The 55975-nt window shown below is 65.3% G+C and carries 55 protein-coding genes and 1 pseudogene (2 of these 56 cut by a window edge); 42 read left to right on the top strand and 14 right to left on the bottom strand.

Features of this window, described 5'->3' with window-relative positions:
* From PVA39_RS00995 to PVA39_RS00985, 3 genes are all read left to right on the top strand, one after another.
* A protein-coding gene (locus PVA39_RS00995; protein WP_274122419.1) for an alanine/glycine:cation symporter family protein crosses the window boundary here: on the top strand, positions 1 to 1164 show its 3' portion. It extends 261 nt beyond the left edge of the window; 1164 of the gene's 1425 nt are visible here — the last part of the coding sequence; the start codon falls outside the window, past its left edge; it ends in the stop codon at positions 1162 to 1164.
* Positions 1165 to 1289: 125 nt separating this feature from the next.
* Positions 1290 to 2276, top strand: a complete 987-nt coding sequence (locus PVA39_RS00990) for an asparaginase (RefSeq protein ID WP_274122418.1) — start codon at positions 1290 to 1292, stop codon at positions 2274 to 2276.
* An 88-nt stretch (positions 2277 to 2364) separates the two neighbouring features.
* On the top strand, positions 2365 to 2763 hold the full coding sequence (locus tag PVA39_RS00985; RefSeq protein WP_274122417.1) for a hypothetical protein: 399 nt from the start codon (positions 2365 to 2367) through the stop codon (positions 2761 to 2763).
* Positions 2764 to 2829: 66 nt separating this feature from the next.
* Here the strand turns inward: PVA39_RS00985 and glsB are convergent, their stop codons facing one another.
* Both glsB and PVA39_RS00975 read right to left on the bottom strand, forming a co-directional pair.
* On the bottom strand, positions 2830 to 3738 hold the full coding sequence (gene glsB / locus PVA39_RS00980; protein ID WP_093500889.1) for a glutaminase B: 909 nt from the start codon (positions 3736 to 3738) through the stop codon (positions 2830 to 2832).
* Positions 3739 to 3821: 83 nt separating this feature from the next.
* Positions 3822 to 4718 (bottom strand): homocysteine S-methyltransferase family protein, encoded by an 897-nt coding sequence (locus PVA39_RS00975; RefSeq protein ID WP_274122416.1) that lies wholly within the window; start codon positions 4716 to 4718, stop codon positions 3822 to 3824.
* Between the two features lie 111 nt (positions 4719 to 4829).
* On the opposite strand from PVA39_RS00975, the gene PVA39_RS00970 reads away from it, so the two are divergent.
* The 5 genes from PVA39_RS00970 (at position 4830) to PVA39_RS00950 (ending at position 7982) form a co-directional block, all read left to right on the top strand.
* Entirely contained in the window at positions 4830 to 5651 is an 822-nt protein-coding gene (locus PVA39_RS00970) for an ABC transporter substrate-binding protein (protein WP_274122415.1), read from the top strand.
* Positions 5648 to 6484, top strand: coding sequence for an amino acid ABC transporter permease (locus PVA39_RS00965; RefSeq protein ID WP_274122414.1), 837 nt, complete (start codon positions 5648 to 5650; stop codon positions 6482 to 6484). Before PVA39_RS00970 ends, PVA39_RS00965 begins: the two co-directional genes overlap by 4 nt.
* Complete coding sequence (locus PVA39_RS00960; protein WP_274122413.1) at positions 6481 to 6951, top strand: hypothetical protein; 471 nt, start codon at positions 6481 to 6483, stop codon at positions 6949 to 6951. Before PVA39_RS00965 ends, PVA39_RS00960 begins: the two co-directional genes overlap by 4 nt.
* A 70-nt stretch (positions 6952 to 7021) precedes the next feature.
* Positions 7022 to 7477, top strand: a complete 456-nt coding sequence (locus PVA39_RS00955) for a GNAT family N-acetyltransferase (protein ID WP_274122412.1) — start codon at positions 7022 to 7024, stop codon at positions 7475 to 7477.
* A gap of 58 nt (positions 7478 to 7535) precedes the next feature.
* Positions 7536 to 7982: an Lrp/AsnC family transcriptional regulator gene (locus PVA39_RS00950; protein ID WP_093500899.1), complete on the top strand. Its 447-nt coding sequence runs from the start codon at positions 7536 to 7538 to the stop codon at positions 7980 to 7982.
* Positions 7983 to 8268: 286 nt separating this feature from the next.
* On the opposite strand, the gene PVA39_RS00945 is transcribed toward PVA39_RS00950, so the two are convergent.
* Positions 8269 to 8472 (bottom strand): hypothetical protein, encoded by a 204-nt coding sequence (locus PVA39_RS00945; protein ID WP_274122411.1) that lies wholly within the window; start codon positions 8470 to 8472, stop codon positions 8269 to 8271.
* On the opposite strand from PVA39_RS00945, the gene PVA39_RS00940 reads away from it, so the two are divergent.
* The 4 genes from PVA39_RS00940 (at position 8471) to PVA39_RS00925 (ending at position 13062) form a co-directional block, all read left to right on the top strand.
* Positions 8471 to 9580, top strand: a complete 1110-nt coding sequence (locus PVA39_RS00940; RefSeq protein WP_274122410.1) for a TRAP transporter substrate-binding protein — start codon at positions 8471 to 8473, stop codon at positions 9578 to 9580. The genes PVA39_RS00945 and PVA39_RS00940 overlap by 2 nt on opposite strands.
* Positions 9577 to 10095 carry a TRAP transporter small permease subunit gene (locus PVA39_RS00935; RefSeq protein WP_274122409.1) on the top strand — a complete coding sequence of 173 codons (519 nt, stop codon included), beginning with the start codon at positions 9577 to 9579 and terminating at the stop codon, positions 10093 to 10095. Before PVA39_RS00940 ends, PVA39_RS00935 begins: the two co-directional genes overlap by 4 nt.
* Complete coding sequence (locus PVA39_RS00930) at positions 10092 to 11417, top strand: TRAP transporter large permease (RefSeq protein ID WP_274122408.1); 1326 nt, start codon at positions 10092 to 10094, stop codon at positions 11415 to 11417. Before PVA39_RS00935 ends, PVA39_RS00930 begins: the two co-directional genes overlap by 4 nt.
* Before the next feature lie 61 nt (positions 11418 to 11478).
* Positions 11479 to 13062, top strand: a complete 1584-nt coding sequence (locus tag PVA39_RS00925) for a gamma-glutamyltransferase family protein (protein WP_274122407.1) — start codon at positions 11479 to 11481, stop codon at positions 13060 to 13062.
* Between the two features lie 63 nt (positions 13063 to 13125).
* Here the strand turns inward: PVA39_RS00925 and PVA39_RS00920 are convergent, their stop codons facing one another.
* The 7 genes from PVA39_RS00920 to PVA39_RS00890 form a co-directional block, all read right to left on the bottom strand.
* A complete protein-coding gene (locus tag PVA39_RS00920) occupies positions 13126 to 14499 on the bottom strand; it encodes an alanine/glycine:cation symporter family protein (protein ID WP_274122406.1) in 1374 nt (457 codons plus the stop codon).
* Positions 14500 to 14774: 275 nt separating this feature from the next.
* Complete coding sequence (locus PVA39_RS00915; RefSeq protein ID WP_274122405.1) at positions 14775 to 15620, bottom strand: alpha/beta hydrolase; 846 nt, start codon at positions 15618 to 15620, stop codon at positions 14775 to 14777.
* Entirely contained in the window at positions 15614 to 16828 is a 1215-nt protein-coding gene (locus PVA39_RS00910) for a YeeE/YedE family protein (RefSeq protein WP_274122404.1), read from the bottom strand. Before PVA39_RS00910 ends, PVA39_RS00915 begins: the two co-directional genes overlap by 7 nt.
* 115 nt (positions 16829 to 16943) lie before the next feature.
* Positions 16944 to 17423, bottom strand: coding sequence for a hypothetical protein (locus PVA39_RS00905; protein WP_274122403.1), 480 nt, complete (start codon positions 17421 to 17423; stop codon positions 16944 to 16946).
* A complete protein-coding gene (locus PVA39_RS00900; protein WP_274122402.1) occupies positions 17398 to 17616 on the bottom strand; it encodes a hypothetical protein in 219 nt (72 codons plus the stop codon). The genes PVA39_RS00905 and PVA39_RS00900 overlap by 26 nt, the downstream gene beginning before the upstream one ends.
* Positions 17617 to 17931: 315 nt before the next feature.
* Complete coding sequence (oadA, locus tag PVA39_RS00895) at positions 17932 to 19743, bottom strand: sodium-extruding oxaloacetate decarboxylase subunit alpha (RefSeq protein ID WP_274122401.1); 1812 nt, start codon at positions 19741 to 19743, stop codon at positions 17932 to 17934.
* Between the two features lie 10 nt (positions 19744 to 19753).
* Entirely contained in the window at positions 19754 to 21169 is a 1416-nt protein-coding gene (locus PVA39_RS00890) for an acetyl-CoA carboxylase biotin carboxylase subunit (RefSeq protein ID WP_274122400.1), read from the bottom strand.
* Positions 21170 to 21357: 188 nt separating this feature from the next.
* Here PVA39_RS00890 and PVA39_RS00885 point away from each other — a divergent pair, with 188 nt between their 5' ends.
* Both PVA39_RS00885 and PVA39_RS00880 read left to right on the top strand, forming a co-directional pair.
* Positions 21358 to 22308 (top strand): LysR family transcriptional regulator, encoded by a 951-nt coding sequence (locus PVA39_RS00885; protein ID WP_274123386.1) that lies wholly within the window; start codon positions 21358 to 21360, stop codon positions 22306 to 22308.
* Between the two features lie 62 nt (positions 22309 to 22370).
* A complete protein-coding gene (locus tag PVA39_RS00880; RefSeq protein ID WP_372239564.1) occupies positions 22371 to 23027 on the top strand; it encodes a GntR family transcriptional regulator in 657 nt (218 codons plus the stop codon).
* A gap of 111 nt (positions 23028 to 23138) precedes the next feature.
* Here the strand turns inward: PVA39_RS00880 and PVA39_RS00875 are convergent, their stop codons facing one another.
* On the bottom strand, positions 23139 to 24752 hold the full coding sequence (locus PVA39_RS00875; RefSeq protein ID WP_274122399.1) for a L,D-transpeptidase family protein: 1614 nt from the start codon (positions 24750 to 24752) through the stop codon (positions 23139 to 23141).
* Between the two features lie 152 nt (positions 24753 to 24904).
* Here PVA39_RS00875 and PVA39_RS00870 point away from each other — a divergent pair, with 152 nt between their 5' ends.
* From PVA39_RS00870 to PVA39_RS00830, 9 genes are all read left to right on the top strand, one after another.
* Positions 24905 to 25618, top strand: a complete 714-nt coding sequence (locus PVA39_RS00870; protein WP_075928928.1) for a murein L,D-transpeptidase catalytic domain family protein — start codon at positions 24905 to 24907, stop codon at positions 25616 to 25618.
* Between the two features lie 220 nt (positions 25619 to 25838).
* Positions 25839 to 26429, top strand: a complete 591-nt coding sequence (locus PVA39_RS00865) for an amino acid synthesis family protein (RefSeq protein WP_274122398.1) — start codon at positions 25839 to 25841, stop codon at positions 26427 to 26429.
* Between the two features lie 13 nt (positions 26430 to 26442).
* Complete coding sequence (locus PVA39_RS00860; RefSeq protein WP_274122397.1) at positions 26443 to 27276, top strand: alpha/beta fold hydrolase; 834 nt, start codon at positions 26443 to 26445, stop codon at positions 27274 to 27276.
* Positions 27273 to 28754: an aldehyde dehydrogenase gene (locus tag PVA39_RS00855; protein ID WP_075928931.1), complete on the top strand. Its 1482-nt coding sequence runs from the start codon at positions 27273 to 27275 to the stop codon at positions 28752 to 28754. Before PVA39_RS00860 ends, PVA39_RS00855 begins: the two co-directional genes overlap by 4 nt.
* 20 nt (positions 28755 to 28774) lie before the next feature.
* The gene (locus PVA39_RS00850; RefSeq protein WP_093500928.1) at positions 28775 to 29260 is read left to right on the top strand and encodes a flavin reductase family protein; all 486 of its coding nucleotides are present in this window, start codon (positions 28775 to 28777) and stop codon (positions 29258 to 29260) included.
* Positions 29261 to 29369: 109 nt separating this feature from the next.
* The gene (locus PVA39_RS00845; protein ID WP_274122396.1) at positions 29370 to 30821 is read left to right on the top strand and encodes an NAD-dependent succinate-semialdehyde dehydrogenase; all 1452 of its coding nucleotides are present in this window, start codon (positions 29370 to 29372) and stop codon (positions 30819 to 30821) included.
* Between the two features lie 174 nt (positions 30822 to 30995).
* On the top strand, positions 30996 to 31394 hold the full coding sequence (locus PVA39_RS00840; RefSeq protein ID WP_013789224.1) for a carboxymuconolactone decarboxylase family protein: 399 nt from the start codon (positions 30996 to 30998) through the stop codon (positions 31392 to 31394).
* Between the two features lie 53 nt (positions 31395 to 31447).
* The gene (locus PVA39_RS00835) at positions 31448 to 32197 is read left to right on the top strand and encodes a GntR family transcriptional regulator (protein ID WP_075928935.1); all 750 of its coding nucleotides are present in this window, start codon (positions 31448 to 31450) and stop codon (positions 32195 to 32197) included.
* Between the two features lie 5 nt (positions 32198 to 32202).
* A complete protein-coding gene (locus PVA39_RS00830) occupies positions 32203 to 32766 on the top strand; it encodes an NUDIX hydrolase (protein ID WP_274122395.1) in 564 nt (187 codons plus the stop codon).
* Between the two features lie 106 nt (positions 32767 to 32872).
* On the opposite strand, the gene PVA39_RS00825 is transcribed toward PVA39_RS00830, so the two are convergent.
* Positions 32873 to 33844: a DMT family transporter gene (locus tag PVA39_RS00825; RefSeq protein ID WP_274122394.1), complete on the bottom strand. Its 972-nt coding sequence runs from the start codon at positions 33842 to 33844 to the stop codon at positions 32873 to 32875.
* A gap of 101 nt (positions 33845 to 33945) precedes the next feature.
* On the opposite strand from PVA39_RS00825, the gene PVA39_RS00820 reads away from it, so the two are divergent.
* From PVA39_RS00820 to PVA39_RS00800, 5 genes are all read left to right on the top strand, one after another.
* Positions 33946 to 34842: a LysR substrate-binding domain-containing protein gene (locus PVA39_RS00820; protein ID WP_274122393.1), complete on the top strand. Its 897-nt coding sequence runs from the start codon at positions 33946 to 33948 to the stop codon at positions 34840 to 34842.
* Positions 34843 to 34946: 104 nt separating this feature from the next.
* Positions 34947 to 35660 (top strand): GntR family transcriptional regulator, encoded by a 714-nt coding sequence (locus PVA39_RS00815; protein ID WP_274122392.1) that lies wholly within the window; start codon positions 34947 to 34949, stop codon positions 35658 to 35660.
* Positions 35657 to 36673, top strand: a complete 1017-nt coding sequence (locus tag PVA39_RS00810; protein WP_274122391.1) for an ADP-ribosylglycohydrolase family protein — start codon at positions 35657 to 35659, stop codon at positions 36671 to 36673. The genes PVA39_RS00815 and PVA39_RS00810 overlap by 4 nt, the downstream gene beginning before the upstream one ends.
* Before the next feature lie 68 nt (positions 36674 to 36741).
* Positions 36742 to 38205: a purine-cytosine permease family protein gene (locus PVA39_RS00805; RefSeq protein WP_147176165.1), complete on the top strand. Its 1464-nt coding sequence runs from the start codon at positions 36742 to 36744 to the stop codon at positions 38203 to 38205.
* Positions 38195 to 39127, top strand: coding sequence for a PfkB family carbohydrate kinase (locus tag PVA39_RS00800; RefSeq protein ID WP_274122390.1), 933 nt, complete (start codon positions 38195 to 38197; stop codon positions 39125 to 39127). The genes PVA39_RS00805 and PVA39_RS00800 overlap by 11 nt, the downstream gene beginning before the upstream one ends.
* 66 nt (positions 39128 to 39193) lie before the next feature.
* Here PVA39_RS00800 and PVA39_RS00795 read toward each other — a convergent pair whose 3' ends face one another.
* On the bottom strand, positions 39194 to 39487 hold the full coding sequence (locus tag PVA39_RS00795; protein ID WP_274122389.1) for a DUF1330 domain-containing protein: 294 nt from the start codon (positions 39485 to 39487) through the stop codon (positions 39194 to 39196).
* A gap of 74 nt (positions 39488 to 39561) precedes the next feature.
* On the opposite strand from PVA39_RS00795, the gene ribBA reads away from it, so the two are divergent.
* From ribBA to PVA39_RS00755, 8 genes and pseudogenes are all read left to right on the top strand, one after another.
* Positions 39562 to 40668, top strand: coding sequence for a bifunctional 3,4-dihydroxy-2-butanone-4-phosphate synthase/GTP cyclohydrolase II (gene ribBA / locus PVA39_RS00790; protein WP_274122388.1), 1107 nt, complete (start codon positions 39562 to 39564; stop codon positions 40666 to 40668).
* Positions 40669 to 40901: 233 nt separating this feature from the next.
* Complete coding sequence (locus PVA39_RS00785; protein ID WP_274122387.1) at positions 40902 to 41927, top strand: polyamine ABC transporter substrate-binding protein; 1026 nt, start codon at positions 40902 to 40904, stop codon at positions 41925 to 41927.
* A 1-nt stretch (position 41928) separates the two neighbouring features.
* Positions 41929 to 42837, top strand: a complete 909-nt coding sequence (locus tag PVA39_RS00780; protein WP_274122386.1) for an ABC transporter permease — start codon at positions 41929 to 41931, stop codon at positions 42835 to 42837.
* A 6-nt stretch (positions 42838 to 42843) separates the two neighbouring features.
* Entirely contained in the window at positions 42844 to 43653 is an 810-nt protein-coding gene (locus PVA39_RS00775) for an ABC transporter permease (protein WP_274122385.1), read from the top strand.
* Positions 43654 to 43670: 17 nt separating this feature from the next.
* Positions 43671 to 44819, top strand: a pseudogene (locus tag PVA39_RS00770) (ABC transporter ATP-binding protein).
* A 343-nt stretch (positions 44820 to 45162) separates the two neighbouring features.
* Positions 45163 to 46173 carry an ABC transporter substrate-binding protein gene (locus PVA39_RS00765; protein ID WP_443200925.1) on the top strand — a complete coding sequence of 337 codons (1011 nt, stop codon included), beginning with the start codon at positions 45163 to 45165 and terminating at the stop codon, positions 46171 to 46173.
* Positions 46174 to 46324: 151 nt separating this feature from the next.
* Positions 46325 to 47365, top strand: coding sequence for an LLM class flavin-dependent oxidoreductase (locus PVA39_RS00760; protein WP_274122384.1), 1041 nt, complete (start codon positions 46325 to 46327; stop codon positions 47363 to 47365).
* Between the two features lie 258 nt (positions 47366 to 47623).
* Positions 47624 to 49030 (top strand): purine-cytosine permease family protein, encoded by a 1407-nt coding sequence (locus tag PVA39_RS00755; protein WP_274122383.1) that lies wholly within the window; start codon positions 47624 to 47626, stop codon positions 49028 to 49030.
* An 80-nt stretch (positions 49031 to 49110) separates the two neighbouring features.
* On the opposite strand, the gene PVA39_RS00750 is transcribed toward PVA39_RS00755, so the two are convergent.
* Entirely contained in the window at positions 49111 to 49734 is a 624-nt protein-coding gene (locus tag PVA39_RS00750; RefSeq protein WP_274122382.1) for a LuxR C-terminal-related transcriptional regulator, read from the bottom strand.
* A 209-nt stretch (positions 49735 to 49943) separates the two neighbouring features.
* On the opposite strand from PVA39_RS00750, the gene PVA39_RS00745 reads away from it, so the two are divergent.
* The 6 genes from PVA39_RS00745 to PVA39_RS00720 all read left to right on the top strand — a co-directional run.
* Positions 49944 to 50453: a dimethylamine monooxygenase subunit DmmA family protein gene (locus tag PVA39_RS00745; protein ID WP_274122381.1), complete on the top strand. Its 510-nt coding sequence runs from the start codon at positions 49944 to 49946 to the stop codon at positions 50451 to 50453.
* The gene (locus PVA39_RS00740) at positions 50450 to 51373 is read left to right on the top strand and encodes a PDR/VanB family oxidoreductase (protein ID WP_274122380.1); all 924 of its coding nucleotides are present in this window, start codon (positions 50450 to 50452) and stop codon (positions 51371 to 51373) included. The genes PVA39_RS00745 and PVA39_RS00740 overlap by 4 nt, the downstream gene beginning before the upstream one ends.
* Positions 51374 to 51388: 15 nt before the next feature.
* Positions 51389 to 52405 (top strand): heme-dependent oxidative N-demethylase family protein, encoded by a 1017-nt coding sequence (locus tag PVA39_RS00735; protein WP_274122379.1) that lies wholly within the window; start codon positions 51389 to 51391, stop codon positions 52403 to 52405.
* Between the two features lie 28 nt (positions 52406 to 52433).
* The gene (locus tag PVA39_RS00730; RefSeq protein WP_274122378.1) at positions 52434 to 53564 is read left to right on the top strand and encodes an aminomethyltransferase family protein; all 1131 of its coding nucleotides are present in this window, start codon (positions 52434 to 52436) and stop codon (positions 53562 to 53564) included.
* A gap of 79 nt (positions 53565 to 53643) precedes the next feature.
* Complete coding sequence (locus tag PVA39_RS00725) at positions 53644 to 55014, top strand: NAD(P)-binding domain-containing protein (protein WP_274122377.1); 1371 nt, start codon at positions 53644 to 53646, stop codon at positions 55012 to 55014.
* 9 nt (positions 55015 to 55023) lie between these two features.
* A protein-coding gene (locus tag PVA39_RS00720) for a DUF1989 domain-containing protein (RefSeq protein WP_274122376.1) crosses the window boundary here: on the top strand, positions 55024 to 55975 show its beginning. 1394 nt of this gene lie beyond the right edge of the window; 952 of the gene's 2346 nt are visible here — the first part of the coding sequence; the start codon lies at positions 55024 to 55026; its stop codon lies off the right edge, out of view.

Below are 55975 nucleotides of genomic sequence, written 5' to 3'. Positions count from 1 at the left end.
GCGGTGTTCTGGATGTGGCTGGTCGCACTGGTCGGCATGGCCACCAGCTATTTCGAGTGCTCCCTGGCGCAGCTTTACAAGCAGAACGAGGGCGACGGCACCTACCGCGGTGGCCCGGCCTTCTACATCCTGCACGGCCTGGGCCAGCGCTGGATGGCCATCGTCTTCTCGATCCTGCTGCTGGTCACCTTCGGTTTCGGCTTCAACGCCCTGCAGTCGTTCACCGTGGCCAGCTCCATGCATGACACCTTCGGTATTCCGGAGTGGGTCAGCGGCATCGTGCTGGTGTGCATCATCGGCCTGATCATCTTCGGCGGCATCAAGCGCATCGCCAAGTTCGCCGACGTGCTGGTACCGGTCATGGCCGGCTCCTACATCGCCATCGCCTTGTTCGTGATCGGCAGCAACATCAGCCAGGTTCCGGACACCTTCATGCTGATCGTGCGCAGCGCCTTCGGCCTGGAGCCTGCGTTCGCCGGCGGCATCGGCGCAGCCATCATCATGGGCGTCAAGCGCGGCCTGTTCTCCAACGAAGCCGGTCTGGGCAGCGCCCCGAACGTGGCTGCCGTGGCCGAAGTATCACACCCGGCCGCCCAGGGCGTGGTGCAGTCGCTGAGCGTGTTCATCGACACCCTGATCATCTGCACCTGCACCGCGATGATCATCCTGCTGTCCGGCACCTATGCACCGGGTAGCGAAGTCGGTGGCGTGATCCTCACCCAGAGCGCCCTGGCCGCCATCGTCGGCGAGTGGGGCCGCGTGTTCATCAGCGTGGCACTGAGCCTGTTCGTGTTCACCACACTGATCTACAACTACTACCTGGGTGAAAACGCCCTGGGCTTCTTCAGCAAGAGCCGCGCGATGGTACAAGGCTACCGCGTGCTGGTGATCGTACTGGTGATGTGGGGTTCGACCCAGGATCTGGGCACCGTCTTCGGCTTCGCCGACCTGACCATGGGCCTGCTGGCCATCGTCAACCTGATCGCCATGGCCCTGCTGTTCAAGACTGGCCTGCGCCTGATGAACGACTACGATGCGCAGATCAAGGCAGGCGTGAAGATCCCGGTCTTCGACCCCGCCAAGTTCGCCGATCTGAAGCTGGACAAGACCTCCTGGCCGGCCCTGCCGCAGCAGTCCGCCGTGCAAGACACTCAGCAGCGCTGAGCCTCCCGAAACGCCGCCATGCCATCCATGGCGGCGTGCCTGACCCGCGGGCCCGATTCGACTGTGCGCTACAGTGCAGTGTCTCGATGACGGCCACGCGCCAAGACCACCCCATCAGGTGATCCATGACTTCATCCAATATTCTCGTGCTCTATACCGGCGGCACCATCGGCATGCAGGCCAGCGCCAGCGGCCTGGCGCCCGCCTCCGGTTTCGAGGCGCGCGTGCGTGCGCAGCAAACCCAGCAGGCCGAGCGCTTGCCGAACTGGATCTTCCGCGAGCTGCTGCCGCCCATCGACAGCGCCAATATGACCCAAACCAACTGGCTGGGGATGGTCGCCGCGATCCGCCAGGGCGTCGAGCAGGACGGCTGCGACGGCGTGCTGGTGCTGCACGGCACCGACACCCTGGCCTACAGCGCCGCAGCCCTGAGCTTTCTGTTGCTGGGCCTGCCGGTACCGGTGGTGCTGACCGGGTCGATGCTGCCGGCCGGCGCCGAGAACAGCGATGCCTGGCCCAACCTGTTCGGTGCCATGCAGGCGCTGGGAGGCGGCGTAGCGCCGGGCGTGCACCTGTACTTCAACGGCGCGCTGATGCACGGCGCCCGCGTCAGCAAGCTGAGTAGCGAAGCCTTCGATGCCTTCCAGGTCGTACCGCGCAAGCGCCAGGGCAATCGTCTGGGCGAACTGCCGGCGACCATCGACTTCCGCCAGCCGCGTCAGCCGGTCAACCTACTCGCCCTGCCGCTGGTGCCAGGTCTGCGCGCCAGCCATCTGCGCGCCCTACTGGACAGCGGCGTGCAGGGCCTGGTGCTGGAGTGCTACGGCAGCGGTACCGGCCCGTCGGACAACGCCGAGCTGCTCGACGTATTGCGTGAAGCCCATGGCCGCGGTGTGGTGCTGGCGGCGATCAGCCAGTGCGCGCACGGGCATGTGGAGTTCGGTGTGTACGCGGCAGGCAGTCAGCTGGCCTCGGCCGGGCTAATCTCGGCCGGCGGCATGACCCGCGAAGCGGCCCTGGGCAAACTGTTCGCCCTGCTCGGTGCCGGCCTGGCGCAGGCCGAGGTAGAACGGCTGTTCAGCCTCGATCTGTGTGGCGAGCGTGTCGACTAAAGCATGGATCAGCGCGCGGCCAGCCGGTATAGTCGCGCCCCGCTGACAGTAAGCCAGCGTCTATTCCCCTTATTCACAAGGACGTTCCATGCCTTTGTTCCGCTCCGCCGTATTCCTCCTGCTCGCCTTGGCCATCACGGGCTGCTCGACCAAAGCCTTCTTCAAACTGCCGGAAAACAGCACCGTTGCCATCAACGAGCGCGCCGAGCAGCACCCGCAAGGCCTGGTCAAGATTCGTCCGTTCTTCTGGAACCGCGCCGGTGGCGTGCCGTACAAGCTGACCAGCACCACCACTGGCCAGCCGATCTCGGAAGGCAAACTGAGCACCCGCTTTCGCGTGGTGTCGATCTTCTGGCCGCCGTACAGCATCATTTACTGGCCGATGGGTTTCCGTCACCCGTGCTATGACCTGACCGCTCCGGTGGCCGGCACCTGCAGCGACCAGGACCTGCAGATGCTGCGCAAAGCGCATCGCGACGCCGAGTAAACCGCGCGGCTGCCGCTCAGGCAGCCCAAGCCTGCCGGGATCGAAGTGCGCTTCGATCCGGCTTCCTCAGAATACCGACCAACCGATCCGCTCGCTGAGTACCTCAAGCGCGGCCATACCCGCCAGGGAATTGCCCGCCTTGTTGAGCCCCGGCGACCATACGCAGATGGTGTACTGCCCCGGCACGATGGCGACGATACCGCCGCCCACGCCGCTCTTGCCCGGCAGGCCGACGCGGTAGGCGAAGTTGCCGGCCTCGTCATACAGCCCGCTGGTGGCCATGATCGAATTGACCTGCTGAGTCTGCCGAGCGCTGAGAATCTGCTCGCCGCTGTGCTTGCAGAAACCGTCGCGGGCCAGGAAGCAGAACGCCTTGACCAGGTCCACGCAGCTCATGCTCAGGGCGCAGTAGCTGAAGTAATTGCGCAGCACCATCTCGACGTCGTTGTGGAAATTGCCGAAGGACTGCATCAGGTAGGCCATCGCCGCATTGCGCGCGCGGTGCTGGTATTCGGATTCGGCGATATGGCGGTCGATCACCACATGGGGGTTGCCCGACAGGCGCCGTACGAAATCGCGCATCGACAGCGCCGGGGCGGCGAAGCGTGACTGGTTGATATCGCTGATCACCAGGGCACCAGCGTTGATGAACGGGTTACGCGGCCGGCCGTTTTCCAGCTCCAGCTGCACCAGGGAATTGAACGGCTGGCCCGATGGCTCGTGGCCCAGGCGCTCCCAGATACTCTCGCCGGAATGCTGGATGGCCTGCACCAGGCTGAATACCTTGGAGATGCTCTGGATCGAGAACGGCGTGTGCGCATCGCCGGCGGTGAACAGCTCGCCATCGTTGCCGTAGACGGCGATACCCAGCTGATCCACCGCCACATCGGCCAGGGCAGGGATATAGGTGGCGACCTTGCCCTGGGCGATCAGAGGGCGGACCTGGTCGAGGATTTCATTCAACAACGCTTGCATGGACACGCTCGCAATCTGGCCCGGCGGCTGCCGGGCTCAATCAGCCATAGACGCCACGACTGACCCGCAAAGCACAGCGACGTTCAGAGGCGCTGCGCCAATTCGGCGATGTGCTCCGGGCCGATGCCGCAGCAACCGCCCAGGTGGCTGGCACCGCGTGCGCGCCAGTCGGCGACCCAGCGCAGGTAGCCCGGCGGGTCGAGGTCTTCGCGCAGCGGGTCGAGGCCGTCGTTGGCGGTGGCTTCCTCGGGTTGCGGTGGGAAAGCGTTGGCGTAGGCGCCGATAGCGACGTTCGCACCGAGGCTGGTGAAAACGTCGCGCGCCGCGTCGATGGCGTCACCGATCACTTCCGGCTGGCTGCAGTTGAACATCAACACCTCGACGCCCAGTTCGGCCGCCGCCCGCGCCGCTTCGGCCACTGGCTCGCCGGAACGCAGGCGCGGTACCTCATCCACGTCTTCATCGCGCAGGGTGAACGACAGCCAGAACGGCTTGCCGTCTTTGGGCAAGTGGGCGTGAATGGCGCGCGCCTCGGCGATGGCGCTCTGGGTTTCCGCCAGCCACAGATCGACGTGGGGGGCGAGGCCGTCGAGCAGCGGGGTCAGCACCTCGGTGACGCGCTCAGGCTGGAAAAGGTCCGGGCGGTACGAGCCGAACAACGGCGGCAGCGAGCCGGCGACGCGCACGCCATTGCCAGCCTTGTCCGCTGCGCTACGCGCCAGTTGGCCGGCACGCGCGGCCAGATCGCGGCCCTCGGCGGCGAAGCGCTGTTCACCGATATGAAAGGGCACCACGGCGTAGCTGTTGCTGGTGATTACCTGGCTGCCGCTGGCGATATAGGCGGCGTGCACCGCTTCCACCTGCTCCGGCGCCTCGGTCAGGGCCAGGGCGGACCACTCCGGCTGGCGAAACGGCGCGCCGCGGCGCTGCAGCTCGCGGCCCATGCCGCCGTCCAGCAGAATCAGAGATCGCTCGCTCATATAAGCTCCAGTCATATCGATATGCATTCAATTCATTTGGATGCGTCTATTTATAACTATTTAATACGCCGAAATTGCCGCTCACAACCTTTTTCTCGCCCAAGGATTTCCGTGAAAACCACTCTGCTCGCCGCCCTCGGCCTGACCCTCGCCTCCGTCTGCAACCTGGCTCTGGCCGGCCCGACCCTCGACCGCATCGAGAAGAACGGCGAGCTGGTCAACGTGCTGATGGAAAACTACCCGCCGTTCTCCTTTCTCAATGATCAGAACCAGCTCGACGGCTTCGACGTCGATGTCGCCAAGGCCGTGGCCGATAAGCTGGGCGTCAAGCTGCGCCTGGAAACGCCGTCCTGGGACGTGATCGCCGCCGGCCGCTGGAACGGCCGTTACGACATCTGCATCTGCTCGATGACGCCCAGCCAGGCGCGCGCCCAGGTGTTCGACTTCCCGGTGACCTACTACGCCTCGCCGGCAGTGATCGTAGTCAACGCCAGCGATGACCGCATCCACTCGGCCAAAGACCTCTCGGGCCTGAAGGTCGGCGTTACCAGCGCCTCCTCCTACGAGGGCTACCTGAACAAGGACCTGGTCATCGAAGGCGCCGAGGACAAGCCGCTGGTCTATCCGTTCGACGCCGTGCAGGTCGCGCCTTACGACAACGATACCGTAGCCTTCCACGACCTGGCCCTGGGTGCCGGCGTGCGCCTGGACGCCATCCTCACCAATCTGGTGACTGCTCAGCCGCGCATCGATCAGGACAAACGCTTCAAGCTGGCCGGCAGCGCGCTGTACGCCGAACCCAACGCCGTGGCCATCGAGAAGGATGACGCCGAATGGCGCGCCAAGGTCGAGAGCGTCTTCGCAGAGCTGCGCCAGAACGGTACCCTGGCGGCCATCTCCAAGAAGTGGATCGGTTCCGATATCAGCCAATGACGCCTCCACCTGAAACCCCTCGCCCGCCGCCCCAGGCGGGCGAGTCGTTGCTGCAACGCCTGTTCGGTTTTCGCACCCGCCTGTATCTCACCTGGGCGAGCCTGTTCGCCCTGTGCGTGGCGTTCTTCCTGAGCTTCGACCTGAAGTTCTCGATCATCCTCGACAAGCTGCCCAACCTGCTCGGCACCAGCCTGGCGCCCAACGGTTTTCTGCAAGGCGCGGCACTGACCCTGTTCCTGTGCTTCTGCTCGATCTGGGCGTCCCTGGCGCTGGGCTTCGTCACCGCCCTGGCGCGACTTTCGAAGAGTGCCGTGGCGTTCGGCATCGCCACCTTCTACGCCTCGTTCTTTCGCGGCACACCGCTGCTGATCCAGATCCTGCTGATCTACCTGGGCCTGCCGCAGCTGGGCCTGGTGCCAGGTGCGGTCACCGCCGGAATCATCGCCCTGTCGCTGAACTACGGTGCTTACCTGAGCGAAATCTTCCGCGCCGGTCTGCTCGGCGTGCCGGCCGGCCAGCGCGAAGCCTCCCTGGCGCTGGGCCTCAAGCCGGTGGTGATCTTCTGGCGGGTGACCCTGCCCCAGGCAATGCGCACCATCATCCCGCCGACCACCAGCCAGTTCATCTCCATGCTCAAGGACTCGTCGCTGATCTCGGTGATGGGCGTCTGGGAGGTGATGTTTCTGGCCCAGTCCTACGGCCGTTCGTCGTACCGCTACATCGAGATGCTGACCACTGCCGCGGTGATCTACTGGCTGCTGTCGATCGGCCTGGAGCTGATTCAAACACGCCTGGAACGGCATTACGGCAAGGCCTACCTGAACGGGCGATGAGCATGCTGATACGCGCCGCCGCCATTGAGCGCCTGCTAGGCATCGACTGGTTCGCCAATATCGGCAAACCCTCGTCGCTACCAGGCGTGCGCCAGATCGGCCAGGGCGAGCTGGGCTCGTCGCTGGCCGGCGACGCCTGGGAGGCCACCACGCTGGAAGCACGCAACGCCATCACCGGGCGCCTGGCGCGCCTGCATCCGGGCCAGTATCAGGCCTGGAACGAGCTGGCAGGCCAGGCCAAGACCGCCCTGCAGCCACTATGGCAAAAGCTGCCGGTCGACCTTGCTGATAACGCCGTCCTCGCCGACCTGCAGTGGATCCTGCACGCCTACCTGATGGAAGCCGCCTACCGCGAGGCGCTGGTGCCGCCGCTGTTCTTCGACAGCCTGATCCAGGTCTACGAGGCCGGGCATATCCCCTGCGGCTGGGACGGCGAATGGCCGAGCGGGCAGCTGGTCATCTGCTGAGCCACTGCGCTTGCGGTGAGCGGCGTCACCCCGCAGGATGACCCTCGACCGACTTTCAGGAGACCTGCCCATGAGCGTTCGCATTCCCGTGGACATCCACGCTGTCAGCGCCGCCGATCACGCCACTTGGCTGCCGCTGTGGCAGGGCTACCAGCGCTTCTACATGACCGAGATCGATGCGGCGACCAGCGACCTGACCTGGCAGCGCTTTCTCGACCCGAGCGAACCGATGTTCGCCGCCCTGGCCTGGCGCGACGGCGAAGCCATCGGCCTGGTGCACTGGATCTACCACCGCTCCTGCTGGACCACCGGCGACTACTGCTACCTGCAGGACCTGTTCATCGGCAAGGACGTGCGCGGCAACGGCATCGGCCGCCAGCTGATCGAACACGTCTACGCCGAGGCGGCCCAGGCCGGCTGCTCACGGGTGCACTGGCTGACCCACGAAACCAACGCCAAGGCCAAACTGCTGTACGAGCGCATCGGCGAACGCGCCGGGTTCGAGCAGTACCGCAAGCTGCTCTAAGCCGCAGCTGGCACACAATCCGCATCCCTGTCGGTCTCAACCACCGACAGAGCGAGCCATGAACAAACTCGACAATGCGCTGCTGAATATCCTGATCAAGGATTCACGCACCTCCTTCGCCGATATCGCCCGCCAGCTGAACATCTCCCGCGCCCACGCCCGCACCCGCGTGCAGGCGCTGGTAGAGAGCGGCGTGATCGAGAAATTCACCGCGGTGGTCAACCCGGAAAAGCTCGGCAAGGGTATTTCCACCTTCGTCGACCTGACCGTGGCGCCGTATGCCATCGAGGCAGTCGCCGAACGGCTTTCGGCCACCCGTGAAGTGGTCAGCCTGTACATCATGAGCGACCTCAAGAGCCTGCATATCCACACCCTGACCGACAGCTACGAGACTTTCGATGCCTTCGTGCGCCAGCACATCTTCAACCACCCGGAAATCCTCACGGTGGACTGCAAGGCGCTGATGACCCGGGTCAAGCATCGGCGTGGCGGTGCGCGGTTGTAAGCCGCAGGCCATCGTTCAGCAAACTCATACAGGACAGTCCATGCCGGCGATTGCGCACGCATGGCGCACTCCCACTGGAGCGGCTCGGAAGCCACCGCCACAGCATTTGCGGCAGCGACGCTGGCGATCCCCGGCCGTAGAGGCTGCTTTAAAAGCGTGCCGGCGGCGCGTTTTGGTGCACAACTGACATTCGGCCGCTCACCGCGCCCCTGCTTGACGGTATGACCTTGGGTAACCGCCGTGACCTGCCAAATGTTCAGTAATCACGGTTGTGGTTGCCGCTTCGTCAGCTCCTACCCTGGCGACGCGCTTGTTTTTTGTGCGTTTGGCCACTTTTTCGAAATCCTGAAATAAAAATAAAACCATTATTAATCAATTGTTTATAAATAATTTTCTCCTGGCATGGCAGTTGCTGACGGCAATCAGCAGCGACTTTACATCCGGCAGGCAAACGCCAGTCGCCATGGCCACCGCGAAAGGAGAATCCCATGAGCCTCAATCGACGCAATTTCATCGGCGCCGGCGCCCTCGCAGCCGGCGCAGGCCTGGCAATAGGCGCCAGCGGCGTGGCCAGCGCTGCCGTCAGCAGCAAGACCTTCAACTGGAAGATGACCAACGCCTATGCGCCGGGCTCGCCCTTCTACGTGCAGGGCCCGGGCAGCCCAACCGACTTCTGCAAGCGCGTCGAGGAAATGTCCGGTGGGCGCCTGAAGATTCAGCACTTCGCGGCCGGCGAGCTGATCCCGGCGCTGGAGGGCTTCGATGCAGTGGCCAGCGGCATGGTGGAAATGAACGCCGCCAACGCCTTCTTCTGGGCCGGCAAGATTCCTGCCGCGCAATTCTTTACCGCCGTGCCGTTCGGCATGAATACCCAAGGCATGAACGCCTGGCTGTACAACGGCGGCGGCCTGAAACTCTGGGAAGAGCTCTACGAACCCCATGGCCTGGTGCCGATGCCCATGGGCAACACCGGCACGCAGATGACCGGCTGGTTCCGCCAACCGCTGGAGAACGTCGACAGCCTCAAGGGCCTGAAGATGCGCATCGCAGGGTTAGCCGGCAAGGTCTACAGCGAGCTCGGCGTGGCCGTGCGCCTGCTGCCCGGTGGCGAGATCTTTCCGGCGCTGGAGCGCGGCGTGATCGACGCCGCCGAGTTCGTCGGCCCCTATCAGGATCGCCGTATGGGCCTGCACAAGGCGGCCAAGAATTACTACACCACCGGCTGGCACGAGCCGACCAACGTCACCGAGCTGATCATCAACAAGCAGGCCTGGGAGAGCCTGCCGGCCGATCTGCAGGCCATCGTGCGGGTCTGCGCCCAAGGCTGCAATGTCGATAGCTGGTCTTGGTGCGATGCGGTCAACGCCGAGGCCATGCAGGATCTGGTGAACAACCAGGGCGTGATCGCCCGGCCACTGCCGGACGACATCATCAAGCGCCTGCACGAAGTCACCCGCGACACCCTGTCGAGCATGGCGGCGAGCGATCCGGCGACCAAGAAAATCTACGAGCACTTTTTCGCCTTCCGCAAGCAGTACATATCCTGGGCCTCGGTGGGCGAGAAGGCGTTCATGGAAATCGGGATGGGCGAATCATGATGGCCATCGTCAGCCGTATCGAGGCGCTGGTGGAAGCCCTCGGCGCGTTGGCCCGCGCTTGCGTGCTGCTGCTGGTCTTGCTGGTGTCGTTCGACGTACTGATGCGCTACCTGTTCGACTTCAGCCCCGTCGCGCTGCAGGAGCTGGAGTGGTACCTGATTTCGCCCATCGCCCTGCTCGGTATCGCCTACACGCTCAAGCACCGCCAGGACGTGCGGGTGGACTTTCTATACGAGAAATTCGGGGTGAAAGCCAAGGCCGCGGTCGACCTGCTCAGCGGCATCGCCACCGCGGCCATCGGTTTCTATATCGCCCACCTGGCGTACAAATACACCCTGCAGTCCTACAACATGGGCGAGGGCTCACCCGACCCGGGCGGGCTGCCGTACCGTTTTCTGATCAAGGCCTTCCTGCCCTTGGGTTTCGCTCTGTTCGGCCTGCAGGGTTTGGCCGACAGCCTGCGCGCCCTGTGCACCCTGCTGCTGCCGACTCGCCTGCAGGAGGCTCGCGTATGACGCCCAACGAGTGGCTGGCCATTGCCATGGTCATCGGTTTCTTCGCCATGATGATGGTCGGCGTGCCGGTGGCCATTTCCCTGGCCGTATCCGGCTTCGTCGCCGGCATGGTCGGCTTCGGCCCGATGCTGTTCGCCCTGCTGCCGGCGCGCATGTTCGGGGTGGTCAGCAATTACACTCTGCTGGCGATACCGCTGTTCACCTTCATGGGGGTGATGCTGGAAAAATCCCGGGTCGCCGAAGACATGCTCGACACCATCGGCCGCGCCATGGGCGGCCTGAACGGCGGCATGGGCCTGGCGATCATCCTGGTCGGCGTGCTGCTCGGCGCGTCCACCGGCATCGTCGGCGCCACCGTGGTGACCATCGGCCTGCTGACCCTGCCGACGCTGCTGCGCCGAGGCTACAACAAGACCGTAGCCTGCGGCACCATCTGCGCTTCGGGCACCCTGGGCCAGGTGATCCCGCCGAGCCTGGTGCTGATCCTGCTGGCCGATATCCTCGGCCAGTCGGTGGGCTCGATCTTCGCTGCCGCCTTTATCCCCAGCCTGGTGCTGGCGCTGATCTACGTCGCCTACATGCTGCTGCTCGGCTGGCTGCGCCCGCACTGGGTGCCGGCGATTCCGGCCAAGGAGCGCGCCCTGACCAGCCGCAAGCAACTGCTCAAGGACATGGCGCGCAGCGTGCTGCCGCCGATGCTGCTGGTGATGGCGGTGCTCGGCTCGATCATAGGCGGTGTGGCCGCACCCACCGAGGCGGCCTCCATGGGCGCTCTGGGCGCACTGATCATCGCGGCCTGCGCACGGCGCCTGGATTGGCCAACGCTCAAGGCCACCTTGCACAGCACCCTGACCATCAGCGCGATGATCTTTCTGATCCTGCTCTGCTCGCAGCCCTTTTCCCTGGCCTTTCGCGGCCTGGGCGGCGAGGCGCTGGTGCACGAGATGTTCAACCTGCTGCCCGGCGGCGAACTGGGGGCGATCCTGTTTCTGATGGCCGTGCTGTTCGTGCTCGGCTTCTTTCTGGAATGGATCGAGATCTCCTACATCGCCCTGCCGATGTTCCTGCCGGTGTTCGTCGCCTACGACACCAACCTGGTGTGGCTGGGCATCCTGGTGGCGCTGAACCTGCAGATGTCGTTTCTCACCCCGCCGTTCGGCTGGGCGCTGTTCTTCCTCAAGGGCGTGGCGCCACCAGGCGTCACCACCCGCGACATCTACGTCGGCGCCCTGCCCTACGTGGCGCTGCAAGCACTTGCCGTGGCCGTGGTGTTCAGCTTCCCGCAACTGGCCACCTGGCTGCCCACCGCCATTGGCTGGTGATGGCGTAATTGCGCCGGGCCGGCGATGATCGGCTCGGCCAACCAACAAGAAAGGATCCCGCATGCTCAAGACCACCCATGCCACCGGCGGCCTGTTCGTGGCGCCGCACCACCTGGCCGCTCAGGCCGGACGCGATGCGCTCAAGGCCGGCGGCAACGCCGTGGAAGCAATGGTCGCGGCAGCGGCCACCATCGCCGTGGTTTACCCGCACATGAATGCCATCGGCGGTGACGGTTTCTGGCTGATCCACGAACCGGGCAAGCGCCCCATCGCCATCGATGCCTGTGGCAGCAGCGCGGCCCTGGCTGATCGCGACTTCTACGCCGGCCACACGCAGATTCCCAGCCGCGGCCCGCTCGCCGCACTGACCGTGGCCGGCACGGTTGGCGGCTGGGCCGAGGCCCTGAACCAGACCAGCCATTGGCAGCCAACGCTGGCGCTGCCCGAGCTGCTCGCCGATGCCATCGGCCACGCCCGCCGCGGTATCGTGGTCAGCCGCAGCCAGGCGCAGCTGACCCGCGCCAAGCTGGCCGAGCTGGAGGGCGTACCGGGCTTCGCCGAGGTCTACCTGCGTGACGGCCAGCCGCCACACGAAGGCGACCTGCTGCGCCAGCCGGCCCTGGCCGATACCCTTCAGCGCCTGGCCGACGCCGGCCTGGATGATTTCTACCGCGGCGAGTTGGCCACGCGCATGGCCGCCGATCTCGAACGCCTGGGCAGCCCGCTGCGCCTGGCCGACCTGCAGGGCTACCAGGCCCGCGCGGTCGAGCCGCTGAGCGTGCGGCTGAACGATGCCACGCTGTACAACATGCCGCCGCCAACCCAGGGCCTGGCTTCGCTGCTGATCCTTGGCATCTTCGAGAAACTCGGCGTCGAGCAGGCCGAAGGCTTCGCCCATGTGCACGGGCTGGTCGAGTCGACCAAGCAGGCCTTTCTGATCCGCGACCGCGTGGTAACCGACCCGCGACGCGTGCCGGAAGATCCGCAAGCCTTGCTGGCTGATGCCAACCTGCAGCGCCTGGCCGACAGGATCGATGCGCAACAGGCGCTGACCTGGCCACAGCCGGCGCAGCCGGGCGACACCATCTGGATGGGTTGCATCGACGACCAGGGACGCGCCGTCAGCTTTATCCAGAGCGTGTACTGGGAGTTCGGCTCCGGCGTGGTGCTGCCATCAACGGGCGTAGCCTGGCAGAACCGCGGCATCAGTTTCTCCCTCGACCCGAGCGCCCTGCAGGCCCTGGAGCCGGGGCGCAAGCCGTTCCACACGCTCAACCCGGCTCTGGCGTTGTTCGACGACGGCCGCACCCTGAGCTACGGCACCATGGGCGGCGAGGGCCAACCGCAGACTCAGGCGGCGATTCTCAGCCGCTACCGCCTGGGCAGCGACCTGCAGGCGGCGGTCAGCGCGCCACGCTGGCTACTGGGCCGCACCTGGGGCGATGTCAGCACCAGTCTGAAACTGGAAAGCCGCTTCCCCGCCGAACTGCTCGAGAAGTTGCGCCAGGCCGGGCATATCGTCGAACCACTGGACGAGGCTTTCAGTGACACCATGGGTCACGCCGGCGCCCTGCTGCGCCATCCCAACGGCGTGCTGGAAGGCGCCGCCGACCCGCGCAGCGACGGCAGCGTCTGCGGATTGTAGAAACCGCTTGGCAGAACGAAAACGCCCCGCACAAGCGGGGCGTTTTCGTTGCCGGCCGAGCGCTCAGTCCTCGCTCTTCCAGTTCTTGCGGCTCATGTAGTCGCGGGTTTCCTTGACCACGATACCGGAGAGCAGCAGCAGGCCGATCAGGTTGGGCAGCGCCATCAGGCCATTGGCGATGTCGGAGAAGGTCCACACCACTTCAAGCGACGTCACCGCGCCGACGAACACCATCACCGAAAAGATCAGCCGGTACGGCATCACCGCCACACGGCCCACCAGGCGCTCCATGCAACGCTCGCCGTAATACGACCAGCCAAGGATGGTGGTGAAGGCATAGACCATCACGCTGATGGCCACGGTGTACAGGCCCCAGCCGCCGCCCATGCCCTGCTCCAACGCCCAAGCGGTCATCGGCGCGCCCTTGAGACCTTCCTGCATCCAGGCGCCGGTGACGATGATCGCCAGGGCCGTGAAGGTCACCACCACCAGGGTGTCGAGGAAGGTCTGGGTCATCGAGACCATGGCCTGGCGCACCGGCTTATCGGTCTTCGCCGCTGCCGCCGCGATGGCGCCAGTACCCAGGCCCGATTCGTTGGAGAAGATGCCGCGTGCCACGCCCATCTGCACCGCGAGAATCACGCTGGAGCCGAGGAAGCCGCCAGCCGCCGCCGAGCCGCTGAAGGCATCGGTGAAGATCAGCGCGATGGCGCCCGGTAAGCGGTCGGCGAAGGCCACGAGCACAGCGATGATGCAGGCGATGTACAGCACGATCATCAGCGGCACCACGGCCGCGGCGAAGCGGCCGATGCTCTTGATGCCGCCGATGATCACCACAGCGGTGACCAGCGCCAGGCACAGGCCGCTGACCACCGGCGATACGCCCCAGGTGTCGTACAGCTGATGGGCCGCGGTGTTGGACTGCACCATGTTGCCGATGCCGAACGAGGCCAGCACACCGAAGATCGCGAAGGCGATGCCCAGGCTCTTGCCGAACCAGCCGCCAACACCGTTGGTGAGGTAGTACATCGGGCCACCGCTCTGCTCGCCCTTGGCATCGGTCACCCGGTATTTGACGCCCAAAAGCGCCTCGGAATACTTGGTCGCCATGCCCAGCAGGCCGGTCATCCACATCCAGAAAAGCGCGCCCGGGCCACCGATGCCGATGGCCGTCGCCACGCCAGCGATATTACCCACCCCGACGGTCGCCGCCAGCGCCGTGGCCAGCGCCTGATAGTGGGACACGTCACCCGGCACGTCGCCCTTTTCCGAACGTTTGACGAAGGCCAGCCAGAAGGCATGACCGAGCACGCGAAATTGCAGGCCCCGCAGGCGAATGGTCAGGTACAGGCCGGTGAGCAGCAGCAGCGGAATGAGTAGGAACGGGCCCCACACGAAGCTGTTGATGCTCGACAGTAGAGCGAGGAATGAATCCATCGGGTAGTTATCCTTTTTGTTATGTCCATTACGGCTTGTGGCCGCCGGGATCGGCTTGGTGCGGTGGCACCGAGGTATCCGCCGAGCGCAATCGTCATAGACACGATTTCTGGAAAACGGCTGGCGGATCAATCAATTGCAAAGCCGGGCGATTGTTGCCAGGGCGCCAAGGCTATAACAACTTGCCCCCACGAGGCGCCAAAAAAACAGGCGAATTCGCTAAGTGGCGTCAATGAAACAGGTATTCGCCATGATCAAAGGCAGTCTGATGGTTATCAGGGCCTCATACTCGGAACACATTTGAGTGGCGATTGCCGCCACTGCGCCCAGGCGTTTTCCCAACCTGAGTGATGATTGACTCCGGCGAGGCTGACAATTTCCACACACGGCGCCGTCCCAAGCCCATTGAGGTAATGGTCTGCGACAGCGGCGGGCACTATCTCGTCAACGGCGCCAGTAAGGTGGCGCTGCGGAATCAGCACCAGGCGCTGTCGATGATCCAGTGGGTCGAGGGAGCCATCGAGTGAGCTCAGGTGCTGAAGCTGCACCCAGTACCGGGGGCTCAGGTTACCGGCCAGAGTTTGCACACTGGCCACATCATCACGCCGGGCGGCCAGCAGTAAGGCTAACGCGGCACCCCCGGAATAGCCCACCAGCTCGAAATCGCGGTTGCCGTAGCGAGCCTTGATCAGATCGAGCGCCCCGTCGAGGCTGCCCAGCACTTCACTGCCGAAGCGCCGACTTGTCCACAGGCTCGTGGTGCACCCAGGCGCGGTGACGAACTGGCAGGGCCGCGCCAGGTACAGGCTGGGCGTCGGATCGCTGAATGCCAGGCGCGCCACCAGCAGATCGCTCGGCGAGGGGTCGAGGCTGGGCTGCGACGGCGTCGCCCAGGCCTGGCCATCGCCTTCCAGATAAACGCGCAGACGTGCCGCCGCCGGCGCCTGGACTGGTGCACCGAGCAGCAACGGAAAGGGTTTGCTGTCGAGCGTTTGTAAGCGATGGTGCTGACCGGCCAGCTCGCCAAGACGCTCTTGCGGCGACTGGCAACCGCCCAAGGCAAAGACCAGCAGCGCGCCAAGAAGCAGCGCTGCCGGCCTTGCAGGGCGAGCTGTCAGCATCCGGTCAGCTTCGCCTCGCGGCGTTCGCCCGGGAAGAAGAACGGCCGCAGGCGCACGCCCACGCCGTTACCGACGAACGCCGCGACCAACCACAGCCAGCCGTGCAGGCTGCCGGACGCAATGCCGCTGAAGTAGGCGCCGATGTTGCAACCGTAAGCCAGGCGCGAGCCATAGCCGAGCAACAGGCCACCCAGCACCGCGGCCACCAGCGAGCGCAGCGGGATGTTCAGGTTCGGCGCGAAGCGCCCGGCCAGGCCGGCGGCCAGCAGCGCGCCGATCATGATGCCGATGTCCATCACCGTGGTGATGTCTTCCCACAGCGGCGCAGCCAGCGCCTGGGCGTTGGCCGGCTGCTGCCAGAACGCCCAGCTGGAAACGTCGACACCGGTACCCTGCAGTACCTTGGCGCCCCACAGCGCGAACGCCGAGGTGATACCCCAGGGGCGACCGGCCAACGCCAGGGTGGCGAAGTTGAGCAGCGCCAGCAGCACCGCGCCCCAGATCAGCGGCCAGGGGCCTCGCAGGAAACGCTGCCAGCCCTGATGCTCGCTAGGCGCCGCACGTTCCAGGCTGCCGTGACGACGCAGCTCCAGACGCGCGCTCAGCGCGGCGATGGCGGCGAACAGCGCCAGGCTGACGACCAGCGCCGGCACCAGGCCCAGGCGGGTGACGATGGAGGTCGGCGGCAGGCTCGGCAGCGCTGACCACCACTCCAGGTGATGGGTAGCGACCACGCCGCCGATGATGAAGAACAGCAGAGTCACCAGCATCCGCGCGTTGCCGCCGCCCACGGTGAACAGCGTGCCGGATGCGCAACCGCCGCCCAGCTGCATGCCGATGCCGAAGATGAAGGCGCCGACGATCACCGAGGTGCCCGCTGGCGCCACCAGCCCCTTGACCGGCGTACCGAACAAGGTGCCTGCCGACAGCGCCGGGAAGAACAGCAGCACGGCGATGGCCAGCATCACCATCTGTGCACGCAGGCCGGCGCCACGGCGCTCGTTGAGCAGCACGCGCCAGGCAGACGTGAAGCCGAACGCCGCGTGATAGAGCACCAGGCCCAGCGCACCACCGACGATGAACAACAACGCCTGACGCCCGCTGACCGCGAAGGTGAGCGCCAGCGCGCCGGCCAGCAGCAGCGCCATGGCCACAAGCGGCGTACCCGGACGATTGGCCGGCGCCGCAGCAGGGATGGAGAGATTCATATAGACCTTCGAATAACCAATTGAAACGGTCGGCTATTCTAGCCCGTCCCGCCGGCGCTGGTGAGAGGATGCTTAGAACGAATCCTGAAAAGGTTATGCCCACAAGCGGCAGTGGTCAGAACACGCCGTCACGGGCGATCGGCGGCGTGAACAGGCCGGTCGGATCACGCCGTACCGAACCCTCCTCGATCTCTGCCGCCTCGACCACTTCGACCTGCTCGCCGTTCAGCGCCTGGCGAACCTGCTGCTGGGTCAGCACGCTGGAAAGGATCGCCTTGCCAGAGTCGGTGAAGTCGTAAACGCTCGATGAGCCCTGCAGTGGTACCGAGGCCAAGCGCTGGCCCTGGCTGTCGAGCACATCGGCGGTCAGCGCGTGGGTCAGCACCACGCCCATGAAGCTCTCGCTTTTCCACTCGCGCACGCGAATCGACAGCAGCATGGCATCGGCAGAAGAGGCCTGGCGTGCATTGCCATCGACGGCGCGGGCATTGACACCCTTGCGCTGGAAACCGCCGAGTAGCGACTTCTGCAGCTCCTGAGCCAGCGGCTCGCCGGAGCGAGTATTGACGTCATAGGGGGATGTAATAGCTGCCACGGATCAGACCGACGAAGTGGCCCTTCTTGTTGCCCGACACCACATAAGGGCACTCGTCGATCACCTGCACCTCGACGGCCTTGGCGAAGGCTTGCGGCACCACCGGGTAGGCCTGGGAATAGTCGATTTTGCGGCCGTTGGAGCAGGCGGCCAGGCTGAACAGGAGGCAAAGAAGAACGCAGCGACGCAGCATGGAATGTCCCTATAAGCGAGGTTGGCCGGCACGTTGAAAATGCCGGCAGGCAGATAGCCAACCGCTATCCGTAACGGTTCCCGCGGCAACACCCGCGAGGCCGGGCATGGTGCAAAAGCCTCGGAGCCATTGCAAGCGTCGGCGGCTGAGCGGAGTGCCTGGGGCTTTGTGGGCGTCTGTGGGAGGGCGCCATGCGCCCGAAAGATTTGTGGGCATGGCCCACTCCCGAGGCTCTGCCCCTAACCGCTCCCAAAAGATCAGGGCCGACAGACAAAAAAAGGGGCCTCACGGCCCCCAGAGGTTAATCGGTGACGATCAGGCTTCTACTTCGATCAGCACTTCGCCCGGGTTGACGCGGTCGCCCTTGGCCACGTGCACGGCTTTGACGGTGCCGGCGATCGGCGCCTGCACTTCGGTTTCCATCTTCATGGCTTCGGTGATCAGCACGGCCTGGCCAGCCTTGACGGTGTCGCCTTCCTTGACCAGCACGTCGACGATGTTGCCCGGCATGCTGGTGCTCACATCGCCCGGTGCGCTGGCGCTGCGGCGTTTGCTGCCGGTGCCGCCGGCGACGTAGTCGTTGAGCGCCTCGAACACCACTTCCTCGGGCATGCCGTCGATGGAGAGGTAGAAATGGCGTTTGCCCTCACCCTTCACGCCAACGCCGGTGATGTCCACGCGGTAGCTTTCGCCGTGCACGTCGATGATGAATTCGGTCGGCACGCCTGCACCGCCGGCTGCCGCCACGCCGCTGCCATCGGGAATAGGCAGCAGGGCTTCGGGTTGCAGGGTGCCGGCCTCGCGCTCTTCGAGGAATTTGCGGCCGATGTCCGGGAACATGGCGAAGGTCAGCACGTCTTCCTCGCTCTTGGCCAGCTCGCCGATCTGCCCGCGCAGCTTGTCCATTTCCGGCTTGAGCAGGTCGGCCGGGCGCACGTCGATCACCTCTTCATTGCCGATGGCCTGCTTGCGCAGCTGCTCGTTGACCTTGCCCGGCGCCTGGCCGTAACCGCCCTGCAGGTAGAGCTTCACTTCGTTGGTGATGGTCTTGTAGCGCTCGCCGGCCAGTACGTTGAAGAACGCCTGGGTACCGACGATCTGCGAGGTCGGCGTGACCAGCGGCGGGAAACCGAGGTCTTCGCGCACCCGCGGAATCTCCGCCAGCACTTCGTTCATGCGGTTCAGCGCGCCCTGCTCCTTGAGCTGGTTGGCGAGGTTGGAAATCATCCCGCCCGGCACCTGGTTGACCTGCACGCGGGTGTCCACGGCGGTGAATTCGCTTTCGAACTGGTGGTACTTCTTGCGCACGGCGTGGAAGTACATACCGATTTCCTGGATCAGCGACAGATCCAGGCCGGTGTCGTATTCGCTGCCCTTGAGTGCGGCGACCATCGACTCGGTGCCGGGGTGGCTGGTGCCCCAGGCGAAGCTGGAGATAGCCGTGTCGATATGGTCGGCGCCGGCCTCGACGGCCTTGAGCTGGCACATCGCGCCCAACCCAGCCGTGTCATGGCTGTGGATAAATACCGGCAAGTCGATCTCGGCTTTCAGTGCCTTGACCAGCTCGAACGTGGCGTACGGCGTGAGCAGGCCGGCCATGTCCTTGATGGCGATGGAGTCGATGCCCATGGCCTGCATGGCCTTACCCTGGGCGACGAAGGCTTTGACGGTGTGCACCGGGCTGGTGGTGTAGGCGATGGTGCCCTGGGCGTGCTTGCCGCTGGCCTTCACCGCCTCGATGGCCACCTGCAGGTTACGCACGTCGTTCATGGCGTCGAAGATGCGGAACACGTCGATGCCGCTTTCCGCCGCCTTGGCGACGAAGGCACGCACCACGTCGTCGCTGTAGTGACGGTAGCCGAGCAGGTTCTGGCCACGCAGGAGCATCTGCAGGCGGGTGTTGGGCAGCGCTGCGCGCAGTTGGCGCAGGCGCTCCCACGGGTCTTCCTTGAGGAAGCGCACGCAGGCGTCGAAGGTCGCGCCGCCCCAGACTTCCAGCGACCAGTAGCCGACCTTGTCGAGCTTGTCGCAGATCGGCAGCATGTCCTCGGTGCGCATGCGGGTGGCCAGCAGGGACTGGTGAGCGTCGCGCAGGATGGTGTCGGTAACCGTGATCTTTCTTGTCATGGTGCGTTCCTCACAGGCCGGCATGGGCGGCAATGGCGGCGGCGATGGCCAGGGCCAGTTCGCCCGGCTTGCGTTTGATCGAGTAGTTCAAGAGCTCGGGGTGGTTGTCGACGAAGCTGGTGTTGAAGCGCCCACTGCGGAATTCGTCGTTGGCGAGAATCTGCTGGTAGTAGGTGGCGGTGGTCTTCACGCCCTGCACGCGCATGTCGTCCAGCGCCCGGGAGCCGCGGGCCAGGGCTTCTTCCCAGGTCAGCGCCCAGACGATCAGCTTCAGACACATGGAGTCGTAGTACGGCGGAATGGTGTAGCCGGTGTAGATCGCCGTGTCGGTGCGCACACCCGGGCCGCCGGGGGCGTAGTAACGGGTGATCTTGCCGAACGAGGGCAGGAAATTGTTGCGCGGATCCTCGGCGTTGATGCGGAACTGCAGGGCGAAGCCGCGGTACTGGATGTCTTCCTGCTTGATCGACAGCGTCAGGCCCGAGGAGATGCGAATCTGCTCGCGGACGATGTCGATGCCGGTGATTTCCTCGGTGATGGTGTGCTCCACCTGCACCCGGGTATTCATCTCCATGAAGTACACCTCGCCCTCGGCGAGCAGGAACTCCACGGTACCGGCGTTCTCGTAGCCCACCGCCTGGGCGGCGCGCACGGCCAGGTCACCGATGTAGGCGCGCTGCTCCGGGGTGAGCTGCGGGCTCGGGGCGATCTCGATGAGTTTCTGGTTGCGGCGCTGGATCGAGCAGTCACGCTCGTACAGATGCACGGTGTTGCCAAAGCTGTCGGCGAGGATCTGCGCCTCGATGTGCTTGGGGTTGACGATGCATTTTTCCAGGAACACTTCCGCACTGCCGAAGGCCTTGGTGGCCTCGGAGATTACCCGTGGGAATGCCTGTTCCAGCTCGGAGCGCGAGTTGCAGCGGCGAATGCCGCGGCCGCCACCGCCGGAGGTGGCCTTGAGCATGACCGGGTAGCCGATGCGGTCACCTTCGCGCAGCGCCTCGGCGATATCCGCGACGTTGCCCTCGGTGCCCGGCGTCACCGGCACGCCGGCCTTGATCATGCTGCGTCGCGCTTCGGTCTTGTCGCCCATGCGGCGGATGACCTCGGCGCTCGGGCCAATGAACTTGATGCCGCGCTCGGCGCAGATTTCCGCCAGTTCGGCATTCTCGGAAAGAAAGCCGTAGCCGGGGTGCAAGGCATCACAGCCGGTTTCCACGGCCAGGTTCACCAGCTTGCGCGGGTTGAGGTAGCCGGTCAGTGGGTCGTCACCGATGCCGTAGGCCTCGTCGGCACGTTTGACGTGCAGCGCCTGACGATCGGCATCCGAATAGATGGCTACCGAACGAATGTTCATTTCGGCGCAGGCCCGCACGATGCGCACCGCAATCTCGCCACGGTTGGCGATCAGGATTTTCTTGATCACGAGCCAACATCCTCGATCACGTGAACAGGCAACCCTTGGAGGGTCGATATATGACCGAATGATTCCAGACCGGTCTTTGGTCAAACCCTACGCCGCTGTAACAATTAACCAAAATCAATATTTGTTGGGTTCTGCATAAGTAAAAACTTATGCTCTGCGAACAAGAAACCATTCGAGTGGTGAGTAAAATTCGCAAGTCATTGTTACGCATGACCTTTCGGCAGCTTCAGGTATTTCGCTCGGTGTGCGATCACCGCTCCTACAGCCGCGCTGCCGAAGAAATGGCCCTCACTCAGCCAGCCGTGAGCCTGCAGATTCGCCAGCTCGAAGAGCTGCTCGGCCAGCCTCTGTTCGACTACGTGGGCAAGAAGCTCTACCTGACCGAGGCCGCCGAAGCGCTGCAGCGGGCCAGTGAGGATATCTTCGGGCGTCTGGAGAGCCTCGACATGCAGCTCGCCGACCTCAAGGGCTCGCTGCAGGGGCAATTGAGCCTGGCCATCGAATCCAGCGCCAAGTATTTCGTTCCCCACCTATTCGCCGCTTTTCGCCGCGAACACCCGGAAGTCAGCCTGCAGCTCACGGTGGTCAACCACACCCAGGCGGTGCGGCGACTAAGCGCCAATCGCGACGACCTGTTGATCATGTCCCAGGTGCCATCGGACATGGCCCTGGAATTTCTGCCCTTTCTCAACAACCCGATCATCGCCGTGGCGCCGGCGGACCATCCACTGAATCAGGCCGAAACGTTGCAGTTGCAGGACCTGTGCGACTGGCCGCTGCTGGTACGCGAGCCGGGATCAGGTACGCGCCGCGCCTGCGAGGAGTACTGCCACCAGAAGCGCGCCCACTTCGCGCAGATCCAGGAGGTCGGCTCCATGGAGGGTCAGCGTGAAGGCGTACTGGCCGGCCTGGGCCTGGCGCTGATTCCACGCCACGCGGTGCGTCGCGAGCTGCAGCTGGGCCTGCTGCGCGAGCTGCCAGTGGCCGAGCTGCCACTGCTGCGTAGTTGGTGCGTGCTGCATCCGCGCGGCAAGCACCTGTCGCCGGTGGCCCAGGCGTTCTTCAACTTCGTGCGTGACCGACGCAAGCAGATCGGTGCGCTGGCCGAGCAGTTCAGTGGCGCAAGCAATTCACTGTAATGGTTTCGTATATCATATCCAAAAGCCTCTTCCAGCAGGTGCACCACGTGCCATTACCCCCCCTGAATGCCCCGAACCTGGGCATTACCCCGTCTGCCTCCGAGGTGATCACCAAGCACCTGCGCGACGCCATCGTCGCCGGGCATTTTGCCGAAGACGAACCGGTGCGCCAGGACGATATCGCCAAGCTGTTCAACGTCAGCAAGATCCCCGTGCGCGAAGCGCTCAAACGCCTGGAAGCCGAGGGGCTGGTGGTGTTCCAGCGCAACAAGGGCGCGGTGGTCACGCGCATCTCCGAGCCGGACCTGGCGCAGATGTTCGAGGTGCGCATCCTGCTCGAAGACAAGGTGCTGCGCCTGGCGATTCCCAATATGAACGAAGCCACCTTTGCCCGTGCCGAGCGCATCTGCGAGGAGTTCATCGGCGAAGACGATGTCGGCCGCTGGGCCGAGCTCAACTGGGAGCTGCATGCCTGCCTGTACGAGCCGGCACAGCGGCCATTTCTGGTCAGCTTGATCCGCTCCATCCACGACAAACTGGAACGCTACCTGCGCATGCAGATGAGCCTGTCCGAGGGCAAGGATCTCGCCGATCACGAGCACCGCGAAATCCTCGCAGCCTGCCGCGCCCGCGACATCGAGCGCGCCGCCACGTTACTCGAAGAGCACATCACGGGGGTCTGCCGCAGCCTGTTCGAGCAGTTGCCTGGGCATCGCTGAATCCAAGAAAAAAGCTACCGCTGCGCGATCCTGGTAGGAGCGGCCATGCGCGCGACAATCACAGGTATGGCCTTATCTCACAGGGTAAACACCAAAGCGTACTCATCCACCCTAGATACGGTTCGATACCTCCAGCGCTTTCAGTAAACGAGCGTCATGACCGTAGATATCGGGGCGGAACTGTACCTGGCCGTCCGCGCCAACCTGCGCCGTCCAGTACGCCATCAGGATCGGTACCGGCTGCGGCAAGTCGGCGCGTAAGGTGCTCCCGCTTTCCCATTGCTTGGCGATACGTGCGCGCTCGCCTGGGCTGGCGCCAGCAAGCAGTTGGTCGACCAGTTCGGTGACCCGCTCGATGCGCACGCAGCCCGAGCTGAACAGCCGCGGCAGGTTGTCGAACAGGCGTTGGCTCGGCGTGTCGTGCAGGTACACCGAGAACGGATTCGGGAAGCGGATCGCCACCTTGCCCAGCGGGCTGTGCGCACCAGCCGACTGGCGCACCATCACCCGCCCGGGGCGCTCCCAGTCTACGCCGCGCGGGTCTACCGGATTGCCTTCGTAGTCGATCACCTGCATGTGGTTGGCGGCCAGGTAGCCGGCCGCGTCACGGCGCAGCTCGGGCAGCTTGTCTTCCTTCAGGATGGTCGGCGGAATGGTCCAGGTCGGGTTGAGCGTCAGGTGGGTGATGCGAGAGCGCAGCAGCGGTGTCGGCCGGGCCGGGCGACCGACCTGGGTGCGCGCCTGCCAGGTGACGGCGTGGTCACGCAGGAACATCACTTCGGCGCCCGCCACGTCGATCAGCACGCTGGTCGGCTCGATTTCGTGGGACAGCCAGCGCAGGCGCTCCAGATTGATGCGGATCTGATCCATGCGCTCGCTGGCGGAACGGTTCAACTCGGCCAGTGTGCCGGGGCCGACCACGCCGTCGGGCTTGAGCAGGTGGTTGCGCTGGAAGGCCTTGACCGCCTCGACCAGCGCCGTGGAATACACCGAGGTTTCCTCGGCGACCAGCGCCGGCGCGCCTTGGGACAGATCACCGTGCAACTGCAGCCGTTGCTCCAGCAAGGGCACCCGGCCATCCACGGCGCCGGGCTTGAGCAGCGTGCCGCCGGGAATCGCCAGCCACTGTGGCAATTCCTGGCGGCGCAACTCGGCGTAGCGCTGGCGCAATTGCTGGTAGGGGCCGAAATCCGGCCGTGCCTGGGCGAAGGCCTGCGCCGGGTCGGTCAGCCCCGCCTGGGCGATGGCCAGCAGCGGCGCCTGACTCTGCTGAACCGCCATGCTCTCGGGCTGCCACAGCGGCTCGACCTTGGCCTGCTCGAGGCGCCCGTAGGACAGATCCCGCAGGGCCTGCAGATAAGCGGTGGTGGCGAGCACGTCGACACAGGCCGAAAGGCGCGGCGAAGGGTCATCGACTGCCGCCAGTTGGCGCAGTGGTTCCAGGTGATAGGCGCGCGGCTCCAGACCATCGTCAGCCAATGACTCCAGCTGAGCGAACAACACCGGCAGGTTTTCCTTGTTCCACGCCGCTTGTGCGCCGCGCAGCAGATAGAACGGCTCCAGCCACTCACGATCCTTGGAAGACAGCTCTAGCACGGGCGTTACGCAGCTCAGCGCGGGCTCGGCGAACTGCTCCTGCAGCGGGCTGGGTGGCGGGGTATCGGCCAGCGCCAGGGGTGCCACCAGGACCAAGGCCCAGGCAGCGGATACAGAAGGAGAAAACAAGGCGCCGCTCCAATTTACGACAGAGTGAATGACAGCCCGTCGGAATCGCCCGCGGGACAAGGGAACTCGGCTGCTAGAATTCCGAGCTTTGTTGTGCCCGTATCGCCTGGCGAAGGCGCGCCCCATCGAAGGCCAAAGCTCAGAGACTTGAAATGATGACCACGATTCAGCGCATTTGCTTAGCTTTTATTTGCCTGGCGTTGCCGGTTCCGTCCGTAATAGCCGCCACTCTGGCGCCGGATCCGCTGCTCGAAGGCTTGTCTGCACAGGCGCCAGCGCTTGATCGCCAGGTACTCAATCACGCCCTCGACGCGATGCGCTGCGCCATCAACAATGGTGCCGTACCTGCCCAGCGCCTGGCCGTGATCGACTTCTCCAAACCCTCCAGTGATCGCCGCCTGTGGATATTCGACCTGACCAAGAAGCGCCTGCTGCTGCACGACCTGGTCGCCCATGGCCAGCAGTCCGGCGACAACTTCGCCACGCGCTTCTCCAACCGCGAAGGCAGCCATCAATCGAGCATCGGCCTGTTTCGTACCAGTGAAAGCTACACCGGCAAACACGGTTATTCGCTGCGCATGGATGGCCTGGAGCCCGGTTTCAACGACCTGGCACGCCAGCGCGCCATCGTCATCCACCCCGCCGACTACGTGAACCCGGCCTGGATCAAGACCCAGGGCCGCATCGGCCGCAGCCAAGGCTGCCCGGCGGTACGCCCGGAAGTCGCACGCATGGTGGTAGACAGCCTTAAGGGTGGCCAATTCATGTTTTCGTACTACCCCGACAAGCGCTGGCTGAAGGGCTCGGCGTTCATCAACTGCAAGCCGGCACTGGTCGCGGGCATCCTCAGCGCCAGGGAAGGCTGAGCCTTCTACCGCGCCTTTTCGGCGGTCGCACCTCGATAGCGCGCTGCGTCGCGGCAGCGCCACCGCCTCTATTGCGGCGACTCCAAACCACCTTTTCAGCCCCATTGGCGCGCTCTGCGACTACGGCCAAGGCACCGCCACGCCTGGGATTCGGCGATGCTTGCATATTGCGTATTCTGGTATACCATAATACCCAACACCAACCAGCCGAGGAGCTGCCATGAGTTTCGAGATTCGCAAGATCGTCAGCTACACAGAGGAAACCCTGATCGAAGGTGGCAAGGCGACCGACAAGCCGGTCACCATGGTCGGCCTGGCCGTCGTGATCAAGAACCCGTGGGCTGGCAATGGCTTCGTCGAAGACCTCAAGCCGCAGATCAAGGCCAACTGCTCCGCCCTCGGCGAACTGATGGTCGCGCGCCTGACCGCTGCCATCGGCGGCGCCGACAAGATCGAAGCCTACGGCAAGGCCGCCGTGGTCGGCGCCGACGGTGAAATCGAACACGCCTCCGCCGTCATCCACACCCTGCGTTTCGGCAACCACTACCGCGAGGCGGTGAAGGCCAAGAGCTACCTGTCGTTCACCAACAAGCGTGGCGGCCCGGGTACCTCGATCCAGATCCCGATGATGCACAAGGACGACGAAGGCCTGCGCTCGCACTACATCACCCTGGAGATGCAGATCGAAGACGCCCCGCGCGCCGACGAGATCGTCGTGGTGCTGGGCGCCGCCGACGGTGGTCGCCTGCACCCGCGTATCGGCAACCGTTATATCGATCTGGAAGAACTGGCAGCCGAGAAGGCACAGTAATCGGGAGCAGGCCATGATTCGGCACCTCGCTGAACGTACCCCCGCCGGCACCAGTTACCGGGTGATCGGCCAGGGCCAACCCGTGGTATTGATCCACGGTGTGGGCCTGAACAAAGACATGTGGGGCGGCCAGGTCGTCGGCCTGGCCCAGCATTTCCAGGTCATCGTCTACGACATGCTCGGCCACGGCGACAGCCCGCGCCCCGCGGTAGACACCGACCTGGCCGGTTACGCCGACCAGTTGCGTGAGCTGCTCGACCACCTCGGCCTGCCGCAAGCCATGGTGATCGGCTTCTCCATGGGCGGCTTGGTAGCCCGCGCCTTCGCGCTGCACTACCCGCAGCGCATTGGCGCCCTGGTGGTGCTCAACAGCGTGTTCAACCGCAGCCCCGAGCAGCGCGCCGGCGTCATCGCGCGCACCGCCCAGGCTGCCGAACATGGCCCGGACGCCAATGCCGAAGCGGCGCTGTCGCGTTGGTTCAGCCGTGAGTACCAGGCCGCCAACCCGGCGCAGATCGCCGCCATTCGCCAGACCCTGGCCGGCAACGACGCCCAGGGCTACCTGACCACCTATACGCTGTTCGCCACCCAGGACATGTACCGCGCCGACGACCTGGCCGAAATCCAGGTGCCGACGCTGATCGCCACCGGCGAGCTCGACCCGGGCTCCACGCCGCAGATGGCCGAACAGCTGGCGCAGTGCATTCCCGGCGCGCGCGCCGTGGTGCTGGCCGAGCAACGGCATATGATGCCGGTGGAATCGCCGCGCCTGGTCAACCAGATGCTGCTGGAATTCCTGGAAGAAGCCTGCCAGCTGCAAGACACCGCCAAGGGGATCGTCGCATGACACTCACACGCTATCAGATGTGCATTGACGGCCAGTGGGTCGACGCGCAATCGGGCAAGACCTTCGAGAGCCTCGACCCGGCCCGCGCCCAGGCCTGGGCCGTACTGCCCGACGCCGCCGGCGAAGACGTCGAGCGCGCCGTGCAGGCCGCCCAGGCAGCCTTCGAGAACCCGGCCTGGCGTGGCCTCAGTGCCACCGCACGGGGCAAGCTGCTGCGCCGCCTCGGTGACCTGATCGCCGAAAACAAGGAAGCCCTGGCCCAGCTGGAAAGCCGCGACAACGGCAAGCTGATCCGCGAAACCCGCGGCCAGGTCGGCTACCTGCCGGAGTTCTTCCACTACACCGCGGGCCTGGCCGACAAGCTCGAAGGCGGCACCCTGCCCCTCGATAAACCGGACATGTTCGCCTACACCACCCACGAACCGATTGGCGTGGTGGCTGGGATCATCCCCTGGAATAGCCCGCTGTACCTGACCGCGATCAAGCTCGCCCCGGCCCTGGCCGCCGGCAACACCATCGTGCTCAAGCCCTCGGAACACGCCTCGGCGACCATTCTCGAACTGGCCCGCCTGGCCCTCGAAGCCGGCTTCCCGGCCGGGGTGGTCAACGTGGTCACCGGCTACGGGCCAACCACCGGCGCGGCGCTGACCAGCCACCCGCTGGTGCGCAAGATCGCCTTCACCGGCGGCGCTGCCACTGCCCGCCACGTGGTGCGCGCCAGTGCCGAGAACTTTGCCAAGCTGTCGCTGGAGCTGGGTGGCAAATCGCCGAACATCATCTTCGCCGATGCCGACCTGGACAGCGCCATCAACGGCGTGGTCGCCGGCATCTACGCCGCCTCCGGGCAGAGCTGCGTGGCCGGCTCGCGCCTGCTGGTGCAGGACAGCATCTACGACGAGTTCGTCGAGCGCCTGGTCGAGCGTGCCAAGCGCATCCGCATCGGCAACCCGCAGGACGACGCCAGCGAAATGGGCCCCATGGCCACCGCACAGCAACTGGCGGTAGTCGAAGGCCTGGTCGCCACAGCCGTGGCCGAAGGTGCGAAACTGCGCCTGGGTGGCAAGCGTCCGCAGGTCGACGGCGAAGGCTGGTACTACGAGCCGACCCTGTTCGAATGCGACAGCCACTCGATGACCATCATGCAGGAGGAGGTCTTCGGCCCGGTCGCCTCGGTGATTCGTTTCAAGGACGAAGCCGACGCCCTGGCCATGGCCAACGACTCGCAGTTCGGCCTCGCCGCCGGCATCTGGACCCGCGACCTGGGTCGCGCCCACCGCATGGCCAAAGGCGTGCGTTCGGGCATCATCTGGGTCAACACCTACCGCGCCGTATCGGCCATGGCACCGATCGGCGGTTTCAAGAACAGCGGCTACGGCCGTGAAAGCGGCATCGATTCGGTGCTGGCCTACACCGAGCTGAAAACGGTGTGGATCAACCTGTCGCAAGCGCCGATGCCCGACCCGTTCGTGATGCGCTGAGCGCATCGAGGAAAAGCAAAATGATCGAACCCGGACTGTACAAATCCGTCATGGCCGCCTTCCCCTCCGGCGTGACCATTGTCACCACCCAGGGCCCCGATGGCGGCATCGTCGGCATCACTGCCAGCGCCTTCAGTGCGCTGTCCATCGACCCGGCGCTGGTGCTGTTCTGCCCCAACTACGCCTCGGACTCCTATCCGGTGCTGCGCGACAGCAAGCGCTTCGCCATCCACCTGCTTTCCGCCGAGCAGCAGAAGGAAGCCTACGCTTTCGCCGGCAAGGGCAAGGACAAGGCCGCCGGTATCGAGTGGACGCTCAGCGAGCTGGGCAACCCGCTGCTGAACAACGCCGCGGCGATCATCGAGTGCGAACTGTGGCGCGAGTATGACGGTGGCGACCACGCGATCATGGTCGGCGCGGTGAAGAACCTGATCCTGCCCGAGAACGCCCCGGTGCCGATGATCTACCACCGCGGCAAGCTCGGCGCCCTGCCGGCATTTGCCTGAGCGTGCTGACCATCGGCCTGCCCCGGGCTGATGGCCGACACGCTGCACATCCTTTCTTTGGCCATGCTCATTCACCCTCGAGCATGGCCTGTTTTATTCTGGAGCTGCCATGACGCCCGAAGCCTCGCGCCTGTTCCGCCAGCACGCCTACCTCGACGGCCAGTGGCTGACCGCCGATGAAGGCGGCACCCAAGCCATCTTCAACCCCGGCAATGGCGAAGAGATCGGCCGGGTGCCCGACATGGGCAGCGCCGAAACCCGCCGCGCCATCGCCGCCGCCAACGCCGCCTGGCCAGCCTGGCGGGCACGCACCGCCAAGGAACGCAGCGCCATCCTCAAGCGCTGGCACGCCCTGATGCTGGAAAACGCCGACGCGCTGGCCGAGATTCTCACCCTCGAGCAGGGCAAGCCGTTGGCCGAGGCCCGTGGCGAGATTCTCTACGCCGCCAGTTTCATCGAGTGGTTCGCCGAGGAAGCCAAACGCATCTACGGCGACACCATTCCCAGCCACAAGCCCGATGCGCGCATCGTGGTGACCAAGGAGCCGATTGGTGTGGTCGCCGCGATCACGCCGTGGAATTTCCCGGCGGCGATGATCACCCGCAAGGTCGGCCCGGCGCTGGCAGCCGGCTGCCCGTGCATCGTCAAGCCAGCACCGGAAACGCCGTTCTCGGCCATGGCCCTGGCCGCGCTCGCCGAAGAAGCCGGGCTGCCCGCCGGCCTGCTCAACGTGATCACCGGTGATGCGGTGGCCATCGGCAACGAACTGTGCGCCAGTGCCGAGGTGCGCAAGCTGTCGTTCACCGGCTCCACGCCTATCGGCAAGCTGCTCATGCAGCAGTGCGCCAGCACCCTGAAGAAGGTTTCCCTGGAACTTGGCGGCAACGCGCCGTTCATCGTCTTCGATGACGCCGACCTGGAGCGCGCCGTCGACGGTGCCATGGTCGCCAAGTACCGCAATGCCGGGCAGACCTGCGTGTGCGTGAACCGCTTCCTGGTGCAGGACGGCATCCACGATGCCTTCGTGGCTCGCCTGGCCGAGCGCGTGGCCGAGCTGAAAGTCGCCGATGGCTTTACCGATGGCGCGCAACAAGGCCCGCTGATCAACGACCGGGCCGTGGACAAGGTCGCCGATCACGTCGCCGATGCCCTGGGCAAAGGTGCCCGGCTGGTCTGCGGTGGCGAGCGCCACGCCCTCGGCCACGGCTTCTACCAGCCCACCGTGCTGAGCGAGGTGACCACCGAAATGAAGGTCGCCCGCGACGAAACCTTCGGCCCGCTGGCCGCAGTGTTTCGCTTCAGCGACGAGGCCGAGGCGATCCACATGGCCAACGACACCGAATTCGGCCTGGCCGCCTACTGCTACACCCGCGACCTGGGCCGCGCCTGGCGGATGAGCGAGGCGCTGGAATATGGCATGGTCGGCATCAACGAAGGGCTGATCTCCACGGAAGTGGCGCCCTTCGGCGGCATCAAGTCCTCCGGTCTGGGCCGCGAGGGCTCGCACTACGGCATCGACGATTACCTGGAAATCAAATACACCCTAATGGGTGGGCTGTAGGGTCAGGCGACTACCTTGCGGGCGCATGACTTGTAGGAGAGGCTTTAGCCTCGAGCTCTTTGTTTGCGTTGATAAAAGCTCGGGGCCAAGCGGATCGCCGCCCGGCCCCTCCTGCATTCTCCGAGCGCCTCTGCCTTCCAGCAGCCTCATCGCCAGCCAACCGGGAGAACCGACATGAGCAACGACAAGTACGAAAAGGGCCTGAAGATTCGCACCCAGGTGCTGGGCGAGGCCTACGTGAAGCGCTCGGTGGAGAACGCCGACGACTTCAACCGCCCGCTGCAGGAGCTGGTCACCGAATACTGCTGGGGGCACGTGTGGGGCCGGGAAGGCTTATCGATGCAGGAACGCAGCATGATAAACTTGGCCATGATTTCCGCGCTCAATCGCCCGCACGAACTGAAGCTGCACATTCGCGGCGCCCTGCGTAACGGTCTCAGCCGTGAGCAGATCCGCGAGATCCTGCTCCAGGTCGGCATCTACTGTGGCGTGCCTGCCGCGGTCGACAGCTTCCGCATCGCCCGCGAAGCCTTCGCCGAAGCGGATGCCGAGCAGCAGCAACCCGAGGCATAACCGGCCAAGGCAATGCGATGAGTGCGCCCATACCTATAACGCGAGCACCAACCATGAAACGCCAGCCGATCGACGACAGCTTCAAGGTCAACCGCAATCCCGTGACCCTGCGGGAAATCGTTCTGGACAAGCTGCGCAGCGCCATCATGAACTTCCAGTTGCTGCCCGGCGATCGCCTGGTGGAGCGCGACCTCTGCGATCGCCTGGGCGTCAGCCGCACCTCGGTACGCGAGGCGCTGCGCCACCTGGAATCCGAAGGCCTGGTCGAATTCGCCGACGCCAAGGGCCCGCGCGTGGCGATCATCACCCTGGAAGATGCCTGCGACCTCTACGAGCTGCGCTGCGCGCTGGAAGGCATGATCGTCCAGCTGTTCACCCTGCGTGCCCGCGCCAAGGACATCCGCGCCCTGGAACGCGCCCTGGAGAACAACCGCCAGACCCTGGAGAAAGGCGAGCTGCCCGACGTGCTGGAGTCGGTGCAGGAGTTCTACGACGTGCTGCTCGAAGGCTGCGGCAACGAGGCGGCGGCCACCCAGCTGCGCCAGTTGCAGGCACGCATCAGCTACCTGCGCGCCACTTCGGTGTCGCAGAGCAACCGCCGCAGCACCAGCAACCAGGAAATGGAGCGCATGGTCGAGGCGATCAAGAGCGGCGACCCGATCGCTGCCCACCAGGCCTCGGTGGATCACGTGCGCGCTGCGGCCAAGGTCGCCCTGGAGTACCTGGAAGCCAAGCAGGAAGGTGCCAAGGCTCGTGACATCGTCGCGCCCATCGGCCTCAAAGACCCGCGTATCGGAAGCTGACCGCCATGCCCAGCCCGCGCTTCTGTAATCAATGCGGCAGCGCGACGCTGGAACGGCGTCGCCCGGCAGGCGACGACCACCACCGCCTGGTGTGCGCCGGCTGCGGGCACATCCACTACGAAAACCCGAAGATCATCACCGGTTGCATCATCGAGCAGGACGGCCGCTACCTGCTGTGCCAGCGCGCCATCGCCCCGCGCATCGGCACCTGGACGCTGCCGGCCGGCTTCATGGAAAACGGCGAGACCACCGAAGAGGCCGCCCTGCGCGAAGTGCGCGAGGAAGCCGGCGTGGTGGCGGAAATCACCTGCCCTTATTCGGTATTCAGCGTGCCGGCGATCAGCGAGGTTTACCTGATCTTCCGCGCCAAGCTGCTGCACGACACCGGTTACTTCGGCAGCGAAACCTCGGCCCGCCGCTTCTTCGCCCCCGAGGACATTCCCTGGGAACAGATCTACTACCCGGCCATACGGCAGATTCTGGAGCGCTATATCGCCGAGCGCGAGACGGGCAGCTACGGCATCTACATGGGCAGCGACGATACCGGCAAGGTGCATTTCATCCGCTAAAGCAGGCTCTGTGGGAGGGGCTTTAGCCCCGAGCCTTTAAGTCAGCTACAGACAATCGAGGCTAAAGCCTCTCCCACAAAAAGCGCGCATCCATCTTCAGCTCTGCCTAGACCGAACTCGGCTTGCCCCCAGCCACATCTGCAACCACGACCTTCTTCGCAGCGCCCGCCTTGAGCTGCCAGATACCGAACATCACCAGTGCCAGCCCGGCCATCTGGTAGGGCGTGATGGCTTCGCCGAGCAGCGCCCAGGCAGCGAAGATGGTCAGCACCGGGCCGAGGTTGCCGACGGCTGCGGTGTTGGTGGCGCCGATGCGCTGGATCGCCAGGGCCATCCAGTACACCGGCAGCACGGTGGAAATCATCGCCATCAGCGCGGCGCACAGCCAAACCTGGGCCGGCTCCGCGAGCATGCTGCCGGCCGGTTCGCTGATGAAGAAGTGTGCCAGCACCATCAACGACGACGCGCTGCCCGCAAGGCCGGCCAGGCGCATCGAGCCCAGGCGCTTCACCATCACCCCGGTGCCCAGGTAGTACAGCGCGTAGGTCACGGCACTGGCGAATACCCAGAGCGAGCCGATGATCACCTGGCTGCCCATGTCGGTGGCGCCGATGTCGTGCATCAGCGCCACGCCGAGGCCCAGGTAACAGACTGCCATGGCCAGCAGCGTGCGCCGGCTGGGGCGTTCGCGAAAGGCGATCATCTGGAACACCAGCACCAGAGTCGGGTAGGTGAACAGGATCAACCGCTCCAGGCCGGCGCTGATGTACTGCAAACCGTAGAAGTCGAACAGGCTCGACAGGTAATAGCCGAACAGCGCCAGCACCACCACACGGGCGCCGTCGCCCAGTGAGAGGCGCCCACCGGTGCCAGTACCACTGCGGCTTAACCAGACCAGCCACAGGAACAGTGGCAGAGCGAGAGTCATGCGCATCGCCAGCAGGGTGATCGCCTCCACCGGCGCGGCGATGTACGCCATTTTGACGAAGATCGCCTTCATGCTGAAACCGGCAGCGGAAAGGATGGCGAACAGGCTGCCATTAGTGGCGCAGCGCTTGAAGAAGACAGAAAGGTTCATGGCAATCTGAATCCGGGGCAAGGAACGATTATTCTGAGCCGAATGGCGATAGCCTAGAATCGCTATTTCCCTAAGGCTGCCTTCTGTTTTGGAGAACCCCCGTGCATTTCGATCTCGTGGACGTACGCCTGCTGGTCGCCATCGCCTCGACCGGCAGCCTCAGCAAGGCAGCGGCGACTTTTCCGGTGGCGGTGTCGGCGGCCAGCACACGGCTGCGGCAGTTTGAGGAACGCTGTCAGGTCACCCTGTTCGCCCGCAATGCCAACGGCATGACGCCGACCCCGGCCGGGCGCCTGGTACTCGAAGCCTGCCAGCGAATCCTCAACGAAGCGCAGCGCCTGAAGGACAACCTGCAGGAGCTCTCCGGCCAGCGCCGCGTGGTGCTCAGGCTATGCGCCTCCACCGTGGCCAACAGCACCTTTCTGCCGGCCGCGCTGGGCCCTTTTCTGGCCGATTACCCGGAAGTGGATCTGCAGCTGACCGAAGGCAGCAGTCGCTCGATCCTGCGAGACGTGCAAGCGGGCGAGAGTGATCTGGGCGTCTACGACGGCAACCAGCCAACCGGCGGGCTACTGTCCCTGCCGTTTCGCCACGACCGCCTGGTGCTGCTCGTGCCTCAAGGCCATGCCCTGGCGGATCGGCGGCAGGCCAAGCTGGTCGAGGCGCTGAGCTTTCCCTATATCGGTCTGCCGGCGGAACGGGCGATGCAGCGTTTCATCGAGGACAAGGCCATTGCCGCCGGCATCGCCCTGCGCGTGCGGGTACGGGCACCGAGCTTCGACGCCATCGCCCAACTGGTCGCACAGGGCGCGGGCCTGGCCATGCTGCCCGAGGCGGCCGCCTCACGGATGGCCCAGGAGCTGCCGCTGACCCTGATCGACATCGCTGACAGCTGGGCCAACCGCGAACTGCGCCTGTGCATCCGCGATTGGGAGAGCCTGCCGCCCCATGCCCGGCAGTTGGTCAGTCACCTCTCCGGCATCGCTCATCCGGCCTGAACGGCCCGTCACGTAGGCCTTTAACCGCCTGCCAGTTAACCCAAAACGCGTTATCTACCGAGAAGCGCTTGCGAACCACGCCTTTTGGCGGTACTAATTTGTACATGATTAGACAGGTTCGATTCGACAAGAAAACCCGTGTGGTTCGCGCCCTGGCCGAACGCATCGAGCAAGGCGAGTTCGGCGCGGGCGAGCGGCTGCCCGGTGAACACGAGCTGGCAGCAGCCTTCGACGTCAGCCGCGGCACGCTGCGCGAGGCGCTTTCCGAGCTCAAGCGGCGCAACTACATCGGCACCCAGCCGGGCGTCGGCTCGGTGGTCACCTATGACGGCGTGCCCCTGCACCAGGGTGGCGGCTGGGCACAGGCCCTCGCCGCTGGCGGTGTGCAAGTCCAGACCGAGCTGCTGGGCATCAGTTGCGTGGAGCGCGAGGAATTCGCCGAACGCTTCGGCCGCGCCCGCTTCATGCTCGTCGAGCGTCGCCGGCGGGCTGCCGATGGCAGCCTGGTGTCGCTCGAGCGCGCGCTGATTCCAGCCTGCGATGGCCTGGAAAACCTCGCTGAAGAGGGCCTGCTCGAGGATTCGCTGACCGCCACGCTGGCCACCCACGGTTACCGCGCCGGGCAGGGCAAGCAGTGGATCGGTGCCGCGCCGCTCGATATCGATGCGGCCAACCAGCTGCAACGCGCGCCGGGCAGCGTGTTCCTCAGGGTGGTCAGGGAAACCTTCGACAGCCGCGGGCGCTTCATGGAGCGCGTCGAGAGCTACCTCGACCCGCTGCACTTTCAACTTCATCTCGAATTCGGGGACGCCCAGTGACCCAGCTTTCCACCGCGCGAGACCGCGCCCTCGGTGCCTTCCACGGCTTGGCACTGGGCGATGCGCTCGGCATGCCGACCCAGTCACTGTCCCGCGAACAGATCCGCGCACGCTATGGCCGCATCGACGGCCTGATCGATGCCGACGCCGACCAGCCGATCGCCCCGAACATGCCCGCTGGCGCGATCACCGACGATACCGAGCAGGCGATCCTGGTCGGCGAGCTGCTGGTCGAAGGCCAAGGCCGCATCGCACCGACCGACCTGGCGCAGCGCCTGATCGACTGGGAAGCGGCCATGCGCGCCAAGGGTTCGCAGGACTTGCTCGGCCCGTCGACCAAGCGCGCCATCGAGATGATTCTCGCCGGTGCCAGCCCGGAACAGGCCGGGCGCTTCGGCACCACCAACGGCGCGGCGATGCGCATCACGCCGGTGGGCATCGCCGCCGACGTGCGTGACCCCGAGCGTTTCATGGCGCAGGTGCTGCAGGCCTGCCAGGTGACCCACAACACCGGCCTGGGTATCGCCAGCGCCGCTGCGGTGGCGGCGGTCGTGTCGGCAGGCATCAATGGCGACGGCCTGGCCAGCGCCCTGGACAGTGGAGTCGCGGCGGCCCGGCAAGGCCAGCGACTCGGCCATTGGGTGGCTGGCGGCGACATCGCGGCACGCATCGAGTGGACCGCGCGGCTCTGCGACGCCGCCAGCCCCGACGCCTTGGCCGACCTGATCTACGAGGTGATCGGCACCTCGGTGGCATCCCAGGAGTCCGTGGTTGCCGCGTTCGCCCTGGCGCGCGCCGTCGCCAATGGCCAACTGACGCCCTATGAGGCCCTGTGCATGGCCGCCAGCCTGGGTGGCGACACCGACACCATCGCCGCCGTACTCGGCGCCATGCTCGGCGCGACCCACGGCCTGAGCGCCTGGCCAAGCGAAGCAGTGGCGCAGGTCTGCGCGGTCAGCCAGATCGATCTGGCGCCCCTGACCGACCAGCTGCTGGCCCTGCGAACAACCTGAATCCTATGGGGTGGCAGCCCGTGCGGTCACCCAGCCCTGCCAACAACAATTACTGCAGGAGTTGCGTCATGCGTGCATCCGAACAGGTGGGCCAGTTGGAAACCCGCGGCATCGAGCCCGTCCCTGAACATGAATGCAACGGTCACCCGCTGCAGCTGTTCTGGGTCTGGTTCGCGGCCAACATCAGCATCCTCGGCCTTCCGCTGGGCGCCACCCTGATCGCCTTTCAGGGCCTGTCGATCTGGCAGGCGCTGGTGGTCGCCATCCTCGGTGCCGGCGGCTCCTTCGCCATCGTCGGCCTGCTGTCGATCGCCGGCCGCCGGGGTCGCGCGCCAAGCCTGACGCTGTCGCGGGCGATCTTCGGCATGCGCGGCAATATCGGCCCGACCCTGGTGTCGCTCGGCTCGCGCCTGGGCTGGGAGACGGTCAACACCACCACGGCGGCCTTCGTGCTGCTGTCGCTGGTGTCGATCGTCCAGGGCACACCGGTGGAGGCCAAGTCGGCGCCCTTGCTGACCCTGCTGTTCATCGGCCTGTTCGTGCTGCTGACCCTGTGCGTCTCCGGCCTCGGCCATGCCACGCTGCTGGTGATCCAGAAATGGGCCACCTGGGTGTTCGGCGCGCTGAACCTGGTGGTCGGCGGCTTTCTCGCCCTGCACATCGACTGGGCCCTGGTGTGGGCGGCTACGCCAGCGCCGATGTCCGCCGTGCTGATCGGCATCGGCACTATGGCGGCCGGTACCGGTATCGGTTGGGCCAATGCCGGCGCCGACATGTCGCGCTACCAGCACAAGAGCGTACGGGCGGCCGGGCTGGTGGCTTCCGCCGCCTTCGGTGCGGGCATTCCGCTGGTGCTGCTGATCACCCTGGGCGGGCTGATTTCGGTGGGCAACGATCACCTGGCCTCGGCGACCGACCCCATCGTGGCGATTCGCGAATTACTGCCGACCTGGATGGCCGTGCCCTACCTGATCACCGCGTTCGGCGGCCTGCTGCTATCCAACAACCTGTCGGTGTATTCCGCGGGCCTGACCACCCTCACCCTCGGCCTCAGGGTCAAGCGGGTCTACGCCGTGGTGGTCGACATCGTGGCGATCTTCATCGGCTCGATCTACTTCATGCTGATCGCCGAGAGCTTCTACGGCCCGTTCATCACCTTCATCTCGATGCTGGCCGTGCCGATCACCGCCTGGGTGGGCATCTTCCTGGTCGACCTGCGTCACCGTCAGCGTTACGAGGCGGCCGACCTGATGAACGTCAGCCCGAGCAGTGCCTACTGGTACGCCGGCGGCGTGGAGTGGCGCGCCCTGGGCGCCTGGGCGGTGGCGATCGTGCTGGGCTTCAGCTTCACCACAGTGAAGATCGGCGCGGGCAACGTGCTGTTCCACGGCTGGCTGGCCGACTCCTGGTTCGGCCAGAACGGCCTGGGCTGGATCGTCACCTTCGTCGTCGCCGGTGGCCTGTATGCGCTGCTCGGCGGCTGCCGTGACCGCCGCGCCGCCATGACCCACGAGGCCGCACATGGCCGCTAGGTTGCTGTACACCGGCCAGGTGGTCGTCGACCTGGTGATGAACGTCAGCGCCCTGCCCGCTGCCGGCCAGGATGTGCTGGCCAGCAGTGCAGCCTTCGTAGTGGGCGGCGGCTTCAACGTCATGGCCGCTGCCGCGCGCAACGGACTGAGCACCTGTTACCTAGGCCGCCATGGTATTGGCCGCTTCGGTGACATGGCGCGCCAGGCGTTGCAGGCGCAAGGCATCGAGTGCCGCCTGCCGCCAAGTGCCGATGGCGATACCGGGCTGTGCGTCGCCCTGACCGACGCCAGCGCCGAGCGCTCGTTCGTCACCCATGTGGGCGCCGAAGGCGTGCTGCACGCCGAGGACCTGCAGCACGAAACCGCCACGACCACGGACTGGGTGATGGTCAGCGGCTACAGCCTGCTGCATGCCGGCAAGGCGGCCCCGCTGCTGGCCTGGCTGCAGCAGAGCGGCGCGGCCGGTGCACTGGTGTTCGATCCCGGCCCGCTGGCCTGCAACCCGGATATCCCGGGCGCCGAGCAGTTGCTGGAGCGCCTGGCGATCTGGAGCAGTAATCGAGAGGAAGCCCTGCAGTTCACCGCTACCGACAGCCTGGAGCAGGCCCTGCAGCGCCTCACGGCGCAGCTGCCGGAAGGTGCCCTGGTGATTCTGCGCGACGGCCCGCAGGGCTGTTGGCTGGCGCGCGGCGACTGGCGCCTGCAGGTACCGGGGTTTGCCGTAGAAGCGGTGGACACCAACGGCGCCGGCGATGCCCATATCGGCGTATTCCTGGCCAGCCTGGCCGCCGGATTACCCGAGCCAACCGCCGCCGCGCGCGCCAATGCCGCGGCAGCCATCGCGGTCACCCGTCACGGCCCGGCAACCTGCCCGCAGGCCAGCGAGCTCGACGCCTTTCTGGCCGAACAGGCCATCCGCTGACCCCAGCCCGCCTCGATCGGCATTCACCTGATCGAGGGCGTGCCTCGCTGGCTCAGCCCTGCCGGGTCAGGGCTCCATCCCTTCGACGATGATCACTTCCGAACGCGCCGCGCCGGCCCGGTAGCTGCTCGCCTCCTGGTAGGCCGCGGAGCGGTAGCAGGCCACCGCCTGTTCGTACGACTCGAACTCGATTACCACGCTACGCTGAGGCGTAGCGCGGCCTTCCTGCGCCTCGGAGCGGCCGCCGCGGGCCAGGAACTTGCCGCCGAACTCGGCGAACACGGCCGGCGCGCGTTTGGTGTATTCGCTGTAGCGCTCGGGGTCGGTGACGTCCACGTGCGCGATCCAGTAACCCTTCATAGGCTGACTCCTTTAATTTGATTTCGTATTACGGTATACCATAATTCAAAATAATCCGACCTGCGAGAACCGCCATGCCCTTCCATCCCATCCGTGAACTCATCGATGACTTTCGCCAGGGCAAGATGGTCCTGCTGGTGGACGACGAAGACCGCGAGAACGAGGGCGACCTGCTGCTCGCCGCCGAATTCTGCACACCCCAGACGATCAACTTCATGGCCCGCGAAGCCCGCGGCCTGATCTGCCTGACCCTGACCGACGAGCACTGCCAGCGTCTCGGCCTGGAGCAGATGGTGCCCAGCAACGGTAGCGTATTTTCCACCGCTTTCACCGTTTCCATCGAAGCCGCCAGCGGCATCACCACCGGCATTTCCGCTGCCGACCGGGCCCACACGGTGCTGACCGCCGTGGCCGCCGATGCCAAGCCCAGCGACCTGGTGCAGCCGGGCCACATCTTTCCGCTGCGCGCCAAGGAAGGCGGCGTGCTGACCCGCGCCGGGCATACCGAGGCCGGCTGCGACCTGGCCCGGCTGGCCGGCGTGACGCCTGCCGCGGTGATCGTCGAGGTGATGAACGAGGACGGCAGCATGGCCCGCCGCCCCGATCTGGAAGCCTTCGCCGCGCTGCACGGCATCAAGATCGGCACCATCGCCGACCTCATCCAGTACCGCTTGAGCACCGAGCACACCATCACCCGCATCGGCGAGCGCGCACTGCCTACGGTACACGGCGAGTTCCGTCTGATCACTTATGAAGACCGCATCGCCGGCGGCGTACACATGGCCATGGTGATGGGCGACATCCGCCATGACGAACCGACCCTGGCGCGCGTACACGCCATCGACCCGCTGCGCGATCTGGTCGGCGCCGAGTATTCCGGGCCGCGCAGCTGGACGCTGTGGGCGGCCCTGGAACGCATCGCCGCCGACGGCAAGGGTGTCGTCGTGGTGCTCGCCAACCATGAGTCGTCACAGGCCCTGCTCGAACGCGTACCGCAGTTGACCCAGCCGCAACGGCCCTTCAACCGGGGCCAGCCGCGGGTGTATTCCGCAGTCGGTACCGGCGCGCAGATCTTGCAGGATCTCGGCGTCGGCAAGCTGCGTCACCTCGGCCCGCCGCTCAAGTACGCGGGTCTGGCCGGTTACGAGCTGGAAGTGGTGGAGACCGTGCCGTTCGAGTGACGGACAGCCGGTCGTACGAGCGCCAAAAGATGTATGGCAAATCGCTTGCGCAAAGTTTGGAATACCATAATATGATATCCCTAAGGCCAGTCAGTTTATCCTGTGCCCCGCAAGGGACAACGACAAGGACAGCACTCGATACAGGCCGCCATTAAAGATCCACTGGATCCACTGCTCCGGTTAAGCGGGCAAACGCCCGCTTGCGCACAAACACAACAAAGAGGGCAAGCAAGATGGTGTTTATCAAAGGTGTTACCTCGGTGCTCGCCGCGAGCATCCTGAGTGCTGCAATCACGACCACCGCCTCGGCGGAAACCGTCAACTTCGTCAGCTGGGGCGGTACCACCCAGGATGCGCAGAAAGCCGCCTGGGCCGACCCCTTCACCCGCGACACCAAGATCACCGTCGTGCAGGACGGCCCGACCGACTACGGCAAGCTCAAGGCCATGGTCGAGAGCGGCAACGTGCAGTGGGACGTGGTCGACGTGGAAGCCGACTTCGCCTTGCGCGCGGCCTCCGAAGGCCTGCTCGAGCCGCTGGACTTCAACGTGATCAAGCGCGATCGCATCGACCCGCGCTTCGTCAACGACCACGGCGTCGGTTCGTTCTTCTTCTCCTTCGTGCTCGGCTACAACGAGGGCGCGGTCGGCGGCAAGAAACCCGAGGACTGGAGCGCACTGTTCGACACCGCCACCTACCCCGGCAAACGCGCCCTGTACAAATGGCCGAGCCCGGGCGTGCTGGAGCTGGCCCTGCTGGCCGACGGCGTGCCTGCCAACAAGCTGTACCCGCTGGACCTGGATCGCGCCTTCAAGAAACTCGACACCATCAAGAAGGACATCGTCTGGTGGGGCGGCGGCGCGCAGTCACAGCAACTGCTGGCCTCCGGCGAGGCAAGCATCGGTCAGTTCTGGAACGGTCGTATCCACGCTCTGCAGGAAGATGGCGCGCCGGTCGCGGCGAGCTGGAAGCAGAACCTGGTCATGGCCGACATGCTGGTCGTGCCCAAGGGCGCCAAGAACAAGGAGGCGGCCATGAAGTTTCTGGCCCATTCCAGCAGCGCCAAGGGCCAGGCCGACTTCTCCAATCTGACCGCCTACGCGCCGGTCAACCTGGACAGCGTGGCGCGCCTTGACTCGGTGCTGGCGAAAGACCTGCCGACCGCCCACGAGGCCGACCAGATCACTCTGGACTTCGCCTACTGGGCCAAGAACGGCGCGGAAATCGCCAACCGCTGGAACGAATGGCTGGTGAAGTGAAATGACCGCGCTCCGTACCTCTGAGGTCGGTGCAGCAGACCGTCAGCGTGCCAACGCTGACGGTAACCCGGAACGGGCAGCGCGCTGGCGCGGTGCCCCTTACCTGCTGCCTGCCCTGCTGTTTCTCGGCCTGTTCTTCCTGGCACCGCTGATCAGCCTGCTGCTGCGCGGCGTGCTGGAACCGGAACCGGGCCTGGGCAACTACGCCCAACTCTTCGCCAATTCGGCCTACTCCAAGGTGCTGTTCAATACCTTCGCAGTGGCCGGCCTGGTTACCCTGATCAGCCTGCTGCTGGGCTTTCCCCTGGCCTGGGCGATCACCCTGATGCCGCGCGGCTGGGGCCGCTGGCTACTGAATATCGTGCTGCTGTCGATGTGGACCAGCCTGCTGGCGCGTACCTATTCGTGGCTGGTGCTGCTGCAGTCATCGGGGGTGGTCAACAAGTTCCTGATGGGCCTGGGCATCATCGATCAGCCACTGGAGATGGTGCACAACCTGACCGGCGTGGTGATCGGCATGAGCTACATCATGATTCCGTTCATCGTGCTGCCGCTGCAGGCGACCATGAGCGCCATCGACCCGATGGTGTTGCAGGCCGGCTCGATCTGCGGCGCCAGCCCATGGCGCAACTTCTTCAAGGTGTTCATTCCGCTGTGCCGACCGGGCATTTTCAGCGGCGGCCTGATGGTCTTCGTGATGTCGCTCGGTTACTACGTGACGCCGGCGCTGCTGGGCGGCGCGCAGAACATGATGCTCCCCGAATTCATCATTCAGCAGGTGCAATCGTTCCTCAACTGGGGCATCGCCAGTGCGGCAGCAGCCTTGCTGATCCTCATCACCCTGGTGCTGTTCTACGTCTACCTGAAGCTGCAACCGGAATCGCCGGTCGCTTCCAGCACTGCGAGGTAAGCCGCCATGCTGCTGTCACCCAATGCCATGGGTCGTGGCCTGCGCTACGGCCTGACCGCGACCACCGCGCTGATCGCCGTGTTCCTGCTGCTTCCGATCCTGTTCATTGTGCTGCTGTCGTTCGGCTCCTCGCAGTGGCTGGTATTCCCGCCACCGGGCTGGACGCTGAAGTGGTACGGGCAGTTCTTCTCCAACGAACAGTGGATGGACTCGGCGCTGGTCAGCCTCAAGGTGGCCATGCTCACCACCTTCTGCGCCCTGGCCATCGGCCTGCCCAGCGCCTTCGCCCTGGTGCGCGGCAAGTTTCCCGGCCGTGAGCTGCTGTACGCCTTGTTCACCCTGCCGATGATCGTGCCGCTGGTGATCATCGCCGTGGCCGTATACGCGTTGTTCCTCAAGCTCGGCTACACCGGCACGCTGTTCGCCTTCGTGGTCAGCCACGTGATCGTCGCGCTGCCGTTCACCATCATCTCGATCATCAACTCGCTGAAGCTGTTCGATCAGTCCATCGAGGATGCCGCGGTGATCTGCGGCGCCACCCGCCTGCAGGCCATCGTCAAGGTAACCTTCCCGGCGATTCGCCCGGGCCTGGTATCGGGTGGGCTGTTCGCCTTCCTGGTGTCGTGGGACGAGGTGGTGCTCAGCGTGATGATGGCCAGCCCCGGCCTGCAGACGCTGCCGGTGAAGATGTGGACGACGCTGCGCCAGGATCTCACCCCGGTGATCGCCGTCGCCTCGACGCTGCTGATCGCCCTTTCCCTGCTGGTCATGTTCATCGCCGCCATTGCACGCCGGCGCGCCGAAGCCAAAGGCTGAGCGCCGAGGAGAACCCCATGAGTGCCGTCATCAAACAACAACAGGCGCCCCAGACCCTGGTCAGCCTGCGCAACCTGAACAAGCACTACGGCGATTTCACCGCCGTGGACAACATTTCCCTGGATATCCAGGACGGCGAGTTCCTCACCTTCCTCGGCTCCAGCGGCTCGGGCAAGAGCACCACGCTGTCGATGCTCGCCGGCTTCTAAACGCCCAGCTCCGGGGAAATCCTCGTGGAGGGCAAATCCCTGGTCAACGTGCCGCCGCACAAGCGCGATATCGGCATGGTGTTCCAGCGTTATTCGCTGTTCCCGCACCTCAACGTGCGCGACAACATCGCCTTCCCCCTGGGCATCCGCAAGCTCAGCGCCGACGAGCAGAAGCGCAAGGTCGACGCCATGCTCAAGCTGGTGCAGCTCGAAGCCTTCGCCCACCGTCGCCCGTCGCAGATGTCCGGCGGCCAGCAGCAGCGCGTGGCCATCGCCCGGGCGCTGGTCTACGAGCCGCGCATCCTGCTGATGGACGAACCCCTCGGCGCCCTGGACAAGAAGCTGCGCGAGGACCTGCAGGACGAGCTGCGCCACCTGCACCGCCGCCTGGGCATCACCATCGTCTACGTGACCCACGACCAGGAAGAAGCCATGCGCCTGTCCCAGCGCATCGCCATCTTCAGCCACGGCAAGATCGTCGGCCTGGGTACCGGCTATGACCTGTACCAGAACCCGCCGAACGCCTTCGTCGCTTCGTTCCTGGGCAACTCCAACTTCCTGCGGGCCAAGGTCAGCGGCCAGGCTGCCGTGCAGTTCGAGCAGCAGAGCCTGGCGATCACTCCGACCGCCAACCTGAAGAACGATCAGGACGTGCTGCTGATGCTGCGCCCGGAAAAGGCCCAGGTGCTGCCCCTGGAGGTCGCCGCGCAAAGCCCGCTGCCGGCCGGCTGGAACGAGATCGCCGTGCAGGTCGCCGAAGTGGTGTTCCTCGGTGAAAGCCTGACCTGCCACGTAGTCACGCCGGGCGGCTGCCACCTGACCCTGAAAGCCATGGGCAGCGGCCTGCAACCGCTGCAACCCGGTGCACAGGCAAAAGTACGCTGGGCAGCCAGCGAGGCCTGCCTGTACGACAGCTGGAACGAGAGCGACCTGAGCAAGGGCGCCGGGGCGCACTGAGTGCTTGTGCGGTCTGTCTTTGTAAAGCAGTCGGCATAAATCGGCGCTGTACCTGTGGGAGCGCGCCATGCGCGCGAAAAATCGCGGACATGGACTAGATGTCCCCGCCCGCTCCCACACTGGATCGCTGAAAGCCCCCTCAACCGTTACTCCCTCCCTTAAGAAGTGGTACTGCTTTTCCCACATAAAACCCGCGCGCCCGGCGGCTGGCACCGCCGCCGCCCGCCACAGCGCTTTGGGCAATCTGGAGCGTATCTTGCAATGTGCCAGTACGGTGCGCGATCGCGGCAACTTCGCCAGGTCGACAGCCAAGGGCATCGTCAATCGTTCGGGAGGGATTTCCATGCGCATAGTGCTGGCCATGCTGCTGGGGCTGCAGTTGTTATCCACCGCTCACGCCGAGCAGAGCCTCACCTTCGTCAGCTGGGGCGGCAGTACCCAGGCCGCGCAGACCCGCGCCTGGAGCGAGCCCTTCAGCCAGCAGACCGGCATTCGCGTCGAGCAGGCCGGCCCCACCGATTACGCGGCCTTCAAGGCCATGGTGGAAAGCGGCAAGGTCACCTGGGACGTGGTGGATGTAGAGGCGGACTTCGCCCTGCGTGCCGGCCGTGAAGGCCTGCTCGAGCCGCTGGACTTCAAGCAGATCGCCAAACGCACCATCGACCCGCGCTTCGTCACCATCTACGGCGCCGGCTCGTTCTACTTCTCCTTCATCCTCGGCTACAACACCAAGGTGCTCGCCAGCGTGCCGCAGGATTGGGCGGCGCTGTTCGACACCCGCGCCTACCCGGGCAAGCGCGCCTTGTACAAGTGGCCGAGCCCCGGCGTACTGGAGATCGCCTTGCTCGCCGACGGCGTGGCCGCCGACAAGCTGTACCCGCTGGATCTGGATCGCGCCTTCAGGAAGCTTGACAGCATCAAGGGCGACATCGCCTGGTGGGGCAGCGGTGACGAGTCCCAGCAGTTGCTATCGAGCGGCGCAGCCGGTCTGGGCATGTTCTGGAACGGCCGGGTCAACGCCCTGCGCGATCAGGGGGCGCCGGTGGGCATCAACTGGCAGCAGAACCTGGTGACCGGTGATTTCCTGGTGATTCCCCGCGGTGCACCGAACGCCGACGCGGCGCGCGCCTTCATCGCCCACGCCACCGGCCCCAAGGCGCAGGCGGATTTCTCCTCGCTGACCGGCTACGCGCCCGTCAACCTGAGTGCTTCGGCGCTGGTCGATCCCAAGCTGGCAGAGAGCCAGCCGAGCGCCCACAAGGCCGGGCAGATCACCCTGGATTTCAAATATTGGAGCCTGAACGGCGAGCGCATCGCCGAGCGCTGGTACGCCTGGCAGGCCGCCAAGAACTGACGCTTTTCGACAAGAGGGGTCTCGGGTACTCGCCAAAGTATTTTATATTATGGTATACCATAGACCATGAGCTGCCTGATCCTGCAGGTGGCCAGTTCCGACGGCGGCTCGTGCCTGGCGTCTGGGCCTTACAAAAATCGAGGAAAGCGACATGAAATTCTCTTTGTTCGTCCACATGGAACGCTACGACCAGGACGTCAGCCACCGTGAGCTCTTCGAGCAGCTGACCGAGCTCACCCTGCTGGCCGAGGCCGGCGGTTTCAGCACCGTGTGGGTTGGCGAACACCACGCCATGGAATACACCATCTCGCCGAGCCCGATGCCGATTCTGTCGTACCTGGCCGCGCGTACCAGCACCATCCGCCTGGGCGCCGGCACCATCATCGCGCCGTTCTGGAACCCGATTCGCGTGGCCGGTGAATGCGCCCTGCTCGACGTGATCAGCAACGGTCGTATGGAAGTGGGCCTGGCCCGCGGCGCCTACCAGTTCGAATTCGACCGCATGGCCGGTGGCATGCCGGCCACCGACGGCGGCAAGGCGCTGCGCGAGATGGTCCCGGTGGTGCGCAAGCTGTGGGAAGGCGATTACGCCCATGACGGCGAGGTCTACAAGTTCCCCACCTCTACCAGCGTGCCGAAGCCGTACAACGCCCAGCCGCCGATGTGGATCGCCGCCCGCGACCCGGACTCGCACAACTTCGCCGTGGCCAATGGCTGCAACGTGATGGTCACGCCGCTGATGAAGGGCGACGAGGAAGTGGTCGACCTGAACGACAAGTTCAACGCCGCCCTGGCCAACAACCCGGGCGTGCCGCGTCCGCAACTGATGGTGCTGCGCCACACCCACGTGCACCTGGCCGACGACCCCGAGGGCTGGAAGGTCGGCGCCGCCGCCATCTCGCGTTTCTACCGCACCTTCGATGCCTGGTTCGGCAACAAAACCACGCCGGTCAACGGCTTCCTGGAGCCGAGCCCGGAGTCCAAGTTCGCCGAAGTGCCGGCGTTCCAGCTGGAGAACATCCGCAAGAACACCATGATCGGCACGCCCGAGGAAATCATCGCGCGCATTCGTCACTACCAGGAACTGGGCGTCGACGAATTCAGCTTCTGGGCCGACAACAGCCTGCCCTACGCCGAGAAGAAAAAGTCCCTGGAGCTGTTCATCCAGCACGTGGTGCCGGCGTTCCGCTGAGCATCACCTCGCACAGCCCGGCCCGTGCCGGGCTGCTGCAACGATCGAAAACGCTGCTATCCGAATAAAGACAAGAAGTAGGTTTTTCCCATGTTGTTGCGTGCCTTCACATCGCGTCACCCCTGCCCGTTCTCCCTCGCCCGCGGCCCGGCCCGCAGCGAGCGCGGCTGACCTCAGCCACGACACCCCACGCATCCACCCGGCACTGCCCGCCTTGCGCGCAGCGTGCCGCTACCGCTTTGCGCAGGAGAACTCGACATGTCCCATAACAACGCTCCCCAAGAACTCGTCGAAAGCAATAGCGTCGGCCAGGTGGCCGATGCCGATCGTCACGGCCGCGTCCGTGACCTGTTCACCCTCTGGTTCAGCACCAACATCGCGCCGCTGCCGATCGTCACCGGCGCCATGGCCGTGCAGGTGTTCCACCTGAGCATCGGCTGGGCGATCTGCGCCATCCTGGTCGGCCACCTGCTCGGCGGTATCGTGCTTGGCCTGGCTTCGGCCCAGGGCCCGCAGATGGGCCTGCCGCAGATGCTGCAGAGCCGCGGCCAGTTCGGTCGCTACGGGGCGCTGCTGGTGGTGGTGATCGCCGCCGTGCTGTACATCGGCTTCTTCATCTCCAACTGCGTGCTGGCTGGCAAATCCATCCACACCGTGGCGCCGGATCTGCCGCTGCCGGCCGCCGTGCTGATCGGCGCCTGCGCCGCGACGCTGATCGGCATCCTGGGCTACAACTTCATCCACACCCTCAACCGCATCGGCACCTGGGTGATGGGCATCGGCCTGCTGGCGGGCTTCATCGCCCTGTTCGCCAACGGCCTGCCGGCGGACTTCGCCAGCCGCGGCGGTTTCAACCTGGCCGGCTGGCTGGCCATGGCCTCGCTGGGCGCCATCTGGCAGATCTCCTTCGCGCCCTACACCTCGGATTACTCGCGCTACCTGCCACGCAACGTGGGCATCTGGAAGCCCTTCATCGCCACCTACTGCGGCGCCGTGCTGGGCACCTCGCTGTGCTTCATCTTCGGCACTCTGGTGGCGCTGGCGGTGAGTGCCGAGACGGACACCATGGAAGCGGTGAAGCAGAGCACCGGCGTGTTCGGGCCCGTGCTGATGGTGCTGTTCATCCTCAGCATAATCAGCCACAACGCCCTGAACCTGTACGGCGCGGTGCTGGCGCTGATCACTTCGGTGCAGACCTTCGCCGCCGACTGGGCACCGAGCCGCCAGGCCCGCGTGGCGCTCTCGGCGCTCCTGCTGGTGGCCTGCTGCGTGGTCGCGGTGACGGCGCCCGCGGACTTCATCGCGCGCTTCATGCAGCTGATCCTGGCGATGATGATCGTGCTGGTGCCATGGGCGGTGATCAACCTCGCCGACTTCTACCTGGTGCAGAAGCAGCGCTATCACATCCCCTCGCTGTTCGACGCCACGGGCGGCATCTACGGGCGCTTCAACCCCAACGCGGTCAGCGCCTACGCCATCGGCATACTGGTGCAACTGCCGTTCGCGGTCACGCCGATCTACACCGGCCCCATCGCCAGCAAACTCGACGGCGCCGACCTGTCGTGGCTGGTGGCGATCGTCGTCACCCTGCCGCTGTACCTGCTGCTGTCGAGCCGCGACACGGTGTATCGCCGCAAGCAGATCTCGGCGCTGGCACGGGCCTGAAAGCAGGCGCCCTCAGCGGCGCCACCCACGCCGAGCCCCTGCAGCCCTTGCCATAGCGAGGCTGCAGGGGCTCACCGCGGCTAGCCCGTCACCTCGAAGATAGCCCCCTCCACGCCCAGCACCTCACCGCTGGCCGAGTAGATGCCGACGCCGGTTTCGCAGACGTCCTTGATGCGCCCATCGGCGCAGCAGATGCGGTAGCGCAGCTGAAAGGGCTCGTGCTTGAGCAGCGCGCATTGCACGCAGTACCAGACATAGTCGGCGTACTCCGCGAGGATCAGCGAGCCGAAGCTGTGTGCCGGATCGCGCATGAGGTATTCGGGCGTATAGCCGGTCAGTTGCAGGCAGCCTTCGCTGATGTAGTCCATGTACCAGGTGCGCGCGTTGTCGCCGCGGTAGATCAGCACCGGCAGGTCGTTGATCAGCCCCGCTACCGCTGCTGGGCCTATCGCAGCTTGGCCGTCGGCCGTGGCCTTGCCGGTATGCCGGTGCACCCAGCTGGCCAGCTCCAGCCGTGAATGCAGGTGAAACTTGCGCAGCAGGCTGCGCACGTAGGTTTTCACCGTGCCATCGCTGATCCCCAGCTCACGGGCGATCTGCTTGTTGCTGTTACCTGCAGCGATCAGCTGCAGGGTCTGCTCCTCCCGTTCGGTCAGCGCACTGGACACTGCCTCGGGTGCCGGAGCCAAGCCGGCTGCACGCATGCTCCCCTCCCGTCTTGCGCGGTGCTGGAGCGGCTCACGCAGCAACTTCCATGCCTCTGCGCGCGCACCTACCCCTTTTGGCATACCTCCTCTGGCGGATTGAGCCCTGACGCCTGAGAGGAAATTATCTTGCCTATAGAGAAAGCAGTGCCCTGCACCAACACATGACCTGATCGCCTCAATCCAGGGCAAGCGCCACGAGGATCGCCATGAACTGCACAGCAGCTACACAGCCCATCAGCGTGCCGCGCTACGCCGCGGACGACGCCACTCGCCCGGTTGCCGTGCAGGTGCTGGTCAACCAGCAGGAGGGCCAGCAGACGCCAGTGGGCCCGGGCACCGTGCATCACCTGGCACTGCCGGACCATCAGGATGAAGCGGCGCTCAAGCTGGCACTGGCAGCCCTGCTGAGCAACGCCCAGGTCGGCCTGCACCTGACGCTGGATGGCGACGAGGCGTTCATCTGGGCCCTGCACCCTGTCGCCCGCGAAGCCGGGCTGCTGAGCGAGGAAATCACCCTGCGATGCACCGGCAGCGATCGACGCCTGCTGTTCTGCGTGCACTGCGCCACGCGCCAGGCCGGAACCGGGGCCGACGTACAGAATTGCCGGCACTGCGGCGTGCTGCTGGAAGTACGCCGGCACTTCTCCGAGCGCCTGGGCGCCTACCTGGGCGTATGCGCCGATGCTGATCAACCCTATGCGCAGGCCCGGCCATGAGCGCCCTGAACGTGCAGGTCAGCGCAGCCCGCTCGATCACACCGGTGATCCGCGAACTGTCGCTCACCCCGGTAAGCGGCACGCTGCCCGGCTTCTCCGCCGGCAGCCACGTGCAGTTGCACCTGCCCAATGGCAAGCGCAACGCCTACTCGCTGATCGGCGATCCGCGCGACACCGGCCATTACCGCATCGCCGTGCGCCAACAAACGCAATCACGGGGCGGCTCACGCTACATCCATGAACAGTTGCAGGTGGGCGATGCGCTAAAGATATCGCCGCCGGCCAACCTCTTCGCCCTCGATGCCACGGCGCGCCTGCATATCCTGATAGCGGCCGGCATCGGCATCACCCCATTCCTCGCCTACTGCAGCGAACTGCTGCTGCGCGGCGATCCGTTCGAGCTGCATTACGCCTACCGCGCCGGCGTCAGCGACGCCTACGTCGAGACCCTGCGCGAACGCCTGGGCGAGCGCCTGCACGTCTACGAAAGCGGTAAACGACGGCTCGACCTGGGCCAGGTGCTGCAGCAGCGCCCGCTCGGTACCCACGTATACGCCTGCGGCCCGCAAGCGCTGCTCGACGCCCTGCGCGAACAGGGCCAGGCCCTGGGTTGGCCTGCGGCGCGCCTGCACTGGGAGGCTTTCGCGGCGCCGGAGCCGGGCCTGCCGTTTCAGGCCGAGCTGGCGCGCAGCGGGCGCCAGTTGCAGGTCGCTGCCGAGCAGAGCCTGCTCGAAGCCCTCGAAATGGCCGGCGTGGAGCTGCCCAACCTGTGCCGAGGCGGGGTCTGCGGCCAGTGCCGTACGCCCTACCTGCGTGGTGACGTGGAGCACCGCGATCTGTTTCTGGCCGACGCCGAGCGCGTCGATCACCTGATGCCCTGCGTGTCGCGTGGCTGCGGCTCGATCCTGCTCGATATCTGATACCGGAGACCTGCCATGAGCGTCACTTTCAAAGCGCCGGAAACCTACCGGGACGATTTCACCTTCCGCAACGGCCCGGCCAGCATTGCCCGCTTCCCCTTTCCGTTTCCCGAAGACCAGTACCTGTATTCGGTCAACATCGAGCCCGCGACCTCCCGCGATCCCGGCTCGGTGTTCGAGCACAGCTTCGACGTGGATGAGCACTACCTGTCGGAAATGGCCGAGCGGGCCCGTGTTCTGGAGCGCGACCCAGGCCGCTGCCTGGTGATGCCGCACATGAACGTGGCCGCCTGGGACTTGCTGGAAATGCTCATGGAGCACCTGGCCCGCGACTATCCCCAGCACTTTCGGCTGCAGCGCGAGGGCACGGCCTGGCGCTGGCAGAACCTGGCCATGGGCATCGATCAGTCGTTCACCTTTGGCGATGCCGACAGCCTGCCGTGCGAGCCGCTGGAATACATCACCCGGCAGATGCAGGGCGACTTCGCCCTGCTCGATCAGCGCGACGGCGACCTGTTCATGGATGCCGGCATGGTCACCTGCCCGGCCGACTGGTCGCTGCGCTTCGACGCCGGCATGAGCTTCAAGCAATGGCATTCGCCGGTACCGATGGCGCACCAGATGGGCATCTTCGAGCGCGCCCTGAAATTCCTGCTGAACATCCAGGTCGGCCATCCGGTGCGCCGCCTCAACTGGACGATCACCATCAACCCGCGCCTGGATACCTCGCCGGAAACCTTCCACGAATGGGGCAGCGACCGGGGCAGCGTCACCCCCGACAACGTCGGGCGCCTGGTGCACCTGCGCGTCGAGCTGCAGCACATGGCCCGCCTGCCCCGTTCCAACGCCCTGCTGTTCAGCATCCGCACCTACCTGATCAGCATGGACGAGCTGGCCAGCAACCCGGCCTGGGCGCGACGCCTGCACCGAGTGATCCGCGACCTGCCGGATGCCATCGCCGACTACAAGGGCATGACCCGCTACCGCCAAATCCTGGTGGACTGGCTGCGCCAGTTCGACCCCGAAGCCTGACACGATCACCCCTTAGAGGAATTTTCCCATGGCTAATTCATGGCGCCTCAGCGCGCTGCGCGAACGCCACCTGGCACTTGGTTCGAACCTGGAAGACTGGAACGGCATGGGCACCGCCTGGACCTACGCCAGCGACCTGGCCGACCACCACGAAGCCATCCGCACCCGCGCCGGGCTGATGGACGTTTCCGGCCTGAAGAAGGTCCACTACGTCGGCCCCCACGCCGAAAGCCTGCTCGACTACGCCACCACCCGCGACATGGCCAAGGTCTACCCCGGCAAGTCGGTGTACGCCTGCCTGCTGGATGACGACGGCACCTTCATCGATGACTGCATCGTTTACCGCACCGGGCCCAACGCCTTCATGGTGGTACACGGTGCCGGCACCGGCTACGAGATGCTGGTGCGCTGCGCCCAGGGCCGCCAGGTGGCGGTGCTGTTCGACGACGACCTGCATGACCTGTCACTGCAAGGCCCGGCTGCCGTGGACTTTCTCGCCGAGCATGTGCCCGGCATCCGCGAACTGCCGTACTTCCATCACCTGCAGACCAAACTGTTCGACCGCCCGGTGATGATCTCGCGCACCGGCTATACCGGCGAGCGCGGCTACGAAATCTTCTGCAAGGCCGCCGATGCGCCGCTGATCTGGGACAGCATTCTCGACAAGGGCAAGGGCCACGGCATCATCCCCTGCGCCTTCACCACTCTGGACTGGCTGCGGGTGGAGAGCCATCTGCTGTTCTTTCCCTACGACAATTCGCAGATGTACCCCTTCGCCGACCAGAAGGCCGGCGACACCCTGTGGGAGCTGGGCCTGGACTTCACCGTGTCCCCCGGCAAACGCGATTTTCGCGGCGCCGCCGAGCACTTTCGCCGCCAGGGCCAGGAGCGCTTCAAGATCTTTGGCGTGCTGCTCGAGGGCGACAAAGCCGCCGAAGGTGGCGACACCCTATGGCACGACGGCCGCCAGGTCGGCCTGATCACCTGCGCCATGTACTCGCGCCTGAGCGGCCGCTCCATGGCCATCGCCCGCGTCGAGCCCGACATCGCCGAACAAGGCGTGCCGCTGCAGGTGCGCGGCAGCCTGGAGGTCAGCGCCATCGCCCATACGCTGCCCTTCGACGACCCCGAGAAAAAGAAACGTACCGCCAAGGGCTGATAAACCCGCGCCGGCTCGCTCCCAGGTGTTGCCGGGGAGCGCCGAGCATCGCCACGCCTCGCCAACCGGAGAACCGAACATGAACCAACGTGTCGCCATCATCGGCGCCGGCCCCTGCGGCCTGGCCCAGTTGCGTGCCTTCCAGTCGGCCCAGGCCGCCGGGGCGCAGATTCCTGACCTGGTGTGCTTCGAGAAACAGGCCGACTGGGGCGGCATGTGGAACTACACCTGGCGTACCGGCCTGGACGAACATGGTGAGCCGGTGCACGGCAGCATGTACCGCTACCTGTGGTCGAACGGCCCGAAGGAATGCCTGGAGTTCGCCGACTACAGCTTCGATGAGCACTTCGGCCGGCCCATGGGCTCCTATCCACCGCGCGAAGTGCTCTGGGACTACATCAAGGGCCGCGTCGAGAAAGCCGGTGTGCGGCCCTACATCCGCTTCAACACGGTGGTCCGCAACGTGGTCTATGAGGCCGCAAGCGAGCAGTTCACGGTCACCGCCCACGATCAGTTGAACGACCGCAGCTACAGCGAAACCTTCGATTACGTGGTGGTCGCCAGCGGCCATTTCTCCACGCCCAACGTGCCCGACTTCCCCGGCTTCGAGCGCTTCGCCGGGCGCGTGCTGCATGCCCACGACTTTCGCGACGCACTGGAATTCAAGGGCAAGGATGTACTGATCGTCGGCGCCAGCTATTCGGCCGAAGACATCGGCTCGCAGTGCTACAAGTACGGCGCCTGCTCGATCACCAGTTGCTACCGCAGCGCGCCGATGGGCTACAAGTGGCCAGCCAACTGGGAGGAGCGCCCGTTGCTCAGCCACGTGCAGGGCAGCACCGCGTTCTTTGTCGACGGCAGCAGCAAGCACATCGACGCGATCATTCTGTGCACCGGCTACAAGCATCACTTCCCGTTCCTGCCCGAGGAACTGCGGCTGCGAACCAACAACCGCCTGTGGCCGCTGAATCTCTACAAGGGCGTGTTCTGGGAGCCGAACCCGAAGCTGATCTACCTCGGTATGCAGGACCAGTGGTACAGCTTCAACATGTTCGACGCCCAGGCCTGGTATGCCCGCGACGTGATCCTGGGGCGCATCGCGCTACCCGACCCGCAGCGCATGCACGCCGAAAACCTGGCCTGGCGCCAGGAAGAGGAAACCCTGGAAAGCGCCCAGCAGATGTTCGAATTTCAGGGCGAATACATCCGCCAGTTGATCGCCGCCACCGACTACCCGAGCTTCGATATCGCCCAGGTCAACGCCACCTTCCTGCAATGGAAGCAGGACAAGTACGAAAGCATCATGGGCTACCGCGACAAATGCTATCGCTCGCTGATCACCGGCACCCTGGCCACGCCCCACCACACGCCCTGGCTCGACGCACTGGATGACTCGTTGGCTGCCTATCTGGCCGATGCGCCCGCCGACCGCCTGAAGTCCGCCAGCTGAGGCGCCGCCATGAACCTACCCGTGACGAGCCGCCCGCTGGAGCCGGCACTGTTCGCCCGTGCGCCCGACCGGGAGCGCCATCGCGTGGCACCGGGCGGGCTGACGGTGGTCGCGCTGCACGCGGGGGATCGCCTGCAGGTGATCGACCTGGAAGGCGACCAACCCGCGCAACTGCTGGCGTTTGCCGAGGACGGCCGCGAAGCGCTGGCGGCTCTTGGCCTGCACGCCAGCAGCGGCGCCGATGCCATTGCCCGGCTGCTGCACGACGGTAGCCGCGAGGCGCGGCATGTGGCCAGTGGGCTCGCCCGCTACCGGATCGATTGCCGCCGGTTGCCCGACGCTGCCTCGCTGTGGCCGGCCGGCACACCGGCAGGGTTCAGCCGCGAGCTGATCGCCAGCGCAGCGCTGCAGGTGATCGTCGCCGCGCCTGGCGGGCATACCGCGGTGGACAGCCAGCAGCGCGCCAGCGAACTGCGCCTGCTGATCCAGCGTGCCAACCCGCGCAGGATCTGGACGCCGCCGCTGCCGGCGCCCCTGGGTGAGGTGATCGACGAGTTCACCATCAGCCCGGGCACCGCCCGCGACTATACCGTCGCCGCTGGGCAGTTCATTCAGGTGATCGACGTGGCCGGGCGCCAATGCTCGGATTTCGTCGCCTTCGACCGGCGCGGCCTGGATGCCGGGCGCGAGATCGACCTCGACCCCACCGTCACCCGCACCCTCAATGGCAGCGCCTACCCGGGGCCGGGCCTGTTCAGCCGCTTCTACGACCGCGACATGCAGCCGATGCTGGAGGTGGTGCGCGACACCGTCGGCCGTCACGATACCTTCGCCCTGGCCTGCGCCGCGCGCTACTACGAGGCCCAGGGCTACTTCGGCCACGCCAACTGCAGCGACAACATCAGCCGCGCCTTGACGGCGCACGGTGTCGATCCGCGCGCCGGCTGGCCGGCGATCAACT

The organism is Pseudomonas sp. CNPSo 3701, assembly GCF_028674975.1.
Classification (GTDB): Bacteria; Pseudomonadota; Gammaproteobacteria; order Pseudomonadales; family Pseudomonadaceae; genus Aquipseudomonas; species Aquipseudomonas straminea.
The sequence above is the reverse complement of the archived record's forward strand: the minus strand, read 5'-3'. Positions and strand labels throughout refer to the sequence as shown.

Excerpts from the sequence above, each read along its gene's own strand:
- PVA39_RS00990 (WP_274122418.1), top strand. The coding sequence starts at position 1,290 with ATGACTTCATCCAATATTCTCGTGCTCTATACCGGCGGCACCATCGGC.
- PVA39_RS00985 (WP_274122417.1), top strand. The coding sequence starts at position 2,365 with ATGCCTTTGTTCCGCTCCGCCGTATTCCTCCTGCTCGCCTTGGCCATC.
- glsB (WP_093500889.1), bottom strand. The coding sequence starts at position 3,738 with ATGCAAGCGTTGTTGAATGAAATCCTCGACCAGGTCCGCCCTCTGATC.
- PVA39_RS00975 (WP_274122416.1), bottom strand. The coding sequence starts at position 4,718 with ATGAGCGAGCGATCTCTGATTCTGCTGGACGGCGGCATGGGCCGCGAG.
- PVA39_RS00965 (WP_274122414.1), top strand. The coding sequence starts at position 5,648 with ATGACGCCTCCACCTGAAACCCCTCGCCCGCCGCCCCAGGCGGGCGAG.
- PVA39_RS00960 (WP_274122413.1), top strand. The coding sequence starts at position 6,481 with ATGAGCATGCTGATACGCGCCGCCGCCATTGAGCGCCTGCTAGGCATC.
- PVA39_RS00955 (WP_274122412.1), top strand. The coding sequence starts at position 7,022 with ATGAGCGTTCGCATTCCCGTGGACATCCACGCTGTCAGCGCCGCCGAT.
- PVA39_RS00950 (WP_093500899.1), top strand. The coding sequence starts at position 7,536 with ATGAACAAACTCGACAATGCGCTGCTGAATATCCTGATCAAGGATTCA.
- PVA39_RS00940 (WP_274122410.1), top strand. The coding sequence starts at position 8,471 with ATGAGCCTCAATCGACGCAATTTCATCGGCGCCGGCGCCCTCGCAGCC.
- PVA39_RS00945 (WP_274122411.1), bottom strand. The coding sequence starts at position 8,472 with ATGGGATTCTCCTTTCGCGGTGGCCATGGCGACTGGCGTTTGCCTGCC.
- PVA39_RS00935 (WP_274122409.1), top strand. The coding sequence starts at position 9,577 with ATGATGGCCATCGTCAGCCGTATCGAGGCGCTGGTGGAAGCCCTCGGC.
- PVA39_RS00930 (WP_274122408.1), top strand. The coding sequence starts at position 10,092 with ATGACGCCCAACGAGTGGCTGGCCATTGCCATGGTCATCGGTTTCTTC.
- PVA39_RS00925 (WP_274122407.1), top strand. The coding sequence starts at position 11,479 with ATGCTCAAGACCACCCATGCCACCGGCGGCCTGTTCGTGGCGCCGCAC.
- PVA39_RS00920 (WP_274122406.1), bottom strand. The coding sequence starts at position 14,499 with ATGGATTCATTCCTCGCTCTACTGTCGAGCATCAACAGCTTCGTGTGG.
- PVA39_RS00915 (WP_274122405.1), bottom strand. The coding sequence starts at position 15,620 with ATGCTGACAGCTCGCCCTGCAAGGCCGGCAGCGCTGCTTCTTGGCGCG.
- PVA39_RS00910 (WP_274122404.1), bottom strand. The coding sequence starts at position 16,828 with ATGAATCTCTCCATCCCTGCTGCGGCGCCGGCCAATCGTCCGGGTACG.
- PVA39_RS00900 (WP_274122402.1), bottom strand. The coding sequence starts at position 17,616 with ATGCTGCGTCGCTGCGTTCTTCTTTGCCTCCTGTTCAGCCTGGCCGCC.
- oadA (WP_274122401.1), bottom strand. The coding sequence starts at position 19,743 with ATGACAAGAAAGATCACGGTTACCGACACCATCCTGCGCGACGCTCAC.
- PVA39_RS00870 (WP_075928928.1), top strand. The coding sequence starts at position 24,905 with ATGATGACCACGATTCAGCGCATTTGCTTAGCTTTTATTTGCCTGGCG.
- PVA39_RS00865 (WP_274122398.1), top strand. The coding sequence starts at position 25,839 with ATGAGTTTCGAGATTCGCAAGATCGTCAGCTACACAGAGGAAACCCTG.
- PVA39_RS00860 (WP_274122397.1), top strand. The coding sequence starts at position 26,443 with ATGATTCGGCACCTCGCTGAACGTACCCCCGCCGGCACCAGTTACCGG.
- PVA39_RS00855 (WP_075928931.1), top strand. The coding sequence starts at position 27,273 with ATGACACTCACACGCTATCAGATGTGCATTGACGGCCAGTGGGTCGAC.
- PVA39_RS00850 (WP_093500928.1), top strand. The coding sequence starts at position 28,775 with ATGATCGAACCCGGACTGTACAAATCCGTCATGGCCGCCTTCCCCTCC.
- PVA39_RS00845 (WP_274122396.1), top strand. The coding sequence starts at position 29,370 with ATGACGCCCGAAGCCTCGCGCCTGTTCCGCCAGCACGCCTACCTCGAC.
- PVA39_RS00840 (WP_013789224.1), top strand. The coding sequence starts at position 30,996 with ATGAGCAACGACAAGTACGAAAAGGGCCTGAAGATTCGCACCCAGGTG.
- PVA39_RS00835 (WP_075928935.1), top strand. The coding sequence starts at position 31,448 with ATGAAACGCCAGCCGATCGACGACAGCTTCAAGGTCAACCGCAATCCC.
- PVA39_RS00830 (WP_274122395.1), top strand. The coding sequence starts at position 32,203 with ATGCCCAGCCCGCGCTTCTGTAATCAATGCGGCAGCGCGACGCTGGAA.
- PVA39_RS00825 (WP_274122394.1), bottom strand. The coding sequence starts at position 33,844 with ATGAACCTTTCTGTCTTCTTCAAGCGCTGCGCCACTAATGGCAGCCTG.
- PVA39_RS00815 (WP_274122392.1), top strand. The coding sequence starts at position 34,947 with ATGATTAGACAGGTTCGATTCGACAAGAAAACCCGTGTGGTTCGCGCC.
- PVA39_RS00805 (WP_147176165.1), top strand. The coding sequence starts at position 36,742 with ATGCGTGCATCCGAACAGGTGGGCCAGTTGGAAACCCGCGGCATCGAG.
- PVA39_RS00800 (WP_274122390.1), top strand. The coding sequence starts at position 38,195 with ATGGCCGCTAGGTTGCTGTACACCGGCCAGGTGGTCGTCGACCTGGTG.
- PVA39_RS00795 (WP_274122389.1), bottom strand. The coding sequence starts at position 39,487 with ATGAAGGGTTACTGGATCGCGCACGTGGACGTCACCGACCCCGAGCGC.
- ribBA (WP_274122388.1), top strand. The coding sequence starts at position 39,562 with ATGCCCTTCCATCCCATCCGTGAACTCATCGATGACTTTCGCCAGGGC.
- PVA39_RS00785 (WP_274122387.1), top strand. The coding sequence starts at position 40,902 with ATGGTGTTTATCAAAGGTGTTACCTCGGTGCTCGCCGCGAGCATCCTG.
- PVA39_RS00780 (WP_274122386.1), top strand. The coding sequence starts at position 41,929 with ATGACCGCGCTCCGTACCTCTGAGGTCGGTGCAGCAGACCGTCAGCGT.
- PVA39_RS00775 (WP_274122385.1), top strand. The coding sequence starts at position 42,844 with ATGCTGCTGTCACCCAATGCCATGGGTCGTGGCCTGCGCTACGGCCTG.
- PVA39_RS00765 (WP_443200925.1), top strand. The coding sequence starts at position 45,163 with ATGCGCATAGTGCTGGCCATGCTGCTGGGGCTGCAGTTGTTATCCACC.
- PVA39_RS00760 (WP_274122384.1), top strand. The coding sequence starts at position 46,325 with ATGAAATTCTCTTTGTTCGTCCACATGGAACGCTACGACCAGGACGTC.
- PVA39_RS00755 (WP_274122383.1), top strand. The coding sequence starts at position 47,624 with ATGTCCCATAACAACGCTCCCCAAGAACTCGTCGAAAGCAATAGCGTC.
- PVA39_RS00750 (WP_274122382.1), bottom strand. The coding sequence starts at position 49,734 with ATGCGTGCAGCCGGCTTGGCTCCGGCACCCGAGGCAGTGTCCAGTGCG.
- PVA39_RS00745 (WP_274122381.1), top strand. The coding sequence starts at position 49,944 with ATGAACTGCACAGCAGCTACACAGCCCATCAGCGTGCCGCGCTACGCC.
- PVA39_RS00740 (WP_274122380.1), top strand. The coding sequence starts at position 50,450 with ATGAGCGCCCTGAACGTGCAGGTCAGCGCAGCCCGCTCGATCACACCG.
- PVA39_RS00735 (WP_274122379.1), top strand. The coding sequence starts at position 51,389 with ATGAGCGTCACTTTCAAAGCGCCGGAAACCTACCGGGACGATTTCACC.
- PVA39_RS00730 (WP_274122378.1), top strand. The coding sequence starts at position 52,434 with ATGGCTAATTCATGGCGCCTCAGCGCGCTGCGCGAACGCCACCTGGCA.
- PVA39_RS00725 (WP_274122377.1), top strand. The coding sequence starts at position 53,644 with ATGAACCAACGTGTCGCCATCATCGGCGCCGGCCCCTGCGGCCTGGCC.